The following is a 57,671-nucleotide window of genomic DNA, read 5'->3' as shown; positions in this document are numbered from 1 at the left end:
CAACACCGCGGTCGTCTGGGCCTTCGTCCTGCTCTACGCGGCGGCGTTCGTCATGGTGCACTTCCTCCGCGTCCCCGAGGACGACAAGTCCGCCCGCACCCGCGCGGTGAGCGCGCCGGCCTGATCCCCATCCGAGCAGAACGAGGAGTGTGCGAACCGTGTTCGAACTGACCGGACGAGTGGCGCTCGTGACCGGCGCCGCCTCGGGCATCGGGGCCGAGGTGGTGCGGGCCCTGAAGCAGCAGGGCGCCGCGGTCGCCGGAGCCGACCGGCTGGCGGAGCTGCCCGACGAGTGCGCCTCCACCCACCGGGTGGACGTCACGGACGAGGAATCGGTCGACGCGTGCGTGCGGGAGGTGACCGAGCAGCACGGTCGGATCGACGTGCTCGTCAACTCGGCCGGTGTCGCGCTGCTGGCGCCCGCCGTCGAGATCGACCCCGCCGACTGGCGGCGGACGCTGGAGGTCAACCTCACCGGCAGCTTCCTCATGTGCCAGGCGGTCGGGCGCGGCATGCTCGGCAGCGGGGGCGGGCGCATCATCAACCTGGCCTCCCAGGCCGCCGACGTCGGCCTGGACGAGCACGTGGCCTACTGCGCCTCCAAGGCCGGCCTCCTCGGGATGACGCGCACGCTCGCGCTGGAGTGGGGCGGTTCCGGCATCACGGTCAACGCCGTGTCCCCGACCGTCGTGCTCACCGATCTCGGACGCGCGGCCTGGGACAACCCCAAGGGCGAGGCGCACCGCGGGGAGATCCCGGCCGGGCGGTTCGCCGAGCCCCACGAGATCGCGGCGGCCGTGGCCTACCTCGCCTCGCAGGAGGCCGCGATGGTCAACGGCGCGGAACTGCGCGCCGACGGCGGCTTCACCGTCCGCTGACCGCAGCACTGGGCGCTCGCTCCCCCGCCCGCTGGACCCAGCGAGCGGGGGAGCGAGCGCCCGAGCGGACGGGGACGGGGCGCGTGCGGGCAGCACCGGCTCAGTCGATCCGGTAGACCGGGTTCGGCAGCTTCACCGCCTCCCGCGCGTGCCCGCCGCGCAGATCGCTGCGCTGGTCGCCGACGTTGACGACGATGTCGTAGCCGCGGCTCTCGATGTCGGCGCGCGCGCCCGACTTGTACGGCACGACCGACGGGCGGTCGTCCTCGGGGGGCTGCAGGTACAGGCCCGCCGGGTCGGGATACCCCTGCTCGCGGAGGTGGTGGAGGGTGTCGTGCCGCATGCGCGGGCTCTCGTCCCGGCCGGTGACGAAGAAGACGGCCACGCCGCGCTCCGCGGCGAAGCGGGCCAGTCGCCGCACGGGCGGGTTCGCGGGGAACGCTCCTCCGTGGACGTACTCGTCGAAGGCCTCGTCGACGTAGCCGTAGTCGTGGTCGCGCTGGTACGGGTACGTGCTCACGCTCGTGTCGTCGATGTCGAGCACGATCGCCGGGTCGTCCACCCCACCGCGCAGCGCGCGCTCGAGGTGCTCGCGGGCCTGCGCGGACCGCTCGGCGATGTCGTCGTGCCACTGCCCGGAGTCGTGGTACTCGGTGATGGAGTCCTTGACGGTGGTCAGGTTCGGCATCTCCGCCCGCGGGGGCTCGGACGCGGACTCGGTTTCGGAGGCGGAGTCGAAGGCCGCTCCCGCGGCCGGGGCTCCCGCGACGAGCGCCGCGGCGAGGGCGATCCCGCCGGCGGTGCGGAGCAGCCCGCCGGTGTTGCTGCGCTGTCCGTGCGGCATGTTCTCGCTCCAGTGGGTCGGTCGTGCAACGCGGGAAGGGCGCGGTGTCACCCGGCGCGGGCGGCGGTGACCGCGTCGAGCGTGGGATAGGAGGGCTGGGCTCCCGGGCGCCGCACCGCCAGCGCGCTGACGTGGGCGGCCCAGCGCGCGGCCGTCGGGAGGCTGTCGCGCTCGCCGAGCCGCCAGGCGAGCGCCGCGGCGAAGGCGTCCCCGGCCCCGGTGGTGTCGTGCGGTTCGACCGCGACAGCGGGGACGTGCTCCACGGCACCGGTGTCCGCAGTGGCCACTGTCGCGCCGCGGGCGCCGCGGGTGACCACGGCGGAGCGGGCTCCCAGGCGCAGCACGCTCCGCGCGAGGTCCTCCACCGCCTCGCCCGGCGCGTCCGCGCCGCTTGCCAGCTCGCGCGCCTCCTGCTCGTTGACGACGAGCGGATCGCAGGTCCGCAGCACGTCGGCGGGCAGTTGCGTCACCGGCGAGAGGTTGAGCACCACCCGCACACCGGCCCGGTGGGCCTGCCGCGCCGCGGCGCAGACGGTCTCCCCGGGGATCTCGGGAACGAGCGAGACGACCTTCGCCGCGGTGAGCAGGGACGCGGCGCGCCGGACGTCTTCGGGGCGGGTGCGCGCGTTCGCACCCGCGTCGAGGACGATGCTGTTCTCCCCGGCCTGGTCGACGGTGACCACGGCGGTCCCGGTCGGGGCGTGCGGGTCGCGGACGACGTGCGCGGTGTCCACCCGGTTGTCGCGGAGGCTGCCGAGCAGCGCCTCCGCGTGGTGGTCGTCGCCGACGCGGCCGAGCATCGCCACCGCGGCGCCCAGCCGCGCCGCGGCGACCGCCTGGTTCGCCCCCTTGCCCCCCGGCGTCGCGGTGAGCCCGCTTCCGCGCACCGTCTCGCCAGGTGCGGGGTGGCGGTGCACGCGCGCGGTCAGGTCGATGTTGAGCGATCCGACGACGGCGATGTCCGGTTCGGGGCGGGGCTGCAGCGCGGGGACGCATCGCGCGGAGAGGGGTTCGTTGGCGGGCATCGGGGTCCTTCCTCCGGACGGGGCGGGTGCGGGGTCGGGTCAGGCCGCGCGGTCGGGGAACTCCGGCGGGCGGGCCGCGCGGAGCCGGTCGCGCAGGCGTTCGGCGAAATCACCGGGGGTTTCCCGGACGACGCGCACGCTCGGATCGCCGGTGCCCGATTCCGGCGGGCGGGCCACGGTGGTGCCGCGCGCCGGGCCGTCGCCGGTGTCCACGTCGACGGCCAGCCGGGCGGTGGTGGCCTCCGCGAGGTCGCCGACCGCGATCGCGGCGGCCAGCGCGTCGTGGCAGGCGGCCTGCCGGGTCCCGGAGCGGTGCTCGTAGAAGTCCAGGTACCGCCGCAGGATCGCTCCTGCGAAGGAGCCCACGGGCGAGGCGGCGTTCGCGAGCTGGGCGTGGGATTCGGCGGTGAGCACCTCGGTGGTGGTGACGTCGAGGGGCACGAGGGTGCAGTCCCAGCCGGCGCGCAGCACGAGCCGGGCGGCCTCGGGGTCGTTGTGCACGTTCGCCTCGGCCACCGGTGTCGCGTTCCCCGGGTGGTGCAGCGCTCCGCCCATGACCGTGATCCCGGACAGGAGCTCCGGCAGGCGCGGTTCGAGCAGCAGCGCGAGGGCGAGGTTCGTCAGCGGTCCCAGGGCCAGCAGGTGCAGCTGGCGCGGCTGCTGCCGGGCGAGGCGGACGATCTGCTCCGGGCCGGTCCCGGCGGCCGGCGCGGGCGCGGCGGACGCGGCCCCGCCCGGGGCGCCGGCGTCGCCCAGCCCGTCGTGGCCGTGGATGTGCGGGACGTGGGTGCACCGGCCGCCGCGCAGCGTGCGCTGCGCCCCCACCGCGACCGGCACGTCGTCGCGGCCGACGAGGCGCAGCACGCGGAAGGTGTTCCGCGCGGCGGTTTCCGCGTCGACGTTGCCGGAAACGGTGCTCACCGCCCGGATCTCGGTCTCCGGGTCGAGGGCGAGGTAGAGCAGGGCCAGGGCGTCGTCGATGCCCGTGTCGCAGTCGACGAGCAGAGTGGTGCGCGGGTTCACTGCGTCGTTCCTCCTGGTGCGCCCCGCCCGGGAGGGTGCGCGCCGCCGGGCGGGGACGGGTGGTCAGGGGGTCTGGAACAGCGAGAGCGGCGGTGCTCCGCTGGGGAGGACGTACTTGGCGATGAGCACCGGACCGGTCTCCGCGCGCACGACCTGGGTGACGAGGACGACCGGGGTGTCGGCGGGGCGTTCGAACGCGGCGCCGCGCTGCCGCCCCAGCACGGTCGCGGTGACATCGCTGGCGGCGTGCAAGGTGAGCTCGAGGTGCTCGGCGGTGAACGCGGCGAGCATGGAGCGCGACTCCTCGGCCCCGCGGTGGAGCTCCTCCGGCAGGTCCGGGTGCACGCCGGCGAGGACTTCGTCCGGCAGGGTCCACTCCTGCACGAGGCACGCGGGCGCGCCGTCCACGGCGACGACGCTCTCCCAGAAGCGGATCTCGCTGTTGGCGGGGGCGGGGAGGTGCTGCAGGACCAGGTCGGTCGGCTCCTCGAACGCCCGCGCGAGGGGGCGCACCCCCGCGCTGCCGGTGAACTGGAGCTCGATCGGGGTGAGGCGTTCGAAGCCGCGGCGGGGGCGGTTGCCGGTGACGGTGCGGCCCACGCCGCGGCGGACCGTGATCACCCCGTCCTCCTGCAGCAGGATCAGCGCCTCGCGCAGGGCCGGTCGGCTCACGCCGAACTCGGTCGCCAGCGCGGGTTCGGAGGGCAGCGTCGACCCGGGTGGGTAGGTGCCGTCGCGGATCGCGTCGACGACCCGCTCGTACAGCTCGACCGAGGGCCTTCGTTTGGGTCCCTGCCGTGGCACGGTTCCCCTTTCCACGTCGCGCGGCTCGAATGCTGTCAGACAAGTTAGGGCTCGCGCGGGGCTTCGTCAACGGTGCATCGCGGAGCTTTTCGAGGTAATCCCGCTCGGTTTTCCGCTTGACCCGGCGGTGCGCGTGCGGTAAACAGTGCGGCCAACCCATCGAGCTTGTCTGACAGGTTGTTCCGCCTCGATCCGAGGTGGACGACTGCCGACGCCTCACCCAGGCGCTCCCCGAGCCCGTCCTGCGTCGAGTGGAGGTCCTCCGTGACGACCCTCCGCACGCGGCCCGCCGCAACCGGCGGCCGCACCTTCCTGCCCGCCATGGTGCTGGCCGTGGCCGGCTACCAGGTCAACGCCACGATGCTGACCCCGGCACTGCCCGACGTGATCGCGCGACTGCGCACCACCAGCGAGCTCGTCGGCCTCTCGCAAACGCTGTTCTTCCTGTTCGCGGCCGTCGGGCAGGTCTGCATCGCCAGGGCCAGCGACCGGTGGGGCCGGCGCCGGCTGCTGCTGATGACCCTGGGGATCCTCATCATCGGCGACGTCCTGGCCGCCGCCGCTCCGACGATCCACGTCTACATCGCCGGGCGCGTCCTGCAGGGCGTGTCGGCGGCCTCGTTCGCCCTCGTCTACCTGATCATGCACGAGATGTACCCACCGCACCGATTCGGACGCGCACTCGGACTGGTGACCGCCATCAACGGCGGGATCGCCGGGTGCGACGCCGTCATCGGGGGTTCGGTGGCCGACCTGGTCGGGTTCCGGGGGATCTTCGCGGTCACCGCGTTGCTCAGCCTCGTGGCGCTGCTGGTCGTCCACCGCGCGGCCCCGGACTGCTCGGTGCCGACCCGGCGCGCTCCGGACTGGCGCGGCATGTCCCTGCTGGGGCTGGGACTGGCCGGAGTCGTCCTGGGGCTCAACCAGAGCGGGGCGTGGGGCTGGTCCTCCCCGGCGACGCTGGGGTTGCTGCTGGCTGGGGTGCTGCTCCTCGGCGTCTTCTTCCGGACCCAGCGGACGGCGCCGAACGCGATCATCGACGCCTCCGTGGTCGCCTCGCGGCGCGGGTGGCCGGTGCTGCTGACGACGACGTTCCTGCTCGCGGGAGTGTTCGGCCTGCTCAACTTCGCCGTGCCGCTGATCGCCCAGACACCCCCGCCGGCGGGTTTCGGGATGTCCGCCGCGGGATCGGCGCTGCTGCTGCTGGCACCCGCGTCGATGATCGGACTCGTGGTCGCACCGCTCGCGGGCCACTTCGCCCCGCGCATCGGTTGGCACCGCTCGGTGCTGATCGGATGCGTCGGCACGGCCGCGGCGCTGGTGGCGCTGGTGCTCGGCTCCGGATCGATCACCGCGGTCGCCATCGCGCTCGCCGTGCTGGGGGTCACGTACACGGGGTACGGCCTGACCGCGCTGAGCGGGTTGGCCGTGGAACTGGCACCGGCCGACAAACCCGGTTCGCTGCCCGGGCTCAACGGGGCGTGCTTCGGGGTCGGTGCAGCACTGGGGATCGCCGCGTCGACGAGCGCGGTGGGGACGCTCGGCGGGGCCACCCCCGCGGCGTTCCACGCGGCGATCGCCACCGCCGCGGGATTCGGAGTCCTGGCCGTGGTGAGCGCGCTGTTCATCCGGCCGGACCTGCCCGCGGAGAAGAACGGAAGAGATCGACAACACTGAGGAGACGTGCGACGTTGCAGGAGATGAAGACACGTCCCAGCGCGGACCAGATCCAGCGGGCTCCCAAGGTGCTGCTGCACGACCACCTCGACGGTGGTCTGCGCCCGAGCACCGTCGTCGAGCTCGCCGAGCGGACCGGCTACCGGGACCTGCCGACGACCGACCACTCGGGCATCGACCAGTGGTTCGCCGGCGCGACCACGGCCGGTTCCCTGGAGGAGTACCTCGAGCGCTTCACCCACACCGTGGGCGTGCTGCAAACGCCCGAGGCGCTGCAGCGCGTGGCGGCGGAGTGCGTCGAGGACCTCGCCGCGGACGGCGTCGTCTACGCCGAGATCCGCTACGCCCCGGAACTGAGCACGCAGGGCGGTATGGCCCCGGACGAGGTCGTCGAGGCCATCCTCGACGGGTTCCGCGCAGGCACCGGGCGGGCCGCCGAGGCCGGCAACCGCATCCGCGTGGGACTGCTGCTGTGCGCCATGCGGCAGGAGTCCCGTTCGCGGGAGATCGCCGAGCTCGCCGTGCGCTACCGCGACGCCGGGGTCGTCGGGTTCGACATCGCCGGACCGGAGGCCGGGCACCCGCCGACGGAGTCGCTCGACGCCTTCGAGTACCTGCGGCGGGAGAACTTCCACTTCACCATCCACGCGGGGGAGGGGTTCGGACTTCCGTCCATCTGGGAGGCCATCCAGTACTGCGGCGCCGCCCGGCTCGGCCACGGCGTGCGCATCGTCGACGACATCTCGCTGGACGAGGACGGCACCGCGAAGCTCGGCCAGCTGGCCTCGTTCGTGCGCGACCGCCGCATCCCGCTGGAGATGTGCCCGCGGTCCAATGTGCACACCGGAACGGTGCCGTCGCTGGAGGAGCACCCGATCGGCCTGCTGCGGCGGCTGCACTTCCGGGTCACGGTGAACACGGACAACCGGCTGATGAGCCAGACGTCGATGAGCCGCGAGTTCATCGAGCTGGCCGAGCTGTTCGACTACACGCTGGACGACCTGCAGTGGTTCACCGTCAACGCGATGAAGTCCTCGTTCCTGCCCTTCGACCAGCGGCTCGCGCTCATCAACGAGGTGATCAAGCCCGGCTACGCGGCTCTGCGCTCGGAGTCGCTGTTCGGTCCCGTCGGCGGCAGCGGTTCCATCGCCACCGGGATGGGCTGAGGCAGCACCGCCCGCGCGGCGCGGTTCCGCCCGCAGCGGACCCCGCCGTGCGGCCACCGGTGCTCCGAGGCGCGCGCGGCGGAAGGCGCGTCCTCCGCCGCCTCCGCCGCGCACGCGCCCGCGGTGCGGGCCCGTCACGCGCTCCAGGCGCGCTTGCACAACAGGCGGGCACCGTTGAGGGCCACCAGCACCGTGGAGCCCTCGTGGCCGGCCACGGCCAGCGGCAGCGGCAGCGTGTGGACGAGGTCCCAGGTCACGAGCACGGCGATGACCGTGCCGGCGAGGACCAGGTTGGCCACGACGTAGCGGCGGGCCCGGCGGGACAGCGCGATGACGTTCGGCAGCACGCGGAGTTCGTCACCGACGACGATGACCTGGGCGGTGTCCACGGCGAGGTCGGAGCCGTGCCGGCCCATGGCCACGCCGGCGGTGGCGCCGGCGAGCGCGGGGGCGTCGTTGATCCCGTCGCCGACGAGCATCACCCGACGCCCCTCGGCCTCGAGCGCGGAGACCGCGTTGCTCTTGTCCTCGGGCAGCAGGTCGGCGTGGACCACGTCGACACCCGTGCTCGCGGCGACCTGCTGGGCGGTGCGCTCGTTGTCCCCGGTCAGCAGGTGCGTGGGGTTGCCGGTGAGCTCCCCGGCGGCGCGCACCGCCCCGGCGGCGTCGGCGCGGATCCGGTCGGTCAGGCGGATCGTGCCGACGCGCCGCCCGTCGCGCTCGACGGCCACGACGGTGCCGACCACCGCGGGGTCCTGCTCGCCGCGCTGCACGGTGACGCTGCGGCCCTCGACCTCGGCGGTGACGCCGCGGCCCGGCAGGGCGCGGAAGCCCACCGGTTCGGGCACGGCCAGCCCGCGCGCTTCGGCCGCGTCCACGACAGCGCTGCCCAGCGGGTGTTCGCTGTGCCGTTCGGCGGCGGCCGCCAGGCGCAGCAGCTCCTCCGCGGAGCACCCGTCGGCCGGGTGGACGTCGCTGACCTCCGGGTGGCCCTCGGTGAGCGTGCCCGTCTTGTCGAAGGCGACCGTGTCGGTGCGTCCGACGTCCTCCAGCGCTGTGGCGGACTTGACGAGCACGCCGTGGCGGCCCGCGTTGGCGATGGAGGCCAGCAGCGGCGGCATCGTGGACAGCACCACCGCGCACGGGGAGGCGACGATCATGAAGGTGATCGCCCGCAGCAGCGCCTCGGCGAAGGGTTCGGCGGTGAACACCAGCGGAACCGTGAACACCAGCAGCGTGGCGACGACGACGCCGAGCGAGTAGCGCTGCTCGACCTTGTCGATGAACAGCTGGCGCCGCGCCTTCGTCTCCGAGGCCTGCTCCACGAGCGCGACGATGCGCGCGATCACCGATTCGGACGCGGGTTTGGCCACGCGGACGAGCAGCGTCCCGGTGCCGTTGACCGTGCCGGACAGCACCGCGTCGCCCGCGCCGCGCACCACGGGCACGGACTCACCGGTGACGGCCTGCTGGTCGACCTCGCTCGTCCCGTCGAGGACGGTGCCGTCGGCGCCGATGCGCTCGCCGGGACGGGTGCGGATGACGTCGCCGGCGCGCAGCCGCTCGGTGTCGACGACCTGTTCGCGGCCCTGGTCGTCGACGAGCACCGCGTGCTCCGGGGCGAGGTCGAGCAGCGAGTTCACCGAGTCCGCGGTGCGCCGGGTGACGATGGCCTCCAGCGCACCCGAGGTCGCGAAGATGACGATGAGCAGGGCGCCGTCGAAGACCTGCCCGATCGAAGCTGCCGCGATGGCGGCGACGATCATGAGCAGGTCGAGGTCGAGGGTCTTCTCCCGCAGCGCGCGCAGGCCGGACAGCGCGGGTTGCCAGCCACCGCTGGCGTAGCAGGCCAGGTGCAGCGTCCACCACACCGCGGGCGGGCCGTCGGCGAGCTGAAGGGCCCACCCGGCGGCGAACAGCAGCAGCGCCGCGGCGGCCCACCGCGCTTCCGGCAGGCGCGCCCCGGTGGTCAGCAGCGAGGCGGGTTTCGCCCGGTCACGTGCTTGCTGCGCCGCATCCCGGGGGAGGGTTCCGGTCACCGGTCGCCTCCCTGGCCGTCGTGCCGGTTGCGCTGCTGGACGTGGTCCTCGCTCACGCCGGCGCGCTGGTGCGCGGTTTCCGCGTCCAACGCGTGCTCGGCCTGGCGCACGGCTTCGGTGACCAGCTGCCGCGCGTGGTCGTCGGCGAGGCTGTAGTACATCCGCGTGCCGTCCTGCCGCGTGCGCACGATCCGGCCCCAGCGCAGCTTGGCCAGGTGCTGGGAAACCGCGGTCGGCGACTTGCCGACGCTCTCGGCGATCTCGTTGACCGAGAGTTCCGCCTCGCGCAGCGCGAGGATGATGCGCACGCGCGTCGCGTCCGCGAGCAGCGTGAACACTTCGACGGCCAGGTCGACGTACTCGCTGCGCACTCCGAATGTGCAAGCCTTCTTATCTTCGTACATGTGAAGATAATAAGTTAATGGGTGATCAGGCGGCAAGCGGTGCGCCCCGGTCGGGACGCACCGGGGAGGGGAGCGGAGGTGGGCGGTGCCCGCGCACGAAAAGCGGCGGGCGCGGGCACGTCGATCGTGCCCGCGCCCGCCGGTTCGGCCGGGAATCCCGCCGTCAGGACTCCGTGCTCGTGGAAGCCTCGGGAGCGCTCGCGGTGCTCGGGCGCCGTCCGAAGTACAGCAGACCGCTGCCGATGGACAGCACCAGCAGCGCGAGCATCACGAGGAGCATCGGAACCGCACCGAACTGGACGACCAGCGGAATCGCCGCCGCCGTCACCAGGCCGCCGCCGAAGAACGGCTCCAGGATCAGCTGCTTGTAGCCGAACGCCGGGTACGCCGGGGTGCGCAGCTCCGGATCGGCGATGCGCATGAGGATCAGCCCTGTGGGGGTCACGCCCATCGACTGGCCGAAGTCACCGAGCGCCCGCTCGAACCAGTAGTCCGGCAGCATGCGCGGCGCGAGGAACAGGAACACGAGCACGCCCCACGCGATGCCGCCGACGGCCAGCAGGAGCACCGCTTCGATGTGGCTCGCGAGCACCTCCAGCGACAGCGTGCCCATCGCGGCGATGATGAGCACGTCCAGGCCGAAGCCCTGGATGCGCTCGATCATGGCCCGATCGACGATCTCGTTCTTGTCCACCCGGCCGATGATCATCTGCAGCACGATGCCGCCCAGCATGGCCAGCGGGAACAGCGGCACGTAACCGAAGATCTCGATGGTGTCGATCCACAACCAGCTCTCCAGCGCCTGCAGGCCCCACAGCAGCAGCTGGCCGATGAGGATGGCCAGCGCGATGAGACCGAAGTGCAGCGTCAGCGGCTCGATCGAGGAGGGGTGCATCGTCAGCGTGGCGGCGGGGCGCCGCTGCTCCCGGTCCACCAGCCCGCGCTGCTCGTTGAGCGAGGGCGTGCCGCCCGCGTTGCGCTCGGCCAGGCGACCGGAGCGCGCGCCCCAGTTGACCAGCACGATGCCCAGGACGATGCCGCTGAGCAGACCGATCGTGGCCAGTCCGAGCGCGAGGTCCTGCCCCTCCGGGAACCCGACCTCGGCGAACGTGTTGCCGAGCCCCCCGGCGGTGCCGTGGCCGCCCTCGAAACCGATCTCGATGAGCGCACCCGTCAGCGGCGGCAGTCCGAAGAGCGGTGCGAGCACCAGCACGGCGAGCAGGAGGCCGATGACGTACTGGCCCGAGGCCAGCGTCAGCCCGAGCGCCACCTGCGGCCCCGCCATGCGGCCGGCTTCGCGCCCCTTCGGCAATCGCTTGCCGATGAAGAGCCCGGCGAAGACCACCGAGATGAGCAGCCCCGGCAGCTCGGACCACACGTCGAGGATCTGCGAGCCGAACAACCCGCCTTCGGTGAAGCCGTCGTAGCCGAGGGCGGCGGCGATGTTGCCGAAGATGTCGGGCCCGAGGATCAGTGCGATGCCCCCGCCGATGATCGACGTCGGCAGGTACAGCCGCTGCGCCAAACGCCACCGCGTCCGGATCAGCTTCGCCGCGAGCAGCAGCACCCCCAGCAGCAGGAGCGCGAAACCAATGGTGTTGGCAGACATCGTCACCTTTCCGTACCCGAACCGTTCCCGGAGCTCCCTCCCGGCCGGAGGAGCTCCGCGAGTCGTCACAGATCCCCGCGCATCGTAGAGGCTCGCTCCACGCGTGCACAGACGACCTGGCGCATCGCCGCGGTGCACGGCGGGAGCGGACCGCTGCGGTCACGCGGACCGGAGCGGATCGGCACTCTCGGTGATGCGTGGGCGTTTTCGACCCCGGAGCGCGGTCACTCGCCCCGGTGCGGCGAGCGTTCCTCGCCGGCGTCCACACTGGCCGATGGGATCTCCGCTGCGGCCCGCCCGCGGAACCGCAGCAGGTAGGCCGCGCTCAGCAGCACCAGCCACACCACTCCGGTGGCCAGCGCGATGCGCGTGTCCGCCGAGAAGCCCAGCAGCACGATGACGAACCCGATGAAGACCGTGGTCGCGACCTGCCCGTACGGCCACAGCGGCACGGGGAAGCGCAGCTGCTCGCCGCTCGTCCTTCGGCGGGAGACCAGTTGCGCCAGCAGGATCATCAACCACACCCACACGGTGGCGAACGTGGCCAGCGACGCGATGATCGTGAACGCCCGCTCCGGGATGAGGTAGTTCAGCACCACCCCGACCAGCAGGGCGCCCGTCATGAGCACGGTGGTCACCCACGGGACGCCGTTGCGCGAGACCCGGAGCACCGCCGCGGGCGCCTGCCCGCGCTGGGCCATGCCGTAGAGCATGCGGCCGGCGCCGAAGACGTCGCTGTTGATCGCCGACAGCGCCGCGGTGATGACGACGACGTTGAGCACGGCCGCGGCCGAGGCCAGGCCGATGCCGTCGAAGATCTGCACGAACGGGCTGCCACCGGAACCGATCGCGTTCCACGGGACGATCGCCATGATCACGCCGAGCGCGAGCACGTAGAACAGCAGGATCCGCACCGGCACGGTGTTCACCGCGCGGGGGATCGTCCGCCGCGGGTCGTCGGCCTCGCCGGCCGTGATGCCGATGATCTCGGTGCCGCCGAAGGCGAACATGACCACGGCGAAGCAGGCGACGAAGCCCTCCGCGCCGGTGGGGAAGAACCCGCCGTGCTCCCAGAGGTTGCTCACCCCGACCTCGCCGGTTCCGGCGGGCAGCCCGAAGACGAGGATCGCCGCCCCGCCGATGATCATGGCGATGATCGCGAGCACCTTGATCAGCGAGAACCAGAACTCGACTTCCCCGAAGACCGCCACGCTGAGCAGGTTGACCGCGGCGATGACGCCCAGCGCCGCCAGGACCCAGATCCAGCGCGGCACGTCGGGGAACCAGAAGCCCATGTACACGCCGAGCGCGGTCACGTCCGCCAGGCACACGATGATCATCTCGAAGGTGTAGGTCCAGCCGGTGATGAACCCGGCCCAGCGGCCGAGGTAGCGCGCGGCGTACTCCCCGAACGAGCCCGGGACGGGATCCCGCACCGCCATCTCGCCGAGCGAGCGGAGGACGAAGAACACCGCCAGCCCGCCGATGAGGTAGGCCAGCAGCACCGACGGCCCGGCCTGCCCGATGGCTTCGGACGAGCCGTAGAACAACCCCGTCCCGATGGCCGAACCGAGCGCGATGAACCGGATGTGACGCGCGTTCAACCCCCGGCTCAGCCTCGACTTCTCCGTGTGCACGAGCTCTCCCGGAAACGATGGCGGCCCTTCGCCTGGGCGCGGCCGCAGATCGGTCGGCCGCGAGGCGGGAGCAATGCTATGCCCGCCTGCGCGCGCCGCTGCAGGGGCCGCCCCTCCGCAGGTCGCCGCAGCGGCGCGCTCGCACGAGCCAGCCCGCGCGCCCCTGCGTTCCTGGGCAGCGGGGTGTGGCGGGTAACATGGCAGCAGTGGTGCGCGGGTGCTCGCGCGGCTCGGTGCTCGTGGTGCCGCCGAGGTGTTGCTCGTGCGATCGGTGATGGTGAAGGTGGTCGCAGGTGTCGGAACCGGTCCCGCAGGTTTCCGGGACGCAGCAGGTTCCCGCGGGGAGGGCCGCGGAACCGCCGTCGCCGCGGGAGATCGTGGCGATCGCGCACAACATGCGCTCGGCCCACAACGTCGGAGCGCTGCTGCGGACCGCCGACGTCTTCTCCCTGTCCACAGTGTACTGCACCGGTTACACCCCGTACCCGGAGCAGGACGACGACACGCGGACCCCCGGGCTGATCCACAAGCTCACGCACAAGATCCACAAATCGGCGCTCGGTGCGGAGCAGGTCGTGCCGTGCCGGTTCCACCCGGGCATCCCCGCGCTGCTGACCGAGCTGCGGGCGGCGGGGTTCACCATCGCCGGGCTCGAACGCGACGACCGCGCGGTGGCGCTCGACGAGTACGCACCGCCGCAGCGGGTGGCGCTGCTGCTCGGCGAGGAGACTTCCGGTATTCCGGACAAACTACGCAGCAGTTGCGACGTGCTGCTCGAAATCCCCCAGTTCGGCACGAAGGACTCGCTGAACGTCTCGGTGGCCGCCGGCATCGCGCTGCACCGCCTGCGGTGCGGGTGAGGCCGTGGCAGCGGCGTGATCGGATCGTGCATCCTGGGGCCGTCCGCAGTCCCCGCGAGGAGAGGATGGTCCCGTGGCCGCTGAGCCCGCCGCTCCCTCCGCCGTGCCCGTGTCCGCGCGCTGCACCGCCTACCTGCAGCTGCCCGGGGGGTGGTTCCTCAACAACGCGGGGTGGGTCCGGGGCGAGGACCGGACGCTGCTCGTGGACACCTGCGCCACCGAGGCGCGCTCGCGGCGGCTGCTCGCCGCGCTCCGCGCCGACGGCGGCGGGCTCCCGCTGACCGCAGCGCTCACGCACGCGCACGGCGACCACGCCAACGGCGCCGGACTCGTCGCCGCCGACGGCGGCGCGGTCGTGGCCACGCCGCCCGCGGCCGCGGAGGTCGGCGCGGGGCCGCACACCTTCCCGATGCTCGTCGACTACGACAACTGGGGCGCGATCGACCCGCCCGAGGTGATCGAACACCTCGACGGGCCCGTCGAACGGGACCTGGGCGGGGTGACCGCCCGCCTCGAACCCGTCCCGCAGCAGGCGCACACCGATGGCGACCTCGTCGTGGCGGTGCCGGGCGAGGGCGTCGTCTACGCCGGGGACCTGCTGTTCAACGGTGTGACACCGCTGGCCGCGTTCGCCTCCGTGCCGGGCTGGCTGCGGGCGCTGGAGTGGCTGGAGGGCTTCGGCGCCACGTGCCTCGTTCCCGGGCACGGGCCGATCCCGGAGGACCCCGCGACCCTGCTCGCCGACATGCGCGCCTACCTGCGGTGGCTGCTCGACGTGGCCGACGAGACCACCCCGGACTTCGCGGAGCTGGAGCAGCAGGCACGCGACGGCTGGCCCGGCTGGCACGACGCGGAACGGCACGCGGTGAACCTCCGCGTCGCCCACGCCCAGGTGCGCGCCCAGGAGGTGCCCGTCGACGAGCTCCTGAGCGCGCTGTCCCGGGCTGCCGGCGGCGCCATCCGGCCCCGGCTCGACCTGTGAGTCGCCCGGTCGGCTGATCCGGCCGGGGGGAGATCCCGGTTCGCCGCGCTCGGCGGGCTGAGCTGCGCGTTCCTCGTGCGCGAACCCGTCGGCGGACCGCCGTCGGCCGCGCTGGCGGCGGTCCGCGGCGAGCGGCGGAACAGCCGGTCCGCGCGGAGGTGGCAGTCGTGAGCGGCCCGTCAGGCAAGCGGCGCAGCCGCTTCTGCCCCACGCGCGCAGACCGACCCCACGGGGGTTCCCCCACTCGACCCGCTACACCGGCCAATCCGCGGACTCTCTCAGGCGGTGTGCTCGCGGACGGCCTTCTCGAGCACGTCCAGCCCCTCGGAGAGCAGCTCCTCGGGGATGACCAGCGGTGGCAGCAGCCGGATGACGTTGCCGTAGGTGCCGCAGGTGAGCACCACGACCCCCTGCTCGTGGCAGGTGGCGGCGATGCGCTTGGTCAGCTCGGGGTTCGGCTGCGTCGTTCCGGGTCGGACGAACTCGATGCCGATCATGGCCCCGCGGCCGCGCACGTCGAAGACCGCCTCGGTGTCCGCGGCCAGGGAGCGCAGCCGCTGACCGGCGAGCTCACCGATCGAGCGCGCGGCACCGGCCAGGTCCCGCTGCCGCATGGTCTCGATCGCGCCGAGCGCACCGGCGCAGGCCACCGGGTTGCCGCCGTAGGTCCCCCCGAGACTGCTGGCGGGCGAGGCGTCCATGACCTCCGCGCGGCCGGTGACCGCGGCCAGCGGCATCCCGCCCGCGATGCCCTTGGCCGTGGTGATCAGGTCCGGCACGACGTCCTCGTGCTCGCAGGCGAACCAGGAGCCGGTGCGGCAGAACCCGGTCTGGATCTCGTCGGCGATGAACAGCGCGCCGTTGTCGCGGCACCACTGCGCGATCGCGGGCAGGAACCCCGGCGCGGGCTCGATGAAACCGCCTTCGCCCTGGATGGGCTCGATGAGCACGGCGGCCACCTCGTCGGCGCCGAGCTGCGTGTTGACGCGGTCGAGGCACTCGGCGGCGATCTCCGCACCGTCGCGGCCGTCCCGCGCCGGGTACGACATCGGCACCCGGTGCACCTCGGGGGCGAACGGGCCGAACCCGTGCTTGTACGGCACGGACTTCGCGGTCAGCGCCATGGTGAGGTTGGTGCGGCCGTGGTAGGCGTGGTCGAACGCGACGACGGCCTGCCTGCCCGTGGCCTGGCGGGCGATCTTGACCGCGTTCTCCACCGCCTCGGCACCGGAGTTGAACAGCGCGCTGCGCTTGTCGTGCTCACCGGGCGTGACCGCGGCGAGCTCCTCGCAGACCCGCACGTAGTTCTCGTACGGGGTCACCATGAAGCAGGTGTGCGTGAACGCCGCCGCCTGCTGCTGCACCGACTCGACCACCTCGGGTGCCGCGCTGCCCACGTTGGTGACCGCGATGCCGGAGCCGAGGTCGATGAGCGTGTTGCCGTCGACGTCGTGCAGCAGCCCGTCCTCCGCGTCCTCGACGTAGACCGGCAGGATGCTGGACACGCCGCCCGCGACCGCGGCCGAACGGCGCTGCTGCAGCTCGCGCGACCGCGGTCCGGGGACCTCGGTGCGCAGTTTCCGCGTCTGGGACTTCGCGCTCGTCACTGGAATCCTCCTTGTCACCTGGTTCGCCCAGCGTCACCCCCGGTGCTGGTGAACGACAGGTGCCGCTGTGGTTATTTTCGATGGGAATCATCGCCAAAGTGGCAGGGGGGCGCATGTCGTCGACGCTGCGGAACCTCGTCGCGGACCCCGCGCTGGGCCTCACGATCCGCACCGGGACGCAGGCCTTGGACACCGCGGTGACCTGGGTGCACACCAGCGAACTGCCCGATCCCACCCCCTTCCTGGAGGGCGGGGAGCTGCTGCTGACCACGGGGATGCGGCTGGAGGATTCCGCGGCGTTCGTGGACCGCCTCGTCGACGCGGGCATCGCCGCGCTCGGCTTCGGCGTGGGCATCATCCACCGCACCGTCCCCGGCGGACTCGTCGACGCCGCCGCCCGCAGCGGCCTCCCCCTGGTGGAGGTGCCGCGCCGCACCCCGTTCATCGCCATCAGCAAAGCCGTGTCCCGCGCGGTCGCCGCCGCGGAGTACGCCGGTCTGCGCTGGACCAGCCAGGCCCAGCAGGAACTCGCCCACGCCGCGGGCCGGCAGCACGGACAGGCTGCGCTGGTGCGGAAGCTCGCCGAGCTGCTCGACGCCTGGGTGCTGCTGCTCGACGAGCGGGCCGGCGCCGTGCACGCCGCGCCGAGCGCCGCGCACGCCCGCGCGGAGCACCTGCACGGCGCGGTGGCCGACCTGCGCCGCAAGCAGGGACCGGCCGCCACGGGATTCGACCTCGGCGGCGACGAGGTGAGCATGCAGGTGCTCGGGCGGCAGGGGCGCGGCTACCTGGCGGTCGGTCGGGCGGAGCCGTTCAGCACGACCGATCAGCACGTGATCAACTCGGCGGCCTCGCTGCTGACGCTCGCGGTCGAGCAGGCCGCCGCGTTCGACGAGGCCCGCGCCCGGCTGTGCTCGACGACCCTGGAACTGCTGCTGCGCGGCCGACCGGTGGCCGACGTGCTGACCCGGCTGGGCGAGCAGCTCCCCGGCGAACCGTTCCACGTGGTCGTGGTCAGCGACCCCCGGCCGGCGGGCCTCCTCGCCCGGTGGGAGGCCGAGCGGCCGGTGGGCGCGGGCTTCCTCGCCACCCGCGGCGACACCGTCACCGGCCTCGTCGCCGCGGGTCCCGCGCTCGACTGGCTGACCGAGCGGCCCGAGGGCGCTGCCGGCGTGTCGGAGCCCTGCGACTACACGGCCCTGGAGGAGGGGCTGCGGCAGGCCGAGCACGCCCACCGCGCGGCAGGCGAGGGAAGCGCGGTCCACTTCGGCGAGCTGTCCGGAAGCGGGGTGCTCGACCTGCTGCCCGCGCCCGCGGCGCGGGGCTTCGCCGAGTCGTTGCTCGGCCCGCTGCGCGGGGACGAGGTGCTGCTGACCGCGCTGCGCGCGTGGCTGCAGCACCACGGTCAGTGGGACCCGGCGGCGAGCCGGCTCGGCGTCCACCGGCACACTCTGCGCAACCGGGTGCGGAAGGCGGGCCGGCTGCTCGGCCGCGACCTGGACCAGCCCGGTGCGCGTGCCGAACTCTGGTTCGCCCTCCAGATCCTCGACCGCTCGGACCGCTGAGGAGGCGCCGGTGCTCGTCGCAGAGCTGCTCGACGACCCAGAACTCGCCCTCGACGTGCGCGTGCGCGGCAACGTCGAGCGCCCCATCCGGTGGGTGCACACCATCGAGATCGACGTCCCGAGCCGGTTCCTCCGCGGCGGTGAGGTGGTGTTGACCGCGGGGGTGTGGCGCACCACCGGTCTGACGGCCGCGGAGTTCCTCGCCGACCTCGCCGCCGCCGACGTCGCGGCCGTCGGCTTCGGCCTGGTGCCCCCGGAACCGGTCGTGCCCGAGGAGTTCGTCGAAGCCGCCCGCCGGCACGGTCTGACCTGCTTCGTGGTGCCGGTGAGCGTGCCGTTCCTGCACATCGCCGAAACGTTCGTCAGCGCCAAGCGCGCCGAGTGGGAACGCCCGCTGCGCAGGCACCTGGCCCAGCAGGACGAGATCGTCGCCGCGCTGCGGGTGCGGCGCGGCGTGGAGGCGGTGCTGGACACGTTGACCGGCAAGCTCGGTGCTCCGGTGGCGGTGCGCGCCGCGGGCGGTCTCGTCACCGGAACCCAGCCGCAGTCGCGGCATCCGCTGCCGCTGATCGGGGAAGGCCTGGCCGATGCCGAGCTGCTGCTGCCGCGTCCGGTGGAGGAGCTGGACGTCGTCGAGCACGCGGCCGTCGTGCAGGCGATGCCGTTCATCGCCCTGGAGATCGAACGCAGCCGCGCCGTCCGGGCGACCGAACTGCGCTACGCGTGGGAGCTGTTCGAATGGGTGGCCAGCGGTGCGGCCGGGGCGGAGACGGTGCGCACCCGCCTGAGTTCGCTGGGGCTTCCCGCCGAGGGGCCGCTGGCCGCGCTCGTGGTCCGCACGGAGGAGCCCGCGGCGCACTCGGCGCGCCTCGGCGAGTTCCTCGGCACCGACGGCATCGCCGTGCAGCGGGGCGAGGAGGTGGTGGCCTTCGCCCGGGTCCGGGGCACCGCGGCCGAGCTGGCCCGCTCCGCGCACGCGGAGTTCGACCCGGCGGTGGTGCACCTCGGGGTGGGCAAGCCGGCCACCGCCGAGGAACTGCGCATCAGCCTGCTGCAGGCGAGCCGTGCCGCCGAGGCCGTGTCGTCGCGGTCCGCGGCCGGTTGGATGACGCACGACCAGCTGAGCAGCCCGGCGATGCTGCTGGAGGCGCAGGACCCGGACCTGCTGGGGGCCACGGCCCGCGCGCTGCTGGGGCCGGTGCTCGAGAACGACGAGCGGCGGGGCGGTGACCTTCTTGCTTCCCTGCGCGTGTTCCTCGACGAGGGCGGGCGGTGGCAGGAGGCGGCGCAGCGGCTGCACGTGCACATCAACACGCTGCGGCACCGCATCAGCAGGGTGGAGGAGCTCACGGGGCGCTCGGTGGCCCGCACCTCCGACCGCGTGGACCTGTACCTGGCGCTGCGCGCCCTGCGGCGGAGCTGAGGGCGGAGCGCGGGGCCGGGATCTGCTGGTTGTGCGATCCTCCAACATCACTCGTGTTTTTCGTCCGATCCGTGCGTGGATCCCCGGGAGTGACGCACCGCACGATGGCGGGGCGCCGCTCGGCGCGCGGCCCAGCAGCACGCGCACCCGTCAGGAACAGGAACCACCGCATGGCAGAACGCACGGCGTCGGCCGAACGCGTCGGCATCGAAACGCACGGTGTGGACACGATTCCGGAGGGCGACCGCACGGGGCGTCCGCGGGACATCGTCGGGATCCTGCTCGGGTCCAACATGTGCCTGGGCGTGGTGATCTTCGGGTGGTTGCCCGCCTCGTTCGGCCTGGGGTTCTGGGCGGCCGTCGGGTCCATGCTCTGCGGCACGGTGCTGGGCATCGTGCTCGTCGCCCCGCTGGGGTTGATCTCGCTGCACACCGGGACGAACCTGTCGACGAGCAGTGGAGCGACGTTCGGCGTGCGGGGACGGCTCGTCGGTTCGGTCATCGGTCTGCTGCTGTCGCTCGGCTACGCCGCGCTGACCGTGTGGACCGGGGGTGCGGCCGTGGTCGGGCCGCTGCACAGGATCCTCGGCCTGCCGGACAACGGGATCGCCTTCGGCGCGGTGTACTCGGTGCTGGCCGTGCTGTCGGTGCTCGCGGCGATCTTCGGCTACCAGCTGCTGACCCGGATGAGCAAGTGGGTCGCCGCGGGGACCGTGGTGCTCATGCTGCTCGGGCTGCTCGCCTACGCGGGGAAGTTCCAGACCGGTCCGGTCACCGACGGGTACCTGCTGGGGACGTTCTGGCGCACCTGGGCGCTGTCCGCAGTGGCCGCGGGGCTGAGCGGGCCGATGGCGTTCATCACGCTGCTCGGCGATTACAGCCGGTACGTGTCGCCGCGCCGCTACTCCTCCGCGCGGGTTTGCGGCAGCCTGTGCCTCGGAATGGCCCTGGGACTGCTGACTCCGCAGCTGTTCGGCACGTTCACCGCGTTCGCCTCCGGCGCCGCCGGTGACTACGTCGGTCCGCTGGTCGCTGCCGCGCCCCTGTGGTTCCTGCCGCCGCTGCTGCTCAGCGGGTTGTTCGGGACCGTCGGCAACGCCGGGGTGCTCATCTACAGCATGGGGCTGGACCTGGACGCGATCGTTCCCCCGCTGTCCCGCGTCGTGGCTACGACGTTGGTGTCCGCGCTGTCGACGGTCCTGGTGTTCCTCGGCTACTTCGTCTGGGACGCGCAGAACGCGGTGACCGCGTTCGTGCTGCTGCTCACCGCTGTCGGCACCCCGTGGGCCGTGGTCACGCTGTTCGGGTTCGCGCGCTGCCGGGGCGACTACGATTCCGAGTCGCTGCAGGTGTACAACCGACGTGCCACCGGCGGGCTCTACTGGTACGCGGCCGGCTGGAACCCCCGCGCCGTGCTCGCCTGGGCGATCGGCTCCGCGGCGGGCCTGCTGTCCGTGGACACCGCCCTGTACACGGGTCCGCTGCTGCGGCTGACCGGCGGCATCGACGTGAGCTTCCTCGTCGCCGCCACCGTCACCGCGGCGGCGTTCGGAGCGCTCACCCTCGGCCGACCGCACCCCCGGCCCCCGCGGGAGCAGCAGTCCGCCCGGCCGGTTCGGCAGACCGCGCACGTTTAGGGGGCCGCGGATCGGCCGGCGTCGTGGTCGGGTGGGGAACCTCCAGCGCCGCCCCGCTCCAGGACCCCGACATCGGTAGTCACACACATCCTCGTCCGCCGGGAGAGCGGGCGAGAGCACATGAGGAGTCAGGAGAACATGGAACACTACGACGTCGTCGTCATCGGAGCGGGGTTCTCCGGGTTGACGGCAGCGCGGGAGCTCGGCGAGTCCGGTCACAGCGTGCTGGTCCTGGAAGCGCGCGACCGCATCGGCGGCTCCACGTGGTACAAGCCCGCGGAGCTCGACGGCGCCGGGCTGGAGATGGGCGGTACCTGGATCGTGCCGCAGCAGACCCACGTGTGGCAGGAAGCGCGCCGCTACGGGATCGCCGTCGAGGACAGCGAGCTCCCGGCGCGGATGACGTGGTCGGACCGCGGGGAGGTGCTGGACACCCTGCTGCCCGTGCGGGCCGAGGAGTACCCGGCGCTGGAGCGCGCCGTCTCCGCGCTGGTCGAGGCCGCCGGCCGCATCGACCCGCTGCGGCCGCTGTCCGAACAGGACCTCGCCGACCTGGACGTGCCGATCGAGCAGTGGGCCACCGAGGCCGGGCTGACCGGCAACGCCAGGGAACTGATGATCTCGTGGTTCTGCGGTTGCGCCAACGCCAGCGAGCGCACCGGTTCGGCGCTGGACGTCATCCGCTGGTGCGCGTCCATGGACGCGTCCTTGTGGGGCATGGTCCAGGCCAGCGTGCTCGGGTACACGTTCGTCGACGGGACCGCGTCGCTGGCGCGGGCGATCCTGGACGACAGCCGCGCCGCGCTCCGCCTGTCCACCCCGGTCCAGCGCGTCGAGTCCGATGGCACCGGTGTGGTGGTCACTTCCCGGGAGGGCAGCGTGCGCGCCGAGCGCGCCCTGGTCACCACGCCGGTCGGCGTGTGGCAGGACATCGAGTTCGTCCCCGCGCTGTCGCCGGAGAAGAGCGCGATCTCGCGGGAGAACCACGCTGGGCAGGGGCAGAAGGTCTGGGCGCTGGCCCGCAACGTCCCCGAGGACATCAGCGGATTCGGGTGGGGCACGTCCTTCGACTACGTCGGCGCGATGAAGACCACCGGCAGCGGTGTGGTGCTGGTGTGCTTCGCCCCGGAGCACGACCGCGTCGATCCCGCGGACCTCGCCGACGTGCAGCGCGCCGTGCGGGAGTTCGCCCCGGAGGCGGAGGTGCTCGACGCGCGGGCGCACGACTGGGTCCACGACCCGTACTCGAAGGGGACCTGGGCCACTTTCCGCGCGGGGCAGTTCGCCGCGTACGAAACCGCCGTGGGAGAGCCGGAGGGGCGGGTGCACTTCGGCGGCTCGCACACCGCCCGCCGCTGGCGCGCCTTCATCGACGGCGCGATCGAGTCCGGCAAGCGCGCGGCCGAGGAGATCCGCAGCGCTCCGTGAACCCGCGCACCGCTGGGACCGCTTTCCAGGTTGGAGACCGTTTTCTAGGTGGAGGAGCACATGAACGACCCGATCGGACCGGTCGATTCCACGCGCATCCCGCGCTACGGGGGTGACACGACGTTCGCCCGGCTGCCCCGGTACGCCGAGGTGCCCGACGCCGACCTGCTGCTGTGGGGCGTGCCGTTCGACACCGGGGTCAGCTACCGCCCCGGGGCCCGCTTCGGCCCCAACCACGTGCGGCAGAGCTCCCGGTTGCTGCGGCCGTACAACCCGGCCACCGGCGACGAGCCGTTCGCCCGGCGCCAGGTCGCCGACGCCGGCGACTTCGGGGTGAACCCGTTCGACATCACCGAGGCCATCGGCACGATCGAGTCCACCGCGCGGGAGCTGTCCGGCACGCGGCGCACGCTCGTGACCGTCGGCGGGGACCACACGATCGCGCTGCCGCTGCTGCGGGTGCAGCACGAGCGGCACGGTCCGGTCGCCGTGCTGCACTTCGACGCCCACCTCGACACCTGGGACACCTACTTCGGCGCGCCGTACACGCACGGCACCCCGTTCCGCCGGGCCTCCGAGGAGGGACTGGTCGACTTCGAGCACTCGATGCACGTCGGCCTGCGCGGACCGCTGTACTCCAAGCTGGACCTCGACGAGAGCGAACGCCTCGGCTTCGCCGCGGTGCACAGCCGCGAGTTCGCCCGCACGCCGGTGGACACGATCATCGACCGCATCCGCACCCGGCTCGGCACCCGGCCGATCTACCTGTCGATCGACATCGACGTGCTCGACCCGGCGTTCGCGCCCGGCACCGGAACCCCGGAGGCCGGTGGGCTGTCCAGCCGGGAACTGCTGGAGATCGTGCGCGGGCTGTCCGACCTGAACGTGGTGGGAGCCGACCTCGTGGAAGTGGCCCCGGCCTACGACCACGCCGAGATCACCGGAATCGCCGCCGCGCACGTCATCTACGACATGCTGAGCATCCTTCCCGGAGGCCACTGATGCGCCACGTCCGCAACATCATCGACGGGGAACGGGTGGACGCCGAAAGCGGCGTCACCGGCGAACTGGTCGACCCCTGCACCGGAAAGACCTTCGCGAGCGCACCGGTCTCCGCCGCGGCGGACGTGGACGCCGCCTACCGCGCGGCCGGGCGGGCGTTCGAGCAGTGGCGCGCGACGACGCCGGCGCACCGGCAGCGCGCCCTGCTGCGGCTGGCCGACGAGCTGGAACGCCGCACCGAGGAGTTCGTCGCCGCCGAGGTGGAGAACACCGGCAAACCGGTCGCCGCCGCGCGCAGCGAGGAGGTCGAGGCCTCCGTCGACCAGATCCGGTTCTTCGCCGGGGCGGCGCGGACGCTCGAAGGCGCGGCGGCCGCCGAGTACGCCCCGGGGCACACCTCGTACGTGCGTCGCGAGCCGGTCGGCGTGATCGGGCAGGTGGCCCCGTGGAACTACCCGCTCATGATGGCGGTGTGGAAGATCGCCCCCGCCGTCGCTGCGGGCAACACCGTGGTGCTCAAACCCGCCGACACGACCCCGGTCAGCGCCGCGCTGCTCGGTGAGCTGGCCGCCGACGCGCTCGGTCCGGGCGTGCTCAACGTGGTCTGCGGCGACCGGGAGACCGGTCGGCTCGTGACGACCCACCCGGCCTCGCGGATGGTGGCGATCACCGGTTCCACGCGGGCCGGGCGCCAGGTGGCCGAAGCCGCGGCCACCGACCTGAAGCGCGTCCACCTGGAACTGGGCGGCAAGGCGCCGGCCGTGGTGTTCGAGGACGCGGACCTGCAGGCGGCCGCGGACGGGATCGCCGACGCGGGGACGTTCAACGCCGGGCAGGACTGCACCGCGGCCACCCGGGTGCTGGTGGCCGACTCGGTCGCCGAGCGGTTCACGGCGATGCTGGCCGAGCGGGTGCGCGAGCGCCGGTGCGGACCGCCCTCCGATGTGGACGCCGCGTGCGGACCGCTGAACAACGAGGGGCAGCTGCGGCGCGTGCAGGAGGTGGTCCAGCGGCTTCCCGCGCACGCGCGGGTCCTCGCGGGCGGGCACCGCGTGGGCGAGGAGGGCTGCTTCTTCGCACCGACCCTCGTCGACGGGGTGAACCAGGACGACGAGGCGGTGCAGGAGGAGATCTTCGGTCCGGTGCTCACGCTGCAGCGCTTCCGCACCGAGGACGAGGCCCTGCGGATGGCCAACGGGGTCGACTACGCGCTCGCCTCCAGCGTGTGGACCCGCGACCACGCGCGGGCGCAGCGCGCGACGGCCGCGCTGGACTTCGGGTGCGTGTGGGTGAACACGCACATGGTGCTGGTGGCGGAGATGCCGCACGGCGGGTTCAAGCACTCCGGCTACGGCAAGGACCTCTCCCAGTACGGCTTCGACGACTACACCCGGGTCAAGCACGTGATGCACAGCTTGGACTGACCCCGCACCGCGTGCCGATCTGTCCAATCGCGCCGGGAGCGCTGTCCGGATCGGCGATGCCGAGGTGCGGTGGTGAGCGCATACGGTCGGCACGACACCGTGAGACAGGAGGAACCGATGCCACCGGTCACCGGATACTGGGTCGCCGGGGAGCGGGTGACCACCGACGCGTCGTTCGAGGTGCGCCATCCCTACGACGGATCGCTCGTGGCCGCCGTCTGCTACGCCGACGACACCGACGTGGACAAGGCAGTGGCCGCGGCGGAGGGGGTGCGGCACGAGTTCGCCGCCCTCCCGGCGCGCGTCCGCGCGTCCGCGCTGGACCACGTGCACCGCCGGATCGCGGAGCGGGCCGAGGAGTTCGCGCAGCTGATCACCGCGGAGAACGGCAAGCCGATCAGCTGGTCCCGCGCCGAGGTCGGGCGCGCCGCGTCGACGTTCCGCTGGGCGGCGGAGGAGGCCCGCCGCTGGTCGGGCGAGGTGCAGCGGCTGGACACCGACGCGTCGGCGGACGGCCGCATGGCCTGGGTGCGGCGAGTGCCGCGCGGTCCCGTGCTGGGCATCGCGCCGTTCAACTTCCCGCTGAACCTCGTGGCGCACAAGGTCGCGCCCGCGCTGGCCGTCGGCGCACCGATGGTGCTGAAGCCGGCTCCGAAGACGCCGCTGTCATCGCTGCTGCTCGGCGAGATCCTCGCCGAGACCGATCTGCCCGCGGGGGCGTGGTCGGTGCTGACCACCACCGACGCCAAGGCGCCGGAACTCGTCGCCGACCCGCGGCTGCCGGTCGTGTCGTTCACCGGTTCCGGGCCGGTCGGCTGGTCGATCCGGGACGCGGCCCCGCGCAAGCACGTCACGCTGGAGCTGGGTGGCAACGCGGCCGCGATCGTCGCGGCCGACTGCCCCGACCTCGACCGCGCCGCCGACCGCATCGCCACCTTCGCGATGTACCAGGCGGGGCAGTCCTGCATCGGCGTGCAGCGCGTCTACGCCGAGCGCTCCGCGTACGACGAGCTGCTGTCCCGGATCGCCGGCAAGGTCGAGCAGCTCGGCACGGGTGATCCGGCCGACGAGGCGACCCGGGTGGGTCCGCTGATCAACGAGGAGGCCGCCGCTCGGGTCGAGCAGTGGGTGGCCGAGGCGGTGGACTCCGGGGCGCGCGTGGTCACCGGGGGCGAGCGCACCGGGGCGACCTATGCGCCGACGGTGCTCGTCGACGTGCCCGAGAACGCCCGCGTGTCCTGCGAGGAGGTGTTCGGCCCGGTGCTCGTGGTCAGCCCGGTGGACTCGCCGGACGAGGCCTTCGAGCGGGTCAACGACTCCCGCTACGGCCTGCAGGCCGGGGTGTTCACCAACGACCTGAACCTGGCCTTCCGCGCTTCGGCGGAATTGGAGGTCGGCGGGGTGATCGTGGGCGATGTGCCGAGCTTCCGCGCCGACCAGATGCCCTACGGAGGGGTCAAGGAGTCGGGGACCGGCCGCGAGGGCGTGCACGCGGCCATGACCGATCTCACCGAGGAGCGGGTGACCGTGTTCACCGGCGTCACCCCGTGACGAAATCCCGGGGTGCGGAGGTTCCCCGGGAACGTCCGCACCCCGGGATTCGGCGGCTGGTCAGAGGCGGTCCTGCGGGAGGACCTGGACCTCGTCGCCGGGTTGCAGCCCGTCGAAGAACCGCTGGGAAGCGGTGGTGGACAGGTGGAGGCAGCCGTTCGACCGCTCCTGCAGGCTGCCCTCGTGGAACGCGATGCCGGTCGTGGTGAAGAACACCGAGTTCGGCATCGGGGCGTCGAACTCGCCGCTGTGGTGGTCGGCGTCCTTCCACTGCACCCGGAACGTCCCCGGCGGGGTCTCCGCGCCGGGCTTGCCGGAGGTCAGCGGCACGGGGCCGTAGGTGGTGCTGCCGTCCTGCTGCAACCACGCCTGTTGCGTGGCCAGGTCGACGCAGGCCCGGGCGGAGGGCTCGCAGGGGCTCGGGCTGCCGCCGGTGGCCTGCGCGGTCACGGCACCGCCGAGCAGGCCACCCGCGACGAGCGCGCTCAGCCCCAGGGCGGAGCTCTTCCTGATCCTCATCGACTCACTCCCTCGCGCGTCATGCTCTCGTGCCCCCGATACCGCAACGGTGACACGTTCGTGTGACGCATGAGCGCGGGGAGGAGTTGCGCCGCCGGCCGCTGCTGCGCGGCGCGATCTTCCGCGGCATCACGCGCCCGGCAGCGGCCACCGCTGCCGGACGCGTGCCGGCGGGGGCGTCACCAGCCTCGTTCGCGCCACTCGGGCAGTTTGGGGCGCTCGGCCCCGAGGGTGGAGTCGTCGCCGTGGCCCGGGTAGAACCACGTCTCGTCCGGCAGGACCGCGAAGACGCGGTCCTGCACGTCGCCGAGCAGCGACGCGAAGTTCTCCGGCGAGGTGGTCTTGCCGACCCCGCCGGGGAACAGGGAATCGCCGGTGAACAGGTGCGGGTGCCCGTGCGGATCCCGGTACAGCAGCGCGATCGACCCCGGCGTGTGCCCGCGGAGGTGGATGACCTCCAGCTGGCAGTCGCCCACGCTGAGCACGTCCCCGTGCTCCACCAGGTGGTCCGGCGGGACCGGCAGCCCCGCGGCGTCGTCCGGGTGGGCCGCCGTGTAGGAGCCCGTCTGCCCGGACACCGCGGGCAGCGCCTGCCAGTGATCGCCGTGCTGGTGCGTGGTGGCGATCGTGCGCAGCCGCGGTCGTTCGTCGTCGTGCCCGAGCAGGTCGACCAGCCGCTCCGAGTCGTTGGCCGCGTCGATCAGCAGGGCGTCGCCGGTGTTGCGGCACACCAGCAGGTAGGCGTTGTTGTCCATCGGCCCGACCGAGATCTTGGTGATGCTCAGGTCGGTGAGCTGGTGGCGAGCCGGGTCTCCGCCCGGCTGCACGTGTCCGTCGTAATCCTCTCGAACCTGCACGCCCGGAGCCTATCCGGCCGTGAGGTCCGGTTCACACCGGCGGGATTCGGGCGGGGCGGTGCTGCGCGCGGGGCGCGTCACGGTGCGTGTCGGCTCCGCTGCGCGGAAGCGTATCGTCGGGCCTGGCACGCGCGCGGGGCCTCCGTCCCCGTCCGCTCGCGGGCGGGCCGACAGCGGGGACTGTCGGGGGCGCCCCCTAGCATGGTCCGCGCGGGGCATGGTTCGCGCAGGCGACGACGGCCGTCCGGTTCGCTGCGGGACCGGCTGACCGCCGGCAGGTGGCCGGTGCGGTGCGGCCCCGGCCGCGCGGCTCGCCAACGACAGGATTTCGGCGAAAGGATCACAGTGGCTGACCGCCTTGTTGTCCGCGGCGCTCGGGAACACAACCTGCGCGGGGTCGACGTCGATCTGCCCCGGGACAGCCTGATCGTGTTCACCGGGCTGTCCGGGTCCGGAAAGTCCAGCCTGGCGTTCGACACGATCTTCGCCGAGGGGCAGCGCCGCTACGTCGAATCGCTGTCCGCCTACGCGCGGCAGTTCCTCGGCCAGATGGACAAGCCCGACGTGGAGTTCATCGAGGGCCTGTCCCCGGCCGTGTCGATCGACCAGAAGTCGACCAGCCACAACCCCCGGTCGACGGTGGGCACGATCACCGAGGTCTACGACTACCTGCGCCTGCTCTTCGCCCGCGCCGGCACGCCGCACTGCCCCACCTGCGGCGAGGTGATCAGCAAGCAGACGCCGCAGCAGATCGTCGACCAGGTGCTCGGCATGCCGGAGCGCACCCGCTTCCAGGTGCTGGCGCCGGTGGTGCGCGGACGCAAGGGCGAGTACGTCGACCTGTTCGAGCAGCTGCGCACCGGCGGGTACGCGCGCGTGCGCGTCGACGGGCAGATCCACTCGCTCGACGAACCGCCGAAGCTGAAGAAGCAGGAGAAGCACGACATCGCGGTGGTCGTCGACCGGCTCACCGTCAAGGCAGGGGCGAAGCAGCGCATGACCGACTCGGTCGAGACGGCGCTGCGCCTGGCCGACGGTCTGGTCGTGCTCGAGTTCGTCGACGCCGACGAGGGCGACGCGGCGCGCGAGCGCCGGTTCTCCGAGCACCTCGCCTGCCCGAACGGCCACGAGCTCGGGGTGGACGAGCTGGAACCCCGCTCGTTCTCGTTCAACTCCCCGTACGGCGCGTGCCCGGACTGCGCCGGCCTGGGCTTCCGCAAGGAGGTGGACCCGGAGCTGGTCGTGCCCGACGAGGACCTCTCCCTGGAGGAGGGCGCGGTCGCGCCGTGGGCCAGCGGCCCTCCCGCCGAGTACTTCACCCGGCTGCTCAAGGGGCTGTCGGAGGCGATCGGCTTCCGGATGGACGCACCGTGGCGGCAGCTGCCCACGAAGGCCAAGAAGGCGGTGCTGCACGGAAGCAACGAGCAGGTGCACGTGCGCTACCGCAACCGCTACGGCCGCACGCGCTCGTACTACGCCTCGTTCGAAGGCGTGATCCCGTTCCTGGAGCGGCGGCTCGAGCAGACCGAGTCGGACTACGCGCGGGAGAAGTGGGAGGGCTACATGCGCGACGTGCCCTGCCCCTCCTGCGACGGCGCCCGGCTCAAGCCCGAGATCCTCGCGGTGACGCTGGAGGGGGCCGAGTACGGGCAGCTGTCGATCGCGCAGGTGGCCAACCTGAGCGTGCAGGAGTGCTCCCGGTTCCTGCGCGGGATGGTGCTGGGCGAGCGCGAGCAGATGATCGCCGGCCGGGTGCTCAAGGAGATGCAGGCGCGCCTGGGGTTCCTGCTCGACGTCGGCCTGGACTACCTGACCCTGGACCGCGCCGCGGGCACGCTCTCCGGCGGTGAGGCCCAGCGCATCCGGTTGGCCACGCAGATCGGTTCGGGACTGGTCGGGGTGCTCTACGTGCTCGACGAGCCCTCGATCGGGCTGCACCAGCGCGACAACCACCGGCTGCTCGAAACCCTGTCCCGGCTGCGGGACCTGGGCAACACGCTCATCGTCGTCGAGCACGACGAGGACACCGTCCGCAGCGCCGACTGGGTCGTCGACATCGGCCCGGGTGCGGGCGAGCACGGTGGCCAGGTGGTCCACAGCGGCCCCGTCAAGGAGCTCCTGGACGAGGAGGGCTCGCTGACGGCCGACTACCTGACGCGGCGCAAGGAGATCCCCGTTCCCGAGCTGCGCCGGCCGCGGGACAAGAAGAAGCAGCTCACCGTGGTGGGCGCGCGGGAGAACAACCTCCGCAAGCTCGACGTCTCCTTCCCCCTGGGCACGTTCATCGGTGTGACCGGCGTCTCCGGATCGGGCAAGTCCACACTGGTCAACGACGTGATGGCCGCGGCGCTGGCCAACAAGCTCAACGGGGCCCGCCAGGTCCCCGGGCGGCACACGCGGATCAGGGGGCTGGAGCACGTCGACAAGCTGGTGCAGGTGGACCAGTCGCCGATCGGGCGCACCCCGCGGTCCAACCCGGCCACCTACACCGGCGTGTTCGACCGCATCCGGAAGCTGTTCGCGGCGACCACGGAGGCCAAGGTCCGCGGGTACCAGCCGGGCCGGTTCTCCTTCAACGTCAAGGGCGGCCGGTGCGAGGCGTGCGCGGGCGAGGGCACGCTCAAGATCGAGATGAACTTCCTGCCCGACGTGTTCGTGCCCTGCGAGGTGTGCAAGGGGGCCCGGTACAACCGGGAGACCCTCGAGGTGCACTACAAGGGCAAGTCCATCGCGGAAGTGCTGGACATGCCGATCGAGGAGGCCGCTGAGTTCTTCGAGCCGATCACCGCCGTGCACCGGTACCTGCAGACCCTCGTGGACGTGGGGCTGGGGTACGTGCGGCTGGGGCAGCCCGCCCCCACCCTCTCCGGCGGTGAGGCCCAGCGCGTCAAGCTCGCCAGCGAACTGCAGAAGCGCTCGACCGGCCAGACCGTGTACATCCTGGACGAACCCACCACCGGGTTGCACTTCGAGGACATCCGCAAGTTGCTCGGTGTCGTGCACGGCCTCGTGGAGAAGGGCAACACGGTCATCGTCATCGAGCACAACCTCGACATCCTCAAAACGGCCGACTGGATCCTCGACCTCGGCCCCGAGGGCGGTGCTGCCGGCGGGGGCGTCGTCGCCGAGGGCACTCCGGAGGACGTGGCCGAGGTGGAGGAGAGCCACACCGGCAGGTTCCTGCGCCCGGTCCTCGGCCAGTAGGGCTTCGTCGGGTCGTCGTGCGCGGGTCCCGTTGCCCAGGTGGTACATCGACGCTGCCGCCTCGGGACGAGCTGCGAACACGGTGCGTGCAGACGTGTGCACTCCGGCGGCGCAGTTCGACGGCATGTGACCGTTGTGCTCCGCTGCGTTCGATTCGGATCGGGAAAGCCCGGATCCGCAGGGGTTCTCGTGATCGGCGCTGCGGATCCGCGCACCCGCGGGCGTTCTCGCGTCCGGCGCGGTGTCCGCGGCCGGGAAACGGGCCTCCGAAGAGCTGATGCCCGGCGCATTCACCGCTGTGTCGCGGAAATTTCGGAATCACCCTTCGAATCATCGCTCTGACGGGTTACGGTGGTGAGCCAATTCGGCCGCCGGTCGCCCCGTGCCGTTCGCGGCGTCGGCCGGTGCTGGCCGACTGGCCGCTGTCGAACCGCCGCGGAGACCCCGCGGCGCACGACGCCCGACACGCGTGGTGCCACGAGCGCCGCGTCCGTGCAGGGAGGAGATCTTCGGTGGAAACGCTCCAAGGGGCGATCACGGCGTTCAACGACGCCTTCTGGCTCTACCTCATCATTCCGGTCCTGGCGCTGCTGAGCCTGTACTTCACGGTGCGTTCCCGCGGAGTGCAGTTCCGGATGATTCCCGAGATGGTCCGCTCCGTGTTCGGCTCGGCCGAAACGGCGGAGGACGGCGGGAAGGCGGTTTCCTCGTTCCAGGCCTTCGCCATCTCGGCGGCCGCGCGCATCGGCACCGGCAACATCGCGGGCGTGGCCACGGCGATCGCCATCGGCGGGCCCGGTGCCGTGTTCTGGATGTGGCTGATGGGCATGCTCGTCGGCGCCACGAGTTTCGTCGAGTCCACACTGGCCCAGCTGTACAAGGAGCGCATCAGCACGGGATACCGCGGTGGACCCGCGTACTACATCCTGCACGGGCTGCGGTCGCGGTGGATGGCCGTGCTGTTCGCCGTGGTCATCACGATCACCTTCGGGCTCATCAACAACGCCCTGCAGAGCAACACCATCGTGGAGGCGGTGGGAACGTCCTTCACCGACATCGGTCTCGACGTCGGCTGGCTGAGCCCGGTCCTGGCGGTGGTGCTGGCCGCGCTCGTGGGCCTGGTGATCTTCGGCGGTGTGCGGCGCATCGCGCACGTGGCGCAACTCCTCGTGCCGTTCATGGCGCTGATCTACATCCTGCTCGGGCTGGTCATCGTGGCGCTCAACATCGAACACGTTCCGGGCGTGTTCGAGCAGATCTTCGCCAATGCCTTCGGTTTCCGCGAGGTCGTCTCCGGCGGGATCGGCGCGGCGCTCGTCGAGGGCGTGCGGCGCGGCATGTTCTCCAACGAGGCCGGCCTCGGCTCCGCTCCGAACGCGGGCGCTTCGGCATCGGTGAGCCACCCGGTCAAGCAGGGGCTGGTGCAGAGCCTCGGCGTCTACATCGACACCCTGCTGGTCTGCTCGGTCACCGCGATGATCATCCTGCTCGGCGACCCGACCTACGGCGACCACAGCGGTGCCGCGATGACGCAGGCGAGCCTGGAGACCGCCCTGGGCGGCTGGGCGGTGCACCTGCTGGCGGGGATCCTGTTCCTCGTGGCGTTCACCACGGTGCTCGGCAACTACTACTACGGTGAGGCCAACGTCGGCTTCCTGACCCGGAGCAAGCGCGTGCTCACCGGCTTCCGGGTGACGGTGATGCTCGCGGTCTTCCTCGGCGGCATCGGCTCGGCGGAACTCGTCTGGAGCCTCATCGACACCTCGATGGGCGTGATGGCGCTGGTCAACCTCGCCGCGATCGCCCCGCTGAGCGGGGTCCTGTTCAAGCTGCTCGACGACTACGTGCAGCAGCGCAGGCAGGGTCTCGATCCGGTGTTCACCCGCGACCGCCTGCCCGATGTGCGGGGCGTCCAGGTCTGGGAACCGGCGGAGCCCACCGGTGCGGAACCGGCCCAGCGCACCGTCCCCGGCTGAGCACGGCCGCGGCCCGACCGCTCCTGCGGCAAGCGCTGCCACCGCCCCGGCGCCGCGACCTCGCAGCGCCGGCGCGGTGGCGCGGCGGAGCCGACGCAGGCTGCTGCGGCGTTCGCCGGCCGCGCCGGGATCACCGCCCCAGGGCGGTCGGGCAGTCGGGGTCAGCGCCGACCAATCTGCAGACGAGGAGGTCCTGCGGCTGCGTGGTGCCGTGCTCCTGCGCGGTGATGCGGCGGATGGCGATGGTGCCGTCCACCGGGATCTGCCGGTGGACACCGCCGCCGGAACCGCTCGGCTGCCAGTAGGCGAGATCGCCGCTGCTGCCGTAGAGCACGTTGTTCAGGTCCACTTCCGCCAAGCCGCGCCACACCGTCGCCGGACCGATGGGTTCGGTGGGGGCGCCCGTGCCGTTGCTACCGGGGTTCTGGCCGGCCAGGACGGTGTTCACCGCGTGGTGGACGAGGTAGACCGCGTCGTAGGCGAGGTAGGCCCGCTGCTCCGCGGAGTCCACCTGCGGCCCGTCGGCGCCGTTGGGCGTGGGCGGGCCGACGAACGAGACGTAGTCGAGCGTGATCTCGCGGTACTTCGACAGCTCTTCGCCGAGGACGTACTTCGAGGTGTCGTCGCTGGCGAGCAGGTGCGGGAACGAGTCCGCTTCGCACGCGTTCTGCACGGAGTACAGGAAGTGGTCGAGCCCCGCCGACCGGTCGGCGTAGAACAACGCGGCGTTGCAGTCGATGTTGCTCTGCACGATGGGCTTCTCGTCGACGAGCGTGGCGCGGATGCCGCGGCGCTCGAGCGCCTGCTTCGTCTTGACCGCGAGGTCCTCGCTGTAGAGGTCCAGGTTGGACGGATCCGCGTCGGCGGCGCTGTGGTAGATCTGGACGTGCTCCGGCGCGTCCGGTTTCCCGCTGAGGTAGTGCGCGACGACCTCGGCCTCGCGCCGGTTCCCCGGCGGGATCTGGTGGAACAGCTCGCTGTTCTGCGCGAGCGCCTCCGCGGAAGTGGTCGTCCCGATCATCGGCAGCCCCGCGCGGCCGAGGCGGTGGATGGCGGTCCGGGTATTGCCCCAGCTGCCGCCCATGCCGGCGACGGCGACGAGGGAGGGGTCCTGCTCGGCTCGCTCGACGATGTCCTCGGCGGCCTGACCGGCGTGCCCCATGGTGGATCCCCCGTTGGCGAGGTGGACGCGGACGGCGCTGCCGTACTCGAGCATCTGCTCCTGGGCAGCAGCGAGTCCCCGCAGCTCCTCGGCGGTGCCCGCGAGGGAGGAGGCCTGACCGGGGTCGGCGGTGAAGATGCCGAGGTAGACCACGGTGTAGGTGGGCATGTCGGTGTTCGCCGCCCGTTCGTTCACGTCCGCGTTGTTGGCGAAGACGCGGCGCTGGGCCCGCGCGAGGTCCGCGACCAGGTCCGGTTTCTCGGAGTCGGCGTCGGTGAACACGTGCTCGCCCGCGGAGTAGCCGACGCATTCGCCATCGAGCACGCGGACATCGGTGCGGTCGGACCACGGCCACCACCGCCCGCAGTGCTGCTCCTTCAGCGCGTACTCGGTGACCCCGAGCGAGACGACGAGGGCGAACACGGTCAGCACGGGAACCGCGCGGAAGAGCCGCGAATGGCGCAGTTCCCGCCCGCGCGAGGCGGACTTGCGCGATAGGAGATCGGGGTTTTGCCGGACGTCGGCCGTCTGCAGCGGTAAGTACCAGGCGACGGGGGAGCGGCGCCGGCGTGCCTGTTTGAGCCGGTTGTTCCACGTCTCGAGCGAGTCAGGGGACTCCTCGGGCGTTTCGGCTTGGTTGAGCGGTTCCCGGCCGGTGGCGATCACCAGCAGCGGGTCGGATGCTCCGGTTCCGTTGCGGACGTCGTTGATGAGGCGGATGAGCAGCGCGCCGAGCGACCCCTCATGCGCGTTCCTGACGAGCAGGACCGGGTAGCTGTCCTTCGGCAGCCACTTCAGCCGGCGCGTGTAGTTCTCCGCGAGGTCCTCGAGGAAGGCGTGCACGAGGAACTTGCGCACTTGGGTGGGGTCCTCGTGCTGGGAGACGAGCAGGCGCTGCACCAGCTTGTGCATGTTGCCGTTCTGCCGAGGAGCGAGGTAGGGCTGACGCATGATCCACCGCAGCACGCGGTGGAAGAGCCGCAGGCCTATGTACCCGAACCCGACCACGAGCACGAGGCTCGCGATCGCGGAGAGCGGGCGCGTCTCGAGCAGGCCCTGCCACGTGTGCCGGAGCGAGTCCTTCGCGGAGGAGTCCGATTGCCCCTGCTGGGATTGGTCGTGACTGTTCTGGGCGTGGGTTCTGGGAGAGAGCAGTCCGCGCGTCTCGTGCTCGCGGATCACGTAGCCCGTGAGGGAGTGGCGCTCGACGGGGTTCTGCTTCAGCAGGTAGTTGAGGAAGTGGAAGCGCGGGAAGCGCAGCGGTCCGATGCGTTCCGTGGCTGCCCCATCTTTGAAGGTCCTCGTGGCCTCGTCGAGCGCCTCCCGGAGTTGCGCCGTGGTATCCCCGGCGTCTTCGGCGATCTCCGCGTCCGAGGTGAGCGTTGTGTGCGGGATCTTCTTGGTGCTGAGCTCCTCCGCGATGCTCTCGACCAGCTGCGTGTCCTCGTCCCACGGGTTGATGAGGTGGATGACCGGGTGGTCCCGGATCTGTTTGCGGCGCTTGAACCGCAACCAGTGCCCGCGGAATGCGGCGACCACGTCGCGGTCGTTGCTGCGGGGCTGCCTCTCGTTCGACACGGCACCTCCTCGTGACGGTGGTGCCGCAGAGTACTGATCACGCCGCTCGTTGTGATCGTTTTTGCGCGAATTTCCGCGCACCCGCGATCCCGCGTCGCCGGGGAGGAGGAGCCGGCGCCGCGCCCGGCCCAGCCGATTGGGCCGTCCGCTCCCGCCCGCTGTGATCACGCACGCGTTCGCGTCCGCGCACCGCTCGTGTTGTGCCAGAATCCCCGGGTCGAGTTATTGCAAGGAGGTGGCAGTTGCACTGCCTGCGACGCCGGGTCGGGCTGCCGACGCTGGCGCTCGTCACGGCCCTGCTGGCCGGATGCGGGTTCACCGGTGCCGGCGGCGAGGGCAACGCGCTGCACGCGGCCATCGGCATCCCGCCGCGCTCCGGGTGGTCCCCCGCCTCGGACGACGCGATCCTGCTCACGCAGCTGGGCGTGACCGAATCGCTCACCGAGGTCGACCTGCGCGGTCGAGCGCACCCCGAGCTGGCGGAATCCTGGCAGCGCAGCGGCGAGCGGGAGTGGCGCTTCACGCTCGCCGGGGGAGTGCGCTTCCACTCCGGTGAACCGCTCACCGCCCAGGCCGCGGCGCGGTCGCTGAACAACGTCGCGCACGCCAGCACGCCTCCCCGCACGATGCGCGGCATCGTCAGCGGCGCCGAAGCCGCCGGACCGCGCACCCTCGTCGTGCGCACCGAGGTCCCCGACCCGATCCTGCCCCTGCGCCTGGGCGGGCCGAACGCGGCGATCCTCGCCCCCGCGGCCTTCCAGGGCAACGACGGGGTCGACGTCGGTGCCGGCGTGGGCACCGGCCCCTTCGAGATCACCTCCGTGCACGGCGCGAAATCGGTGGAGCTCCGCCGGTTCGACGAGTACCGCGGGTCGAAGGCCGAGCTCGACCGCGCGGAGGTGCGCTTCGTGGAAGACCCCTCGGCGCGGCTCAACGGTCTGCGCAGCGGCGAGTTCGACGTCATCGACAAGCTGCCCGTCTCGCAGGCCGAGGAGGTCTCCGCGGACCCGGACCTGCGCGAGTCCACCGTGGATCTGCCGCGCACGACCGCGCTGCACGTCAACACGCAGCGCGGGCCCTTCGCCGACGAGCGCGTGCGCCGCGCCGCCGCCCGCGCCGTCGACCGGCCGGCCCTCGTCGACGGCGTGCTGCGCGGCCGCGGCGTGCCCGCCCAGCGGTACTTCGGCCCCGCCGTGCCCTGGAGCAGCGGAGAACGACCGGGCGGAGCCGCCCCGCAGCAGGCCCGCCGGATGCTCGCGGAGGCCACCGGGCAGCAGCGCCCCTCGGTGACGATCGGCACCTACCCCGAGAGGCCCGACCTGCCCGCCGTGACCACGGCGGTCGCCGACCAGCTGAAGAAGGCCGGCTTCGACGTGCGCATCGTGCAGGCGCCCTCCACCGAGCTCGAGGAGCGGATGCTGTCCGGCGAGCTCGACGGGCTGGTGTACTCGCGCAACTACCTCGTCGACACGCCGGACGCGAGCAGCTACCTGCGCAGCGACTTCACCTGCGACGGCTCGCTGAACCTGGACCACTTCTGCGCTCCGGAACTCGAGCGGATCAACGAGGCCCTGCGCACGGTGAGCGACCCCGCGCGGCGCGCGGAGCTGTTCCGCGAAGCCGACGCGGTCCTCGCCGAGAACCAGGTCGGGATCCCGCTGTTCCACGAACAGGCCCAGATCGCCCACCGCGCCGGGGTGCGCGGCCTCCCCGCCGACCCGCTGGAACAGGAACTGCTCACCGAGGAGGTCTCCGTCTCATGACCGCCGCCGTCGACACGATCGTGGACTACTGGGACGAGCGGGCCCGGAGCGGCTACGACCAGCAGCCGGGGCAGAACCCCGCCCGCCCCGCGTGGCGGGAGCGGATCGCCCCGCTCGTCGCCGAAGCGGCTGGCCCGCGCGCCCGGGTGCTGGACAGCGGCTGCGGCACGGGCTTCCTCGCGCGGCTGCTCGCGGCGGAGGGGCACCGGGTGACCGGCCAGGACGCCTCGCCCGGGATGCTCGCCGTCGCCCGCGAGAACGCCGCGGCCGACGGCGTGGCGGCGACTTGGCTCGTCGGCACCGCCGACGAGCCGCCCTCCGGCCCGTTCGACGCCGTGGTCACCCGCAACGTGCTGTGGACGCTGCCGGAGCCCTCCCGGGCCCTGCGGTCCTGGCGCACCCGACTCCGCCCGGGTGGGTTGCTGCTGGTCACGGACGCGCTCTGGGGCCGGGCGGAGGAGAACGACCCCAGCGTGCAGGAGCGGTTCGCGGCCAGCTACGCACCGCAGCTCGGCGGGCTGCCGCTCGGCCGCGGACTGGACTTCGCGGCCTGCGCGGAGCTCGCCGCGCAGGCCGGTTTCGAGGGCATCGCCGACCGCACGGACCTGTTCGACACCGCGCCGTACCCGAGTGCGCCGGGCTTCTTCCTGCTGAGCGCACGCACCCCGCAGTCGTGACGGATACCGGGGTGCGCGGCGCCGCGCTCACGCGGCTGGCCGTCGCACCGGTCGTGCTGGCCGCCGTGGCCGTCGTCGCCATGCTGCTGCCGGAGCTGACCGGGGTGGACTCGGCGCGCACCGTGCTGGCGCAGCGCTACTCCGACGCGAGCCCCGACCCGCAGGTGCTCGCCGCGCTGCGCGCCGACCTCGGCCTCGACCAGCCGCTGCCGGTGCGCGTGGCCCACCGCCTCGGCGGGCTGCTCACCGGCGACCTCGGGGCGTCCTGGGTGTCCGGTGCGCCGGTGGCGGGAATCCTGGGGAGCGCGCTGCCGGTCTCGCTGAGCCTCATGTGCGCCGCGCTGGCGGTCTCGCTGCTCGGCGGCGTGCTCGCCGGCCTCGTCGCCGGGTACCGCCCGGGGTCGGCGGTGGACCGGATGGTCCGGATCGGCAGCCGGATGGCGGCCGCGGTGCCGGAGTTCGCGCTCGCTCCGCTGCTCGTCGCCCTGTTCGCGGTGACCTGGCACCTGCTGCCCAGCTCGGGCTGGAGCGGACCGGCCTCCATGGCCCTGCCGGTGCTCTCGCTCGTGCCCTCGCTGGCCGCGCCGGTGGCGGCGACGACGCGGGAGCACGCCCGGCAGCTGCGCGAAGCCACCTTCCTCACCGCCGCGCGCTCCCGCGGGGTGGGCGAGTGGCGGGTGCGCCTGCTGCACCTGGCGCGCCCCGCGCTGCCCGGCGCCCTGTCGGTGTCGACCTACAACGCGGCGGGCATGATCGCCGGCACCGCGGCCGTCGAAGTCGTCTTCGACATCCCCGGTCTCGGCTGGACGCTCGTCGACGCGGTGCGGGCCCAGGACGTCCCCGTGGTCCAGGGAGGGCTGCTCGTGGCCGCCGCGATCGCGCTGGCCGTGGGCGCGCTCGCCGACGGGCTGCGCCTGCTGGTGGATCCGCGTTCCCGGGAGGCCGAGGCATGAGGCGCTGGATCGGACCGGCGGTGTTGGCCGCGCTGCTCGCTCTCTGCTCCACCGCCGGCATGCTGCGCGACCCGTGGCGGACGCGGATGGGTGCGGTGCTGCAACCGCCGAGCGCGCGGTTCCCGCTCGGCACGGACGAGCTGGGGCGCGACGTGCTGGCCCGGCTGGCGCACGGTGCCCCGGCGACGCTGGGAACGGCGGTCGCGGCGCTGGTCGTCTCCGCCGCGGTCGGCGTGCTCGTCGGCTGCGCCACGGGGTGGTCCTCCGGGAGGGGCGCACGCGTGGTGCGCGCGGTCGTCGACGTCGCCGTCGCGCTGCCGCCGCTGCTGGTGGCCCTGGTCGCCAGCCTCGTCGCCGGACCGGGCCGGGGCACGCTGCTGCTGGCGCTCGTCGGGGTGGCCTGGCTGCCGTTCGCCCGGCACACCGATGCCCTGACGACCGCGCTGCGCAGCGAACCGTGGGTCGCGGCGCACCGCGCCGTCGGCGCCGGCACGGGGCGGATCTGGTGGCGGTCGATCCTGCCGCGGGTGGTCCCGGCCAGCGCGGAGCTGGCGGTGCTGCGGCTGCCGGCCCTGGTCAACACGGTGGCGGCGCTGGGATTCATCGGGCTCGGACCGCCGCCGCCTTCCCCGGAGTGGGGAGCGATGCTCGCGGAGTCGGTGAACCACCTGGGCACGGCACCGTGGCTGCTGCTGGTGCCGGTGGTGGCGCTGGTGCTCGTGCAGGTCCTGCTGGCGGGCCTCGCCGGCCGCGGCGGGGCGGCCGCCGCGGGGCCGCACCTCCGGCGGTCCGCCCGCCCCGAGATCGCGGCCTGACGGCTCGGGGACTCCGCGGGCCGGTTTCCGCGGTGGAGCGCGCAGCCGGCCGGAGCGATCCCGTCCGGCACACCTCCGCCCGGCCGGTGCGGCCACCGGCCGGGCGGAGCGAAAACCCCGTCGGTGCGCGGTCAGTGCACCGGTCCGGTGTACTTCTCCCCCGGGCCCTGCCCGGGGGCGTCGGGAACGGTCGAGGCCTCGCGGAACGCGCGCTGCAGGGTCTGCAGGCCGTCGCGCAGCGCCCCGGCGTGCGGCCCGAGGTACTCGACCGAGGACATGACCAGCCCGGCCAGCGCGGTGATGAGGCGGCGGGCCTCGTCGAGGTCGCGCTCGGGGGAGGCGTCCGGGTCCTCGTCGGCGAGGCCGAGCTTCTCGGCCGCCGAGGACATGAGCATCACCGCGGCGCGGCTGATCACTTCGATGCTGGGAACATCTGTGAGCGAGCGGACGTTGTCCTCGGAGACGGCATCGTGGCCCGAGGAACCGCTCGGATCCACGGGGGTTGGTTGGCTGTCGGTCACGCCTGCTAGCCTGTCACGTGCTACCAGCCCCCGTGCTCCGGGGGCGGCGAAAGCGGAGTTCGCTCCCACCCGTCGTGGCCGGCTCGCAGGCCTCCGGGTTCCGATTCCGCCGGCGGTGCGCGCCGTCGGCGGTCCGAACGGTGTCGCGTACGCGGTTCGATCGGTGGAAGGCTGCGCCCGTGCCTCCCGCTGCGGCGGGGTCGGGGACCTTCCGGGGCGAGCTCGTCAGCCACGGTGCAGCAGTGAAACACCAATCATCGAACCGAGGAGGCCCCATCCCCGAGACGCGCATCAATGACCGCATCCGCGTGCCCGAGGTCCGCCTGGTCGGACCGAACGGTGAACAGGTCGGGATCGTTCGCATCGAGGACGCTCTGCGGCTTGCCGAAGAAGCGGATCTGGACCTCGTCGAGGTCGCCCCGCAGGCGCGCCCGCCGGTCTGCAAGCTCATGGACTACGGCAAGTACAAGTACGAGAGCGCGCAGAAGGCTCGCGAATCGCGCCGTAACCAGCAGCAGACCGTCATCAAGGAGCAGAAGCTCCGGCCGAAGATCGACCCGCACGACTACGAGGTGAAGAAGGGGCACGTCTCCCGCTTCCTCGGTCAGGGTCACAAGGTCAAGGTGACGATCATGTTCCGCGGTCGTGAGCAGTCGCGTCCGGAGCTGGGGTTCCGCCTGCTGCAGCGACTGGCCGAGGACGTCTCCGACAAGGGCTTCATCGAGGCCAATCCGAAGCAGGACGGTCGGAACATGATCATGGTCCTCGCGCCGCACAAGAACAACAAGGCGAAGGCCAAGGCGAACGCCTCCTGATCGGGGGCACCGCGCGGCGGTGCCTCCGCGGATGCGGAGCCGAGGCCGGACTCGTACCCGAGGAGCCGGGTCGGGGCGGCGGTTCGTTCCGGCCCGGCGTCAGTACGAAATGAGGACGACGATGCCGAAGCAGAAGACGCACAGCGGCGCTTCCAAGCGTTTCCGCGTGACGGGCAAGGGCAAGCTGCGCCGCGAGCAGGCCGGCCGGCGCCACATCCTGGAGAAGAAGTCCAACCGGGTGAAGCGCCGTCTGGAGGGCACCGAGTCGGTGGCCAAGAACGACGTCAAGCGCGTCAAGCGCCTGCTGCGGGACTGAGTCCCGCCGCGCCGAGCGCGCTCGGCGCACTCGCACGCAATCCAGCAACCGCTCGGGCGGCAGCCGGGTGCCGGCGGGCACCACGGGAGCACGCCCCCGATGAGAGTGACAGGACGGACTCGTGGCACGCGTCAAACGGGCGGTCAACGCCAAGAAGAAGCGCCGCAGCACGCTGGAGTCGGCCAAGGGGTACCGCGGGCAGCGCTCCCGCCTGTACCGCAAGGCAAAGGAGCAGATGCTCCACTCCATGCAGTACAACTACCGGGACCGGCGGGCCCGGAAGGGTGAGTTCCGCAAGCTGTGGATCACCCGCATCAACGCCGCCACCCGGCAGCACGGCATGACCTACAACCGGTTCGTGCAGGGCCTGAAGGCCGCCGAGGTCGAGGTCGACCGCAAGATGCTCGCCGAGCTCGCGGTGAACGACCCGCAGGCGTTCTCCCAGCTGGTCACCGTCGCGCGGGAGAACCTGCCGGAAGGGGTGTCCTGATCGACTCGGGCACTTCCGCGGCCCGACCCGGGGCGGCGCTGACCCAGCGCTCGTCCCGGGTCGTCTCGGCCGCGAAGCTCACGCGTCGCGCCGGCCGGAACAAGGCCGGCGCTTTTCTCGCTGAGGGAGCCCGAGCGGTCCGGGAGGCGCTGGCCGCGCACGACTCCGGCGAGATGCGGGTGCGCGAGCTGTTCCGCACCGCCGACCCGCGGCACGAGGAGCTGGCCGCGGCGGCCCGCGCGCTCGGCGTTCCGGTGCGGGAAGTCACGGACCGCGCCGCGGAGCACCTCTCCGAGACCGTCACGCCCCAGGGCGTCGTGGCGGTGTGCGCCCTGCCCGACCGCGGAGTCGCCGCGGCGCTGGCCGGTGCTCCCACCCTCGTGGCGGTTCTCGTGGACATCGCGGACCCGGGCAACGCGGGCACGGTGGTCCGCGTGGCCGACGCGGTCGGCGCCGACGCGGTGCTGTTCGCCGGCGACTGCGTCGATCCGTACAACGGCAAGGCCGTGCGCGCCTCCACCGGCAGCCTGTTCCACCTGCCGATCGCGCGGGAGCGCGAGACCGCGGCGGTGCTGGCGCGGTGCCGGCAGGCGGGGCTGCGCCTGGTCGGTGCCGACGGCGCCGCCGAGGTGGACGTGGACAGCGCCGCCGAGGCGGGGGAGTGGCACGCCCCCACCGCGTGGGTGCTCGGCGGCGAGGCCCACGGCCTGCCCGCAGCGGTCTCCGCCGAGCTGGACGCGGTGCGCCGCGTGCCGCTGTACGGCAGGGCGGAGAGCCTCAACCTCGCCACGGCCACGGCCGTGTGCCTGTACACCTCGGCGCGAGCCCTGCGGCGCGGCTAGCTGGGCCGGAAGCGGTGCGCGGTGAACACGCGGAACGCGGATCACCGCGGAATCCGCTTCCTCCGGTCGCTTAGACTCGAAGGGTTACAGGGGTGGCGACGTCGCGCGCCGACGGGCGCGCCGAACCGGAGCAACGGGAGTTACGCACGAACGATGTCCGCAGCCAACGAGCATGACGACGCCGCGGGGGGCGCCGCGTTGTCCCCGGAGACCTTGGAGAACGCGGTGGCGCGTGCGGCGGAGGACTTCGCCGGCGCCACCGACCTCGACGAGCTGGCCGGGGTCAAACCCGCCCACCTCGGCGAGCGGTCACCGCTGCTGACCGCGCGCCGCGCCATCGGCGCGCTGTCCAAGGAGGAGCGAGCCGAAGCGGGCAAGCGGGTCAACGACGCGCGCGAGCGGATCCAGACCGCCTTCGACGAGCGGCAGGCGGTCCTCCGGGCCGAGCGCGACGAGCGCGTCCTCGCCGAGGAAGCGGTCGACGTGACGCTGCCGGTCGAGCGGGTGCCCTCGGGCGCCCGGCACCCGATCACGCAGCTGATCGACCGCGTCGAGGACACCTTCCTCGGGATGGGCTGGGAGGTCGCCGAAGGCCCCGAGCTGGAGAACGAGTGGTTCAACTTCGACGCGCTCAACTTCGGCAAGGACCACCCGTCCCGCACGATGCAGGACACGTTCTACGTCGCCCCGGAGGGGTCCGGGCGCGTGCTGCGGACCCACACCTCTCCCGCGCAGGTGCGGGCCCTGCTGGAGCGGGAGCTGCCGGTCTACGTGGTCTGCCCGGGCCGCACGTTCCGCACCGACGAGCTCGATTCCACGCACACCCCGGTGTTCCACCAGGTCGAGGGGCTCGCGGTGGACGAGGGGCTGACGATGGCCCACCTGAAGGGCACGTTGGACGCGTTCGCCCGCGGCATGTTCGGCGCGGACGCGAGCACCCGGCTGCGGCCCTCCTACTTCCCGTTCACCGAACCGTCCGCCGAGATGGACGTCTGGTTCCCGGAGAAGCGCGGCGGCGCCGGCTGGGTCGAGTGGGGCGGCTGCGGCATGGTCAACCCGAACGTGCTGCGCGCCTGCGGCCTCGACCCCGAGGTCTACACCGGCTTCGCCTTCGGCATGGGGTTGGAGCGCACGCTCCAGTTCCGCAACGGGATCCCCGACATGCGGGACATGGTGGAGGGCGACGTGCGGTTCACCCTGCCGTTCGGGATCGAATCCTGAACACCCCTGAAACGACACCCACCGACGACAGAAGGGCCTGACCCAAGTGCGGATCCCGGTTTCGTGGTTGGCCGAGCATCTTGAGCTGCCCGAGGAGACGACGCCGGAGGAGCTGGCCGACGCGTTCGTCCGAATCGGGTTGGAGGTCGAGGAGGTCACACCGTTGACGCGGGTGCGCGGCCCGCTCGTCGTGGGGCGCGTGACCGACGTCGAGGAGCTCGCCGAGTTCAAGAAGCCCATCCGGTACTGCCGGGTGGAGGTCGGTTCCTCCGAGGGGGAGCCGCAGGTGAACGGCATCGTCTGCGGTGCGACGAACTTCCGCGAGGGCGACCTCGTCGTCGTCGCGCTGCCCGGTGCCGTGCTGCCCGGCGAGTTCGAGATCTCGGCGCGCAAGACCTACGGGCGCACCAGCGAGGGCATGATCTGCTCCACCTCCGAGCTGGGCATCGGCGAGGACGCCGACGGGATCCTCGTGCTGCCCGCGGGGGCCGCCACCCCGGGCGCGGACGCGCGCGAGCTCGTCGGCCTCAACGACACGGTCATCGAGCTGTCCATCACGCCGGACCGCGGGTACTGCTTCTCGGTGCGCGGGCTGGCCCGGGAGCTGTCGAACGCCCTGGACGTGCCCTTCGGGGACCCCGGCGCGCGCCAGGTGCCGGAGGAGGAGCGCTCCTCGCGGTCGGTGTCCATCGCGGACGCCTCGGCGTGCTCGCGGTTCGTGCTCCGCCGCGTCACGGGCGTGGATCCCACCGCGCCGACCCCGTGGTGGATGCGGCGGCGGCTCGCGCTGGCCGGGATCCGCTCGATCTCGCTGGCGGTGGACATCACCAACTACGTGATGCTGGAGCTCGGGCAGCCGCTGCACGCCTGGGACACGAGCAAGCTGTCCGGCGAGGTGCAGGTGCGGCGCGCGGAACCCGGCGAGAAGTTGACCACGCTGGACGGGATCGCCCGGGACCTCGACCCGGACGACGTGGTCATCTGCGACGACACCGGCCCGGTGTCGCTGGCCGGCGTGATGGGCGGCGCCTCCACCGAGATCAGCCACGACTCGCACGACGTGCTGCTGGAAGCCGCCACCTGGGACCCGGCGAGCATCGCCCGGGTGATGCGCCGGCACAAGCTGCCCAGCGAGGCGGGCAAGCGCTTCGAGCGCTCCGCCGACCCGGCGCTGCCCCCGGTCGCCGCGGAGCTCGCCGCGCAGCTGCTCGTCCGCTACGGCGAGGGCACGATCGTTCCGGAACGCACCGATGTCGGCGAACCGCGGTTGCCCGGACCGGTGACCATGCCGCTGGGGCTGCCGGACCGGATCGCCGGCGTCTCCTACGGGCGCGGCGTGACGGCGCGGCGCCTGACGCAGATCGGCTGCGCCATCGAGGTGAGCACCTCGGACGAGGGCGTCGGCCTGGTGACGGCGACTCCGCCGAGCTGGCGGCCCGACCTGCAGCAGCCGGCCGACCTGGTCGAGGAGGTCCTGCGCCTGGAGGGTTACCACACGGTGCCCTCGGTGCTGCCCTCGGCGCCTGCGGGACGCGGGCTGACCGAGGAGCAGCGCCGCGAGCGGGCCGTCTCGCGCGGCCTGGCCGCCGACGGCTACGTCGAGGTGCTGCCGTTCCCGTTCACCGGCGACGAGGTGCTCGACGCGCTCGGCCTCGACGAGGACGACCCGCGGCGGCGCACGCTGTCGCTGCAGAACCCGCTGGAGGCCGAGCACGCGCGGCTGTCGACGACGCTGCTGACCGGCCTGGTCGACGCGTTGCGGCGCAACGTCTCCCGCGGCCAGCGCGACCTCGCGCTGTTCCACATCGGACAGGTCGTGCAGCCCTCCGCGGACCTGGCCGAGGTTCCCGACGTCGGTGTGCACGCCCGCCCTTCGGGGGAGGAACTGTCCGCGCTGCACGGCTCGCTGCCCGCGCAGCCGCGGCACGTGGGCGCGATCCTGTCCGGCAAGCTCGAGCGCGCCGGTTGGTGGGGCGGCGGCCGGGACGCGAACTGGGCCGATGCGGTCGCGGCCGCGCACCGGGTCGCGCACGCGGCCGGGGTGGAGCTGTCCGTCTCGGCCGGCGAGCTGGCGCCGTGGCACCCGGGCCGGTGCGCCGAGCTCCGCGTCGGCGGCGCGGTCGTCGGCCACGCCGGGGAGCTGCACCCGAAGGTGGTGGAGGCGCTGGAGCTGCCCAAGCGCACCTGCGCGATGGAGGTGGACCTGGACGCGCTGCCGGTGAGCGAGCAGCGGCCGGCGCCGGCGGTCTCGGCGTACCCGCCGGTGCTGCTCGACGTGGCGCTCGTCGTCGACGACGCCGTCCCGGCCGGTGACCTGGTCGAGACCGTCCGCGCCGGCGGCGGCGAGCTGCTGGAGGACGTGCGGCTCTTCGACGTCTACACCGGCCAGCAGGTCGGCGAGGGGAAGAAGTCGCTGGCGCTGGCCCTGCGGTTCCGGGCCGGGGACCGCACCCTCAAGCAGGAGGAGGCCACGCGGGCCCGGGACGCGGCGGTCGCCGCGGCCGCGGACCGCTTCGGGGCCGTTCTCCGCGGCTGACGCACCGGCGGCCGGTCCTCACCCGCTGCGGGGATCGGCCGCTCCCGCGGAGGAGGCGCGCGGGTCCGCTCCGCGGCGCGCGGGTCCGCGTCCCGCGCCGGCCGCGGGGCGCGGACGCTAGTAGCGCTGCCGGTGCGCGGCGAGGAACTCGGAGGGCTCCAGCGTCATGCGCACCAGGCACGGGGCCGGTTGGATCGGGTGCTCGGTGTCGCGGCCGCGGCCGACCTCGCGGAACCCGAGTTTGCGGTGCAGGTGCAGCGAGGAGTGGTTGTCGGCGTAGATGGCCACCTCGCACAGGTGGTAGTCGCGCTCGGCGAACATGAACGCCAGCAGCACGTCCAGCGCGTCGGTCGCGTAGCCGCGGCGCTGGTGGGCCGCGCCGATGCCGATGCCGTAGCTGAACCGCCGGGCCTGCGGCTGGGTCGGCGTGGTGCACAGGGATCCGACGAGCTGCCGCTCGGCGCGGGTCTCGATCGCCAGCCGGGCGTCGTCGCCGCCGGTTCCGGAGGCGGCGCGGTGCGCGGCCCAGTGCCGGTATCCCGCCTTGCTGCCGCCGCCGCGGGCCGCTTCGCGGTCGAAGCGCACCAACGTCTGCCGGTCGTCGGGACTGATCACGCGCAGCTGCACTCGTCGACCGACCCAGCTCGGCTGCGTGACCGTCGTGGAATCACGTGGAGCCGTCCCGGAGGAGGCGGGCTGCGGGGACGCGTGCCGGCCGCGGGGAGGCGGCGTGGGCGTGGTCCGCGCCGCGGACCGCTCCGGGGGCATCGGCATCATCGTTGATGATGCCGTGCGGGCCCCGCCACGATCGAGCGGGGGAGCGGTGCGGGAGGTTCCCGGCGCGCCGCTGCTGGTGCGCGCTGTGAGCCCACCCTCCCGCGCTGCGGGGCTGCTTGATTAACTTTGCATCTACATGCATAATTATCCGCATGGCGATTCGAGTGGCCGTGGCCGGTGCGAGCGGTTACGTCGGCGGGGAGCTGCTGCGACTGCTGCTGGCGCACCCGCAGGTGGAGATCGGCGCCCTGACCGCGGGCGAGAGCGCGGGCAGCGGCCTCGCGCAGCACCACCCGCAGCTGACACCGCTGGCCGAGCGCCGGCTGACCGGGACGAGCGCGGAAGAGCTGCGCGGCCACGACGTCGTGTTCCTCGCGCTGCCGCACGGACACTCCGCCGCGCTGGCGGCCGAGCTCGAGGCGGACGCGGTCGTCATCGACTGCGGCGCCGACCACCGGCTCGCCGACGAGGCCGACTGGCAGCGCTGGTACGGCGGGGAGCACGCGGGCAGCTGGCCCTACGGCATCCCCGAGCTGCCCGGCGGGCGCGACCCGCTCACCCGGGCCACGCGGATCGCCGTGCCCGGGTGCTTCCCGACCGTGTCCTCGTTGGCGCTGGCACCGGCGTTCGCGGCGGGCCTCGTCGAACCGGACGTGGTCGTCGTCGCCGCCACCGGCACGTCGGGTGCGGGCAGGGCGCTGAAACCGCACCTGCTGTCGGCCGAGGTGATGGGTTCGGCCAGCGCCTACGGCGTGGGCGGGGCCCACCGGCACACCCCCGAGTTCGTGCAGAACCTCTCCGCGGCGGCCGGCGAGCACGTGCGGGTGTCGTTCACCCCCGTGCTGGCCCCCATGTCCCGCGGCATCCTCGCCACCTGCACCGCGCCGCTGCGCTCCGGGGCGGACGCTGCGGGGGTGCGCGAGGTCTACCGCGACGCCTACGGCGCCGAGCCGTTCGTGCACCTGCTCGACGAGGGCGCGTGGCCGCAGACCGCCGCCACGCTCGGGGCCAACACGGTGCACCTGCAACTGGCCGTCGACCCGGACGCGGACCGCCTCGTGGTCGTCGGAGCCGAGGACAACCTCACGAAGGGAACCGCCGGAGCAGGCGTGCAGTGCATGAACCTCGCGCTCGGCCTGCCCGAGACCACCGGCCTGCCCGCCACCGGGGTGGCCCCGTGACGAGCGCGCAGCAGACAGGAGCGACGATGAGCGTGACGGCCCCGCAGGGGTTCCGCGCGGCCGGAGTGCCCGCGGGCATCAAGAGCGGTGGTGCGCTGGACCTGGCCCTCGTGGTCAACGACGGCCCGCGCCAGCAGGCCGCGGGCGTGTTCACCACCAACCGGGTCAAGGCAGCCCCGGTGCTGTGGTCCCAGCAGGTCCTCGAGCAGCGCGCGCTGCGGGCCGTGGTGCTCAACTCGGGCTGCGCGAACGCGGCCACCGGCCCGCGCGGCTTCCAGGACGCCCACGCCACCGCGGAGAAGGTCGCCGATGTGCTCGGCGCGGGCGCGATCGAGGTCGCCGTCTGCTCCACCGGTCTCATCGGCGAACCCCTTCCGCGGGAGGCGGTGCTGTCCGGCGTGGACAAGGCGGTCGCCGATCTGGCGCGCGGTGCGGAGACGGACCGGGCCGCGGCCACCGCCGTGCTGACCACCGACACCGGGCCGAAGCAGGCGCACCACGCGCACTCCGCGGGCTGGTCCGTCGGCGGGTTCGCCAAGGGCGCGGGCATGCTCGCGCCGAACATGGCCACCATGCTCGGCGTGCTGACCACCGACGCCGTCGCCGATCCCGCGGTGCTCGACCGCGCGCTGCGCGCGGCGACCGGCGCCACGTTCGACCGGCTCGACGTCGACGGCGGCACCTCGACCAACGACACGGTCCTCGTGCTCGCCTCGGGGGCTTCCGGCGCGGAGCCCACCGAGCAGGAGCTGACCGAGCTGCTCACCACCACTTCCCACGACCTCGTGCGCCAGCTGCAGGGCGACGCCGAGGGCGTGACGAAGACCGTCGACATCGTCGTGCGCGGCGCCACCAGCACCGCCGAGGCGGAACGCATCGGGCGCACGATCGCCGAGGACAACCTGGTGAAAACGGCGCTGTTCGGTTCGGACCCGAACTGGGGCCGGATCGCCATGGCGCTCGGCCGGGCCGAAGCGGAGGTCGACGCGGACCGGGCCTCCATCGCCGTCAACGGGGTGACGCTGTTCACCGGCGGCGCGCGAGCGGCAGACCGGTCCGAAGTGGACTTGTCCGGCCGGGAAGTGGAAATCGTCGTGGACCTGCACCTCGCGGACGGCGGGGCAACGATCCTGACCACGGATCTCTCCCACGGCTACGTCGAGGAGAACAGCGCGTACAGCTCATGACTGAACAGGTATCGGACCGGCTCGCCAGCGCCACCGAGAAGGCCAACGTCCTCGTGGAAGCGCTGCCGTGGCTGCAGCGCTTCCACGGCACCACCGTCGTCATCAAGTACGGCGGCAACGCCATGGTCGACGAGGACCTCAAGCGCGCCTTCGCCGAGGACATGGTCTTCCTGCGCCTGGCCGGGATCCACCCGGTCATCGTGCACGGCGGCGGTCCGCAGATCACCTCGATGCTCGACCGGCTCGGGATCGAGGGCGAGTTCCGCGGTGGCCTGCGGGTCACCACCCCCGAGACCATGGACGTCGTCCGGATGGTCCTCGTCGGCCAGGTGGGCCGCGAACTGGTCGGGCTCATCAACCAGCACGGCCCGTACGCCGTGGGCATGTCCGGCGAGGACGCGCGGCTGTTCACCGTGCGGCGGCGCAACGCGGTCGTCGACGGCGAACCGGTCGACGTCGGGCTCGTCGGCGACGTGGACACGGTCAACGCGACGGCCGTGGCGGACCTGATCAACGCGGGCCGGATCCCCGTGGTCTCCACCGTGGCACCCGACGCGGACGGCGTGGTGCACAACGTCAACGCGGACACGGCGGCCGGCGCCCTCGCCGTCGCGCTCGGTGCCGAGAAGCTCGTCGTGCTCACCGACGTCGAAGGGCTCTACACCGACTGGCCGGACCGCTCCTCGCTGATCTCCAAGATCGGCGCGCAGCGCCTGGAGGGGCTGCTGCCGGAGCTGAACTCAGGGATGGTGCCCAAGATGGAGGCCTGCCTGCGCGCCGTGCGGGGGGGCGTGCCTCGGGCCCACGTGATCGACGGGCGGCTGGCGCACTCGGTGCTGCTGGAAGTGTTCACCAGTGCCGGCGTCGGCACCATGGTGGTGCCCAGCGATTCAGGAGAGGAAGGCGAATGACTTCCGACAACGGTTTCACCCAGCGCTGGGGTCGGTCCATGATGGACAACTACGGCACGCCGGGGGTGCTGCTCACGGGCGGCTCGGGGTGCGTGGTCACCGACGCCGACGGCGCGGAGTACCTCGATCTGCTCAGCGGCATCGCGGTCAACGTGCTGGGGCACGCCCACCCGGCCGTGCGCGAGGCGGTGACCGACCAGATCGGGCAGCTCGGCCACGTGTCGAACCTCTACGCCCACGAGCCCGGCCTGCGCCTGGCCGAGCGCCTGCTGGAGGTCGCCGGCCTGTCCGGGAGCGGCCGCGTGATGTTCTGCAACTCCGGCGGGGAGGCCAACGAGGCCGCGTTCAAGATCGCCCGCCTGACGGGGCGCACCAAGATCATCGCCACCAACGGAGGTTTCCACGGACGCACCATGGGTGCGCTCGCGCTGACCGGACAGCCCGCCAAGCAGGCGCCGTTCGCGCCGCTGCCCGGCGGTGTGGAGCACGTCGACTACGGCGACGCCGAAGTGCTCGAGTCCGCCGTGGACGACAGCACGGCGGCCGTGTTCCTCGAACCCGTGCAGGGGGAGAACGGCGTCGTCGTCCCGCCGGAGGACTACCTGCGCCGCGCTCGCGAGATCACCGAGCGGCACGGCGCGCTGCTCGTGCTCGACGAGGTGCAGACCGGCATCGGCCGCACCGGCGCGTGGTTCGCCTTCCAGGACGCCGGCATCACCCCGGACGTGATCACCACGGCCAAGGGGCTCGGCGGCGGCCTGCCGATGGCCGCCTGCATCGGCGTCGGGCGCGCCGCGGAACTGCTGCGGCCCGGCCAGCACGCCACGACGTTCGGGGGCAACCCCGTCGCCGCGCGGGCGGCGCTGGCCGTGCTCGACACGATCGAGCGCGACGAGCTGCTGGCCCACGTGCGCGAGAGGGGCCGGCAGCTGCGCGACGGGATCCGCGAGCTCGGGCACCCGCTCGTGCGCGAGATCCGCGGGGCCGGGCTCCTCGTCGGCATCGGGCTGCACGAGTCCGCGGCCGCGCAGGCCGTGGACACCGCGCGCGCGGCCGGCTACCTGATCAACGGGGTGCAGCCGGACGTGGTGCGGCTGGCCCCACCGCTGATCATCGACGAGTCCCAGGTGGACGCGCTGCTCAGCGACCTTCCCGCCATCCTGGACAAACTGGAGGTGCACGGCTGATGCGGCACTTTCTCCGCGACGACGACCTGACCCCGCAGGAGCAGGCCGAGGTCCTCGACCTCGCCGACGGCTTCAAGCGCTCTCCCCGGGGCGACGACCTCGCAGGCCCCCGCACCGTGGCCGTGCTGTTCGAGAAGAACTCGACGCGCACCCGGTTGTCCTTCGAGGTCGGCATCGCGCAGCTCGGCGGGCACCCCGTCATGGTCGACGGCAGGATGATGCAGCTCGGCAGGGAGGAGACCATCGAGGACACCTCCCGCGTGCTGGCGCGCTACGTCGACGCCGTCGTCTGGCGCACGTTCGCCCAGGCCCGCATCAACGCGATGGCCTCGGCCAGCACCGCACCGGTGATCAACGCGCTCACCGACGAGTTCCACCCCTGCCAGGTGCTCGCCGACCTGCAGACCGTCCGGGAGCGGCACGGCGCGCTGGCCGGGCTGACCCTGACCTACCTCGGCGACGGGGCCAACAACATGGCGCACTCGCTGGCGCTGGGCGGGGTGACCGCGGGCATGCACGTCCGCATCGCCGCCCCGGAGGGGTTCGAACCCCTCGACTGGGTGCTCACCGCGGTGCGCAAGCGCGCCGCGGAGACCGGCGGGTCGATCACCGTGGTGCACGACCCGCGCGCCGCCGTGGACGGTGCCGACGTGCTCAGCACCGACAGCTGGACGTCCATGGGGCAGGAGAACGACGGCAAGGACCGCGTCAGCCCGTTCCGGCCGTTCCAGGTCAACACCGACCTGCTGGCCGCCACCGGCAGGAGCGACACGAGCGTGCTGCACTGCCTGCCCGCCCACCGCGGGTGGGAGGTCACCGACGAGGTGCTCGACGGCCCGCAGAGCGCCGTGTTCGACGAGGCCGAGAACCGGCTGCACGCGCAGAAAGCGCTGTTGGCCTGGATGGTGCGACGGCAGTGATGACACGGGCGGCGCGACAGGCGCGGATCGTGGACCTGGTCAGCTCGCGGGAGATCCGCAGCCAGACCGAACTGGCCACGCTCCTGGCCGAGGACGGGATCGAGGTCACCCAGGCCACGTTGTCCCGGGACCTCGACGAGCTCGGCGCGGTGAAGCTCCGCGGCGCGGACGGGGGAACGGCGGTGTACGTGATCCCCGAGGACGGCAGTCCCGTGCGGGCCGTCCAGGGCGGGACCTCCCGGCTGAGCCGGCTGCTGAGCGAACTGCTCGTCAGCACGGACGGATCCGGCAGCGTCACCGTGCTGCGCACGCCCCCCGGGGCGGCGCAGTTCCTCGCCAGCGCCATCGACCGGGCCGCGCTCGCCGAGGTGGTCGGCTCCATCGCCGGCGACGACACCGTCATGGTCGCCGCCCGGGAACCGCTGACCGGACTCGAACTGGCCGACCGCTTCACGGCCATGGCCGCCGGCAGCGCAGCCGCCGCGCCGGCGGGAAACGACACGACCGAACCTGACTTCGAGGAGAACGACAATGACTGACCGGGTAGTGCTGGCCTACTCCGGTGGCCTGGACACCTCCGTGGCCATCGGCTGGATCGCCGAGGAGATCGGCGCCGAGGTCGTCGCCGTGGCCGTGGACGTCGGCCAGGGCGGCGAGGACCTGGAGACCGTGCGCAAGCGGGCGCTGGAGTGCGGCGCGGTGGACGCCGTCGTCGCCGACGCGCGCGACGAGTTCGCCGAGCAGTACTGCCTGCCGGCGCTGCGCACCAACGCGCTGTACATGGACCGGTACCCGCTCGTCTCGGCGCTGTCCCGGCCGCTGATCGTCAAGCACCTGGCCGACGCGGCCGCCGGGGTCGGTGCGAACACCGTCGCGCACGGCTGCACCGGCAAGGGCAACGACCAGGTCCGCTTCGAGGTCGGCATCGGCGCGCTCGCCCCCGACCTGAAGGTCATCGCGCCGGTGCGCGACTTCGCCTGGACCCGGGAGAAGGCCATCGCCTGGGCCGAGCAGCGCGACCTGCCGATCGACGTGACCAAGTCCTCGCCGTACTCGGTCGACCAGAACGTGTGGGGCCGCGCGGTGGAGACGGGCTTCCTCGAGGACATCTGGAACGCCCCGGTCGAGGACGTCTACTCCTACACCGCCGATCCGAGCCAGCCGCGCGATCCCGACGAGGTGGTCATCACCTTCGACCGGGGCGTGCCCGTGGCCCTCGACGGCGAGACCGTCACCGCCCTGCAGGCCGTGCAGGAGCTCAACCGGCGCGCGGGCGCGCAGGGCGTCGGCCGCCTCGACATGGTCGAGGACCGGCTGGTCGGCATCAAGAGCCGCGAGATCTACGAAGCTCCCGGCGCGCTCGCGCTGATCACCGCGCACCAGGAGCTGGAGGACGTCACGCTCGAGCGCGACCAGGCGCGGTTCAAGCGCACCGTCGCCCAGCGGTGGGGCGAGCTGGTCTACGACGGCCTGTGGTTCTCCCCGCTGAAGCGCTCCCTCGACGCGTTCGTCGAGGACACCCAGCAGCACGTCAGCGGCCAGGTCCGGATGACGCTGCACGCCGGGCGGGCCGTCGTCACCGGCCGCAGCAGCGACCGCTCGCTGTACGACTTCAACCTGGCCACCTACGACGAGGGCGACACCTTCGACCAGAGCCAGGCCAAGGGCTTCGTCCAGCTGTGGGGCCTGCCGAGCAAGATCGCCGCCAAGCGCGACCAGGGCTGAGCCCGGAGCACGCTGATCTCCGGGTCCAGCTGAGCCCGGGTCCCGCCGGGACCGCGACGTTCGCACGACGGCCGTCGCGGCCCGGCGCACCGCGTCCGGAGGGGCGCCGCACGAACCACCGACCACATCGAGGAACCCGCGTGACCACCCAGGACAGCGAACCCACCAAGCTCTGGGGCGGCCGGTTCGAATCCGGCCCGGCCGAGGCCATGGCCCAGCTGAGCGCGTCCACGCACTTCGACTGGCGCCTCGCGCCGTACGACATCGCCGGATCGCGGGCGCACGCCCGCGTGCTGCACCGGGCCGGTCTGCTCGACGCGGACGAGCTGGAGCGGATGCACGCGGGCCTGGACCAGCTGGCCGCCGACGTCGAGTCCGGGCGGTTCCAGCCGGTCGTCGCCGACGAGGACGTGCACACCGCCCTGGAGCGGGGCCTCATCGAACGCGTCGGCGCGGAGCTCGGCGGCAAGCTGCGCGCGGGACGTTCCCGCAACGACCAGGTCGCCGCCCAGTTCCGGATGTGGCTGCGCGCGGCGGTCCGCCGCGTGACAGCGGGCGCGCTCGACGTCGTCGACGCCCTCCTGGCGCAGGCCGAGCAGCACCCGGACGCGGTGCTGCCGGGACGCACCCACCTGCAGCACGCGCAGCCGGTGCTGCTGGCGCACCACCTGCTCGCCCACGCCCAAGCGCTGCTGCGGGACGTGAGCCGCTTCCGCGACTGGGACGAGCGGACGGCGTACTCGCCGTACGGCTCCGGGGCGCTCGCCGGCTCCTCGCTCGGCCTCGACCCCCGCGCGGTCGCGGAGGAGCTCGGCTTCACCGACGCCGTGGACAACTCGATCGACGGCACGTCCGCGCGCGATTTCGCCGCCGAGGCCGCGTTCGTCCTGGCGATGCTGGGCACGGACCTCTCCCGGCTGGCCGAGGAGGTCATCCTGTGGAACACGGCCGAGTTCGGCTACGTCACGCTGGACGACGCCTGGGCCACCGGCAGCTCGATCATGCCGCAGAAGAAGAACCCGGACGTGGCCGAGCTGGCCCGCGGCAAGTCGGGGCGGCTCATCGGCAACCTGACGAGCCTGCTGAGCACGTTCAAGGCGCTGCCGCTGGCCTACAACCGGGATCTGCAGGAGGACAAGGAGCCGGTGTTCGACTCGGTTGCGCACCTGGACCTGCTGCTGCCCGCCTTCGCCGGGATGATGCGCACGGTGACGTTCCACACCGGGCGGATGGCCGAGCTCGCCCCGGCCGGTTTCACGCTCGCCACCGACCTGGCCGAATGGCTGGTCCGCCGCGGCGTGCCGTTCCGCGAGGCGCACGAGGCCTCCGGTGCGTGCGTGCGGACCGCCGAGGCCCGGGGGGCGGGGCTGGACGAGCTCAGCGACGCCGAGCTCGCCGCCGCGCACCCCGCGCTCACCCCGGAGGTCCGGGAGGTGCTCACGGTGGCCGGCTCGGTCGCCTCCCGGAACGCCCGCGGGGGCACCGCGCCGGACCGGGTCGCCGAGCAGCGCGAGCGGGTCGCGGAGGCGGTGCGGCAGCACCGCGCGTGGTTGGGCGAGTGAGGCCTGCGAGGCCCGCGGTCCCGGAGCGGTAGTGTGCCGGTCGTGCATCAGGTGAACAGCGAGGAACTCGCCGACGACCCCCTGTGGGTGGCGCGGCGGATGCTCGGGTGCGAGCTGCGCTCGACCGGCCCGGAGGGCGAGGTCGGCGTGCGCCTCGTCGAAGTCGAGGCGTACCGCGGTCAGGACGATCCCGCTTCGCATTGCTACCGCGGCCGCACGGAGCGCAACGCCGTGATGTTCGGCCCCGCCGGGAACCTGTACGTGTACTTCGTGTACGGGATGCACTTCTGTATGAACGTCGTCTGCCTGACCGACGGCGTGCCGGGTGCGGTGCTGCTGCGCGCCGGGGAGGTCACCACCGGTGTGGAGCTGGCGCGCACGCGCCGCCCCGCCGTGCGCAAGGACAGGCACCTGGCCAGCGGCCCCGCTCGGCTGGCCGGGGTGCTGGGCGTGTCCCGCGAGCACAACGGTGTCGACCTGACCAGCCCGGACTCCGCGGTCCGCCTCTACCGCGGCGGCGAGGTCGACGAGGACGACGTGCGCAGCGGCCCGCGGGTGGGTGTCGCCGCCGCGATGGACCTGCCCTGGCGTTCGTGGGTGGACGGCTCCCCCTCGGTGAGCTCCTACCGCCGCGGAGGACGGCGCAGCGGGGCGCGGGCCCGGGCGTAAAACCGGTGGTGCGGTGCGCCAGACTGGTGCTCGTGAGTGAGCACATCCTTGACGAACTGTCCTGGCGCGGTTTGATCGCGCAGTCCACCGAACTCGACGCTCTGCGGCGGGACCTCTCCGCCGGCCCGCTCACTCTCTACTCCGGCTTCGACCCGACCGGGCCGAGCTTGCACGCGGGCCACCTGGTGCCGATGCTGATGCTGAGCAGGTTCCAGCGAGCGGGGCACCGCCCGGTCGTCCTCGCCGGCGGCGCGACCGGGTTGATCGGCGATCCGCGCGACGTGGGCGAGCGCAACCTGCACGACGAGGACACGATCGTCGAGTGGACCGAGCGCATCCGCCGCCAGCTGGCGCAGTTCGTGGAGTTCGACGACTCGCCGACCGGCGCGGTCATGGAGAACAACGCGCACTGGACGGCCGAGCTGCCGGTGACCGCGTTCCTCCGCGACGTGGGCAAGTACTTCTCGGTGAACACGATGCTGTCCCGGGACACCGTCAAGCGGCGCCTGGAAACCGACGGCATGTCCTACACCGAGTTCAGCTACATGCTGCTGCAGGCCAACGACTTCGTGCAGCTGCACCGGCGCTACGGCACGAAGCTCCAGGTGGGCGGTTCGGACCAGTGGGGCAACATCATCGCCGGCGTCGACCTGGTGCGCCGGCAGGACGGTGAGCAGGCGCACGCGCTGACCTCACCGCTGGTGACCGATTCGGAGGGACGC

Annotated in this window: 49 protein-coding genes (2 of these 49 running past the window's edge); 35 read left to right on the top strand and 14 right to left on the bottom strand. The window is 72.7% G+C overall.

Annotation, left to right across the window (positions count from 1 at the left end):
- Positions 1 to 124, top strand: the 3' end of a protein-coding gene (locus ACVGV0_RS13305) for an RbtT/DalT/CsbX family MFS transporter (protein WP_459155987.1). The gene continues 1,196 nt to the left of window position 1, outside the view; only the last 124 of its 1,320 coding nucleotides appear in the window; its start codon lies beyond the left edge, outside the window; the stop codon is at positions 122 to 124.
- 25 nt (positions 125 to 149) lie between these two features.
- Complete coding sequence (locus tag ACVGV0_RS13300) at positions 150 to 878, top strand: GolD/DthD family dehydrogenase (protein WP_459155986.1); 729 nt, start codon at positions 150 to 152, stop codon at positions 876 to 878.
- A 100-nt stretch (positions 879 to 978) separates the two neighbouring features.
- Here ACVGV0_RS13300 and ACVGV0_RS13295 read toward each other — a convergent pair whose 3' ends face one another.
- The 4 genes from ACVGV0_RS13295 to ACVGV0_RS13280 all read right to left on the bottom strand — a co-directional run bounded on the left by ACVGV0_RS13295 (position 979) and on the right by ACVGV0_RS13280 (position 4,574).
- Positions 979 to 1,722: an HAD family acid phosphatase gene (locus ACVGV0_RS13295; RefSeq protein WP_459155985.1), complete on the bottom strand. Its 744-nt coding sequence runs from the start codon at positions 1,720 to 1,722 to the stop codon at positions 979 to 981.
- A gap of 47 nt (positions 1,723 to 1,769) precedes the next feature.
- Positions 1,770 to 2,747 carry a ribokinase gene (locus ACVGV0_RS13290; RefSeq protein ID WP_459155984.1) on the bottom strand — a complete coding sequence of 326 codons (978 nt, stop codon included), beginning with the start codon at positions 2,745 to 2,747 and terminating at the stop codon, positions 1,770 to 1,772.
- A 39-nt stretch (positions 2,748 to 2,786) separates the two neighbouring features.
- Positions 2,787 to 3,770, bottom strand: a complete 984-nt coding sequence (locus ACVGV0_RS13285; RefSeq protein WP_459155983.1) for a nucleoside hydrolase — start codon at positions 3,768 to 3,770, stop codon at positions 2,787 to 2,789.
- 63 nt (positions 3,771 to 3,833) lie between these two features.
- Entirely contained in the window at positions 3,834 to 4,574 is a 741-nt protein-coding gene (locus tag ACVGV0_RS13280; protein WP_459155982.1) for a GntR family transcriptional regulator, read from the bottom strand.
- Between the two features lie 264 nt (positions 4,575 to 4,838).
- Between ACVGV0_RS13280 and ACVGV0_RS13275 the strand changes: the two genes are divergently transcribed.
- Both ACVGV0_RS13275 and ACVGV0_RS13270 read left to right on the top strand, forming a co-directional pair.
- A complete protein-coding gene (locus ACVGV0_RS13275) occupies positions 4,839 to 6,251 on the top strand; it encodes an MFS transporter (protein ID WP_459155981.1) in 1,413 nt (470 codons plus the stop codon).
- A 23-nt stretch (positions 6,252 to 6,274) separates the two neighbouring features.
- Positions 6,275 to 7,417, top strand: coding sequence for an adenosine deaminase (locus ACVGV0_RS13270; protein ID WP_459155980.1), 1,143 nt, complete (start codon positions 6,275 to 6,277; stop codon positions 7,415 to 7,417).
- Positions 7,418 to 7,551: 134 nt separating this feature from the next.
- Here the strand turns inward: ACVGV0_RS13270 and ACVGV0_RS13265 are convergent, their stop codons facing one another.
- From ACVGV0_RS13265 to ACVGV0_RS13250, 4 genes are all read right to left on the bottom strand, one after another.
- Positions 7,552 to 9,456, bottom strand: coding sequence for a heavy metal translocating P-type ATPase (locus ACVGV0_RS13265; protein WP_459155979.1), 1,905 nt, complete (start codon positions 9,454 to 9,456; stop codon positions 7,552 to 7,554).
- The gene (locus tag ACVGV0_RS13260) at positions 9,453 to 9,860 is read right to left on the bottom strand and encodes an ArsR/SmtB family transcription factor (RefSeq protein ID WP_459155978.1); all 408 of its coding nucleotides are present in this window, start codon (positions 9,858 to 9,860) and stop codon (positions 9,453 to 9,455) included. The genes ACVGV0_RS13265 and ACVGV0_RS13260 overlap by 4 nt, the downstream gene beginning before the upstream one ends.
- Positions 9,861 to 10,023: 163 nt before the next feature.
- The gene (locus ACVGV0_RS13255) at positions 10,024 to 11,469 is read right to left on the bottom strand and encodes a sodium/glutamate symporter (protein ID WP_459155977.1); all 1,446 of its coding nucleotides are present in this window, start codon (positions 11,467 to 11,469) and stop codon (positions 10,024 to 10,026) included.
- Between the two features lie 224 nt (positions 11,470 to 11,693).
- Positions 11,694 to 13,106, bottom strand: a complete 1,413-nt coding sequence (locus ACVGV0_RS13250) for an amino acid permease (protein ID WP_459155976.1) — start codon at positions 13,104 to 13,106, stop codon at positions 11,694 to 11,696.
- Positions 13,107 to 13,399: 293 nt separating this feature from the next.
- On the opposite strand from ACVGV0_RS13250, the gene ACVGV0_RS13245 reads away from it, so the two are divergent.
- Together ACVGV0_RS13245 and ACVGV0_RS13240 are read left to right on the top strand one after the other, a co-directional pair.
- Complete coding sequence (locus tag ACVGV0_RS13245) at positions 13,400 to 13,966, top strand: TrmH family RNA methyltransferase (protein ID WP_459155975.1); 567 nt, start codon at positions 13,400 to 13,402, stop codon at positions 13,964 to 13,966.
- Positions 13,967 to 14,039: 73 nt separating this feature from the next.
- Positions 14,040 to 14,948 (top strand): MBL fold metallo-hydrolase, encoded by a 909-nt coding sequence (locus ACVGV0_RS13240; protein WP_459155974.1) that lies wholly within the window; start codon positions 14,040 to 14,042, stop codon positions 14,946 to 14,948.
- 278 nt (positions 14,949 to 15,226) lie between these two features.
- Here the strand turns inward: ACVGV0_RS13240 and gabT are convergent, their stop codons facing one another.
- Positions 15,227 to 16,555 (bottom strand): 4-aminobutyrate--2-oxoglutarate transaminase, encoded by a 1,329-nt coding sequence (gene gabT, locus ACVGV0_RS13235; protein ID WP_459155973.1) that lies wholly within the window; start codon positions 16,553 to 16,555, stop codon positions 15,227 to 15,229.
- Between the two features lie 80 nt (positions 16,556 to 16,635).
- Here gabT and ACVGV0_RS13230 point away from each other — a divergent pair, with 80 nt between their 5' ends.
- The 7 genes from ACVGV0_RS13230 to ACVGV0_RS13200 all read left to right on the top strand — a co-directional run bounded on the left by ACVGV0_RS13230 (position 16,636) and on the right by ACVGV0_RS13200 (position 26,585).
- On the top strand, positions 16,636 to 18,120 hold the full coding sequence (locus ACVGV0_RS13230) for a PucR family transcriptional regulator (protein WP_459155972.1): 1,485 nt from the start codon (positions 16,636 to 16,638) through the stop codon (positions 18,118 to 18,120).
- A 10-nt stretch (positions 18,121 to 18,130) separates the two neighbouring features.
- A complete protein-coding gene (locus ACVGV0_RS13225) occupies positions 18,131 to 19,543 on the top strand; it encodes a helix-turn-helix domain-containing protein (RefSeq protein ID WP_459155971.1) in 1,413 nt (470 codons plus the stop codon).
- 170 nt (positions 19,544 to 19,713) lie between these two features.
- Positions 19,714 to 21,180, top strand: coding sequence for a purine-cytosine permease family protein (locus ACVGV0_RS13220; RefSeq protein WP_459155970.1), 1,467 nt, complete (start codon positions 19,714 to 19,716; stop codon positions 21,178 to 21,180).
- Positions 21,181 to 21,300: 120 nt separating this feature from the next.
- Positions 21,301 to 22,608, top strand: coding sequence for a flavin monoamine oxidase family protein (locus tag ACVGV0_RS13215; RefSeq protein WP_459155969.1), 1,308 nt, complete (start codon positions 21,301 to 21,303; stop codon positions 22,606 to 22,608).
- Positions 22,609 to 22,668: 60 nt separating this feature from the next.
- The gene (gene speB / locus ACVGV0_RS13210) at positions 22,669 to 23,610 is read left to right on the top strand and encodes an agmatinase (protein WP_459155968.1); all 942 of its coding nucleotides are present in this window, start codon (positions 22,669 to 22,671) and stop codon (positions 23,608 to 23,610) included.
- Entirely contained in the window at positions 23,610 to 25,034 is a 1,425-nt protein-coding gene (locus ACVGV0_RS13205) for an aminobutyraldehyde dehydrogenase (protein WP_459155967.1), read from the top strand. Before speB ends, ACVGV0_RS13205 begins: the two co-directional genes overlap by 1 nt.
- A gap of 117 nt (positions 25,035 to 25,151) precedes the next feature.
- The gene (locus tag ACVGV0_RS13200; protein WP_459155966.1) at positions 25,152 to 26,585 is read left to right on the top strand and encodes an aldehyde dehydrogenase family protein; all 1,434 of its coding nucleotides are present in this window, start codon (positions 25,152 to 25,154) and stop codon (positions 26,583 to 26,585) included.
- A gap of 60 nt (positions 26,586 to 26,645) precedes the next feature.
- On the opposite strand, the gene ACVGV0_RS13195 is transcribed toward ACVGV0_RS13200, so the two are convergent.
- Both ACVGV0_RS13195 and ACVGV0_RS13190 read right to left on the bottom strand, forming a co-directional pair.
- The gene (locus ACVGV0_RS13195; RefSeq protein ID WP_459155965.1) at positions 26,646 to 27,104 is read right to left on the bottom strand and encodes a L,D-transpeptidase; all 459 of its coding nucleotides are present in this window, start codon (positions 27,102 to 27,104) and stop codon (positions 26,646 to 26,648) included.
- A 179-nt stretch (positions 27,105 to 27,283) separates the two neighbouring features.
- On the bottom strand, positions 27,284 to 27,961 hold the full coding sequence (locus tag ACVGV0_RS13190; RefSeq protein WP_459155964.1) for an MBL fold metallo-hydrolase: 678 nt from the start codon (positions 27,959 to 27,961) through the stop codon (positions 27,284 to 27,286).
- 345 nt (positions 27,962 to 28,306) lie between these two features.
- Between ACVGV0_RS13190 and uvrA the strand changes: the two genes are divergently transcribed.
- Both uvrA and ACVGV0_RS13180 read left to right on the top strand, forming a co-directional pair.
- A complete protein-coding gene (gene uvrA / locus ACVGV0_RS13185; protein ID WP_459155963.1) occupies positions 28,307 to 31,165 on the top strand; it encodes an excinuclease ABC subunit UvrA in 2,859 nt (952 codons plus the stop codon).
- Positions 31,166 to 31,677: 512 nt separating this feature from the next.
- The gene (locus ACVGV0_RS13180; protein ID WP_459155962.1) at positions 31,678 to 33,141 is read left to right on the top strand and encodes an alanine/glycine:cation symporter family protein; all 1,464 of its coding nucleotides are present in this window, start codon (positions 31,678 to 31,680) and stop codon (positions 33,139 to 33,141) included.
- Between the two features lie 130 nt (positions 33,142 to 33,271).
- Here ACVGV0_RS13180 and ACVGV0_RS13175 read toward each other — a convergent pair whose 3' ends face one another.
- Positions 33,272 to 35,881, bottom strand: a complete 2,610-nt coding sequence (locus ACVGV0_RS13175; RefSeq protein WP_459155961.1) for an ABC transporter substrate-binding protein — start codon at positions 35,879 to 35,881, stop codon at positions 33,272 to 33,274.
- A gap of 242 nt (positions 35,882 to 36,123) precedes the next feature.
- Between ACVGV0_RS13175 and ACVGV0_RS13170 the strand changes: the two genes are divergently transcribed.
- Genes ACVGV0_RS13170 through ACVGV0_RS13155 form a run of 4 tightly spaced genes read left to right on the top strand, consistent with a single transcriptional unit; the run spans position 36,124 to position 40,089 of the window.
- The gene (locus ACVGV0_RS13170) at positions 36,124 to 37,644 is read left to right on the top strand and encodes an ABC transporter substrate-binding protein (protein ID WP_459155960.1); all 1,521 of its coding nucleotides are present in this window, start codon (positions 36,124 to 36,126) and stop codon (positions 37,642 to 37,644) included.
- Positions 37,641 to 38,321: a class I SAM-dependent methyltransferase gene (locus ACVGV0_RS13165; RefSeq protein ID WP_459155959.1), complete on the top strand. Its 681-nt coding sequence runs from the start codon at positions 37,641 to 37,643 to the stop codon at positions 38,319 to 38,321. The genes ACVGV0_RS13170 and ACVGV0_RS13165 overlap by 4 nt, the downstream gene beginning before the upstream one ends.
- Entirely contained in the window at positions 38,318 to 39,274 is a 957-nt protein-coding gene (locus ACVGV0_RS13160) for an ABC transporter permease (RefSeq protein ID WP_459155958.1), read from the top strand. The genes ACVGV0_RS13165 and ACVGV0_RS13160 overlap by 4 nt, the downstream gene beginning before the upstream one ends.
- Positions 39,271 to 40,089: an ABC transporter permease gene (locus ACVGV0_RS13155; RefSeq protein WP_459155957.1), complete on the top strand. Its 819-nt coding sequence runs from the start codon at positions 39,271 to 39,273 to the stop codon at positions 40,087 to 40,089. Before ACVGV0_RS13160 ends, ACVGV0_RS13155 begins: the two co-directional genes overlap by 4 nt.
- A 131-nt stretch (positions 40,090 to 40,220) precedes the next feature.
- Here the strand turns inward: ACVGV0_RS13155 and ACVGV0_RS13150 are convergent, their stop codons facing one another.
- Positions 40,221 to 40,586, bottom strand: coding sequence for a DUF1844 domain-containing protein (locus tag ACVGV0_RS13150; protein ID WP_459160011.1), 366 nt, complete (start codon positions 40,584 to 40,586; stop codon positions 40,221 to 40,223).
- Positions 40,587 to 40,852: 266 nt separating this feature from the next.
- Here ACVGV0_RS13150 and infC point away from each other — a divergent pair, with 266 nt between their 5' ends.
- The 6 genes from infC to pheT all read left to right on the top strand — a co-directional run bounded on the left by infC (position 40,853) and on the right by pheT (position 46,830).
- A complete protein-coding gene (gene infC, locus ACVGV0_RS13145) occupies positions 40,853 to 41,425 on the top strand; it encodes a translation initiation factor IF-3 (RefSeq protein ID WP_459155956.1) in 573 nt (190 codons plus the stop codon).
- 121 nt (positions 41,426 to 41,546) lie between these two features.
- Positions 41,547 to 41,741, top strand: coding sequence for a 50S ribosomal protein L35 (gene rpmI, locus ACVGV0_RS13140; RefSeq protein WP_459155955.1), 195 nt, complete (start codon positions 41,547 to 41,549; stop codon positions 41,739 to 41,741).
- Positions 41,742 to 41,862: 121 nt separating this feature from the next.
- Positions 41,863 to 42,231: a 50S ribosomal protein L20 gene (gene rplT, locus ACVGV0_RS13135; RefSeq protein ID WP_459155954.1), complete on the top strand. Its 369-nt coding sequence runs from the start codon at positions 41,863 to 41,865 to the stop codon at positions 42,229 to 42,231.
- On the top strand, positions 42,228 to 43,073 hold the full coding sequence (locus tag ACVGV0_RS13130; protein ID WP_459160010.1) for a TrmH family RNA methyltransferase: 846 nt from the start codon (positions 42,228 to 42,230) through the stop codon (positions 43,071 to 43,073). Before rplT ends, ACVGV0_RS13130 begins: the two co-directional genes overlap by 4 nt.
- A gap of 153 nt (positions 43,074 to 43,226) precedes the next feature.
- Positions 43,227 to 44,294: a phenylalanine--tRNA ligase subunit alpha gene (gene pheS / locus ACVGV0_RS13125; protein WP_459155953.1), complete on the top strand. Its 1,068-nt coding sequence runs from the start codon at positions 43,227 to 43,229 to the stop codon at positions 44,292 to 44,294.
- A 46-nt stretch (positions 44,295 to 44,340) separates the two neighbouring features.
- Positions 44,341 to 46,830, top strand: coding sequence for a phenylalanine--tRNA ligase subunit beta (gene pheT, locus ACVGV0_RS13120; RefSeq protein WP_459155952.1), 2,490 nt, complete (start codon positions 44,341 to 44,343; stop codon positions 46,828 to 46,830).
- Between the two features lie 117 nt (positions 46,831 to 46,947).
- Here pheT and ACVGV0_RS13115 read toward each other — a convergent pair whose 3' ends face one another.
- Positions 46,948 to 47,598, bottom strand: coding sequence for a GNAT family N-acetyltransferase (locus tag ACVGV0_RS13115; RefSeq protein WP_459155951.1), 651 nt, complete (start codon positions 47,596 to 47,598; stop codon positions 46,948 to 46,950).
- A gap of 161 nt (positions 47,599 to 47,759) precedes the next feature.
- Between ACVGV0_RS13115 and argC the strand changes: the two genes are divergently transcribed.
- The 10 genes from argC to tyrS form a co-directional block, all read left to right on the top strand.
- Positions 47,760 to 48,788 (top strand): N-acetyl-gamma-glutamyl-phosphate reductase, encoded by a 1,029-nt coding sequence (argC, locus tag ACVGV0_RS13110; protein WP_459155950.1) that lies wholly within the window; start codon positions 47,760 to 47,762, stop codon positions 48,786 to 48,788.
- 26 nt (positions 48,789 to 48,814) lie between these two features.
- The gene (gene argJ / locus ACVGV0_RS13105; protein ID WP_459155949.1) at positions 48,815 to 49,975 is read left to right on the top strand and encodes a bifunctional glutamate N-acetyltransferase/amino-acid acetyltransferase ArgJ; all 1,161 of its coding nucleotides are present in this window, start codon (positions 48,815 to 48,817) and stop codon (positions 49,973 to 49,975) included.
- Entirely contained in the window at positions 49,972 to 50,886 is a 915-nt protein-coding gene (gene argB, locus ACVGV0_RS13100) for an acetylglutamate kinase (RefSeq protein ID WP_459155948.1), read from the top strand. The genes argJ and argB overlap by 4 nt, the downstream gene beginning before the upstream one ends.
- Entirely contained in the window at positions 50,883 to 52,073 is a 1,191-nt protein-coding gene (locus ACVGV0_RS13095; RefSeq protein WP_459155947.1) for an acetylornithine transaminase, read from the top strand. Before argB ends, ACVGV0_RS13095 begins: the two co-directional genes overlap by 4 nt.
- Positions 52,070 to 52,993, top strand: a complete 924-nt coding sequence (argF, locus tag ACVGV0_RS13090; protein WP_459160009.1) for an ornithine carbamoyltransferase — start codon at positions 52,070 to 52,072, stop codon at positions 52,991 to 52,993. Before ACVGV0_RS13095 ends, argF begins: the two co-directional genes overlap by 4 nt.
- A complete protein-coding gene (locus tag ACVGV0_RS13085; RefSeq protein ID WP_459155946.1) occupies positions 52,993 to 53,532 on the top strand; it encodes an arginine repressor in 540 nt (179 codons plus the stop codon). The genes argF and ACVGV0_RS13085 overlap by 1 nt, the downstream gene beginning before the upstream one ends.
- The gene (locus ACVGV0_RS13080; protein ID WP_459155945.1) at positions 53,525 to 54,718 is read left to right on the top strand and encodes an argininosuccinate synthase; all 1,194 of its coding nucleotides are present in this window, start codon (positions 53,525 to 53,527) and stop codon (positions 54,716 to 54,718) included. Before ACVGV0_RS13085 ends, ACVGV0_RS13080 begins: the two co-directional genes overlap by 8 nt.
- A 209-nt stretch (positions 54,719 to 54,927) precedes the next feature.
- Positions 54,928 to 56,280, top strand: coding sequence for an argininosuccinate lyase (gene argH, locus ACVGV0_RS13075; protein ID WP_459160008.1), 1,353 nt, complete (start codon positions 54,928 to 54,930; stop codon positions 56,278 to 56,280).
- 51 nt (positions 56,281 to 56,331) lie between these two features.
- Positions 56,332 to 56,949: a DNA-3-methyladenine glycosylase gene (locus tag ACVGV0_RS13070; RefSeq protein ID WP_459160007.1), complete on the top strand. Its 618-nt coding sequence runs from the start codon at positions 56,332 to 56,334 to the stop codon at positions 56,947 to 56,949.
- A gap of 32 nt (positions 56,950 to 56,981) precedes the next feature.
- Positions 56,982 to 57,671: the 5' portion of a tyrosine--tRNA ligase gene (gene tyrS / locus ACVGV0_RS13065; RefSeq protein ID WP_459155944.1), read on the top strand. It continues 585 nt past the right edge of the window; the window shows 690 of its 1,275 coding nt (coding positions 1–690); the start codon lies at positions 56,982 to 56,984; its stop codon lies beyond the right edge, outside the window.

The sequence above is a fragment of the Salinifilum ghardaiensis genome (assembly GCF_054491345.1).
This window is presented reverse-complemented; position numbering and strand designations above follow the sequence as displayed.

What these genes read in the sequence shown, in the direction of transcription:
- ACVGV0_RS13295 (WP_459155985.1), bottom strand. Translation starts at nt 1,722, where the DNA reads ATGCCGCACGGACAGCGCAGCAACACCGGCGGGCTGCTCCGCACCGCC.
- ACVGV0_RS13290 (WP_459155984.1), bottom strand. Translation starts at nt 2,747, where the DNA reads ATGCCCGCCAACGAACCCCTCTCCGCGCGATGCGTCCCCGCGCTGCAG.
- ACVGV0_RS13270 (WP_459155980.1), top strand. Translation starts at nt 6,275, where the DNA reads ATGAAGACACGTCCCAGCGCGGACCAGATCCAGCGGGCTCCCAAGGTG.
- ACVGV0_RS13260 (WP_459155978.1), bottom strand. Translation starts at nt 9,860, where the DNA reads ATGTACGAAGATAAGAAGGCTTGCACATTCGGAGTGCGCAGCGAGTAC.
- ACVGV0_RS13255 (WP_459155977.1), bottom strand. Translation starts at nt 11,469, where the DNA reads ATGTCTGCCAACACCATTGGTTTCGCGCTCCTGCTGCTGGGGGTGCTG.
- ACVGV0_RS13230 (WP_459155972.1), top strand. Translation starts at nt 16,636, where the DNA reads ATGGGAATCATCGCCAAAGTGGCAGGGGGGCGCATGTCGTCGACGCTG.
- ACVGV0_RS13220 (WP_459155970.1), top strand. Translation starts at nt 19,714, where the DNA reads ATGGCAGAACGCACGGCGTCGGCCGAACGCGTCGGCATCGAAACGCAC.
- ACVGV0_RS13215 (WP_459155969.1), top strand. Translation starts at nt 21,301, where the DNA reads ATGAGGAGTCAGGAGAACATGGAACACTACGACGTCGTCGTCATCGGA.
- speB (WP_459155968.1), top strand. Translation starts at nt 22,669, where the DNA reads ATGAACGACCCGATCGGACCGGTCGATTCCACGCGCATCCCGCGCTAC.
- ACVGV0_RS13205 (WP_459155967.1), top strand. Translation starts at nt 23,610, where the DNA reads ATGCGCCACGTCCGCAACATCATCGACGGGGAACGGGTGGACGCCGAA.
- ACVGV0_RS13200 (WP_459155966.1), top strand. Translation starts at nt 25,152, where the DNA reads ATGCCACCGGTCACCGGATACTGGGTCGCCGGGGAGCGGGTGACCACC.
- ACVGV0_RS13195 (WP_459155965.1), bottom strand. Translation starts at nt 27,104, where the DNA reads ATGAGGATCAGGAAGAGCTCCGCCCTGGGGCTGAGCGCGCTCGTCGCG.
- ACVGV0_RS13165 (WP_459155959.1), top strand. Translation starts at nt 37,641, where the DNA reads ATGACCGCCGCCGTCGACACGATCGTGGACTACTGGGACGAGCGGGCC.
- ACVGV0_RS13155 (WP_459155957.1), top strand. Translation starts at nt 39,271, where the DNA reads ATGAGGCGCTGGATCGGACCGGCGGTGTTGGCCGCGCTGCTCGCTCTC.
- rpmI (WP_459155955.1), top strand. Translation starts at nt 41,547, where the DNA reads ATGCCGAAGCAGAAGACGCACAGCGGCGCTTCCAAGCGTTTCCGCGTG.
- pheS (WP_459155953.1), top strand. Translation starts at nt 43,227, where the DNA reads ATGTCCGCAGCCAACGAGCATGACGACGCCGCGGGGGGCGCCGCGTTG.
- ACVGV0_RS13115 (WP_459155951.1), bottom strand. Translation starts at nt 47,598, where the DNA reads ATGCCCCCGGAGCGGTCCGCGGCGCGGACCACGCCCACGCCGCCTCCC.
- argC (WP_459155950.1), top strand. Translation starts at nt 47,760, where the DNA reads ATGGCGATTCGAGTGGCCGTGGCCGGTGCGAGCGGTTACGTCGGCGGG.
- argJ (WP_459155949.1), top strand. Translation starts at nt 48,815, where the DNA reads ATGAGCGTGACGGCCCCGCAGGGGTTCCGCGCGGCCGGAGTGCCCGCG.
- argB (WP_459155948.1), top strand. Translation starts at nt 49,972, where the DNA reads ATGACTGAACAGGTATCGGACCGGCTCGCCAGCGCCACCGAGAAGGCC.
- ACVGV0_RS13095 (WP_459155947.1), top strand. Translation starts at nt 50,883, where the DNA reads ATGACTTCCGACAACGGTTTCACCCAGCGCTGGGGTCGGTCCATGATG.
- ACVGV0_RS13085 (WP_459155946.1), top strand. Translation starts at nt 52,993, where the DNA reads ATGACACGGGCGGCGCGACAGGCGCGGATCGTGGACCTGGTCAGCTCG.
- ACVGV0_RS13080 (WP_459155945.1), top strand. Translation starts at nt 53,525, where the DNA reads ATGACTGACCGGGTAGTGCTGGCCTACTCCGGTGGCCTGGACACCTCC.
- argH (WP_459160008.1), top strand. Translation starts at nt 54,928, where the DNA reads ATGGCCCAGCTGAGCGCGTCCACGCACTTCGACTGGCGCCTCGCGCCG.